This window comes from Symbiobacterium sp., from assembly GCF_040797425.1.
Classification (GTDB): Bacteria; Bacillota; Sulfobacillia; order Symbiobacteriales; family Symbiobacteriaceae; genus Symbiobacterium.
In genome coordinates, this window is the sequence record NZ_JBFNEH010000034.1 from 1 (window position 1) to 46,901 (window position 46,901).

Sequence of the window (46,901 nt, forward strand, 5' to 3'; positions counted from 1 at the left end):
GGTGGGGTGGGGGGGCGGGACGGCCCGAAAAAGTCCAAGAACGCGGGCCCCTGGGTCGGTTTCCTCGGCTCGGGGGGGAAGTGTCGGGCAGGGAAGATGGGTGAGCGAAGTGCACAAGGCATTTCGGACCGGTGTGAACTGGGGTTGGCGCTGGAGCGCGACCGGGAGCGCGACTGCACGGTTAACGTGAAAAGTCCGAACAGAAAGGGTGCACAGCCTGTCGCGGCGAATCTCAAGAGCCAGCACAGGGGAGGGGGCATGCGCGGATGGACACGAAACCCTACACGGAAGGAACCATGCTGGAGGCGCTGGGCATCTTGCTGGAGGAGATCACACCCCAGCGGGTGGTGGCCACGATGCCGGTGGACCACCGGACCCGCCAGCCGATGGGCCTGCTCCATGGCGGGGCGTCGGTCGCACTGGCCGAGACGGTTGCCTCCATCGGGGCAGCGCTCAACGCCGGCGAGGGGCGCACCGCGGTGGGCATGGAGATCAATGCGAACCACATCCGCTCCAAGCGGGAGGGGACCGTGCGGGCCGTGGCGACGCCGGCCCACATCGGCCGCAGCACCAGCGTGTGGGAGGTGCGCATCACGGACGAGGCGGGTCAGTTGATCTGCCTCTCCCGCTGCACGCTGGCCTTCGTGGACCTGAAGTGAATGAAGGGCAACGGGCGTACAAAAGGCTGGGGAGTCAGCACGGCGGGTTGCTGATGAGCCAGCGAAACCGTGGAGCAGTGCGATCTGGCCGCTCGGACAGTGTAGTGCTCCAAGCGAAGGAGGATTGCCGCGCAGCGGGCTGAGGTGCCGATGATCGCGACGGGTAAGACCAGCCTGATGGTGTGCGCAAACACCATCGGCGGCGTCCTCACGTTGATCACGTACAGCCGGGCGTTCGCGGGCTAATAGAGAGGCGGGGCGGCATCACTGCTGCCCCGCCTTTTTCTCCTCTTCCCCCCAGAGCGCCTGAAGCCGCTGGTACGTCGCCGGGAATTCGGGGGTGTAGCGCAGGAAGCTGGGAATCGGGTACCGCACACCGCCCTTGTGCGTGCCCTCCAGCCCCTCCAGCAGGTCGGCTACCAGCCGCCACGGGATGGTGAAGGCCATTTCCGTGTCCTGGGTCTGTCCGAAGATCCGATCGCCCAGGCAGGGTAGGATGAACTGCGGCCTGCCGTCCCGGGCGGTGCGGATGACGATGTCGGCGCAGTCGGCCCGGCCCGTGGTGGTGGAGGTGAGCGAGCCGCCCGTCTTCCAGAGGGATGCGGTCACCGCCCGCATCACCTGGGCCGAGTTGCCGTAGATGAGGAGCGTCTCGGGCTCAAACGTACAGCGATGCAGCGGCGCCACTACCACCGTGCCCGCCTCCTCCGGCGCGAATTTGGGCACTTCCTGCTCGGTGAGGGCGCCCTGTGCGCAGGTTTCCACGTACATCCCCGCCGCCAGGTTGCCCTCGGTGTAATACGGGATGGCCGGCTTGAAGCCGAAGGCCACCTGGGCGATGGGACAGATCAGGTCTTCGGGCCCCATGGCGATGGCCCACCCGTAGCGCCGGGCCATGCCGATGCCCTGGCAGATGGCGATCTTGATGCCCATGTCGCGGAGCGGACGGCGAACCCGGTCCGGCAGGGGTTCGCCGTCCCGGATGATCCGGATGCCCAGAGGAAACGTGTCGGTGCGCAGGTGCCGGTCAAGGGCCGCCGCGACGGTCTTGCAGTCCAGTGCCGTTGGCGTGTTCCCCACGGTACATCCCTCCCTGCGAATCAAATTTCTCTACATTCTACTCATTTCCTTCGACTTACACCTGCGGGTAGACCTGATGCGACAACACGACCGCCCGAGGCCGCAGCGGGAAGCCGGGACCACCCGGAGTCGCAGGAGGAAGCGTGCCTGGGAAACTGGAGCTGCTCGGGGCCGCATCAGGAAGCGAGCGTGAGAAAGCGGAGTCATCCGGAGCCGCAGCGGGAAGTCCCCCGGGGAAGCTCGGGGGGCCCGGTGCCACAGCAGGAGGCTCGCCCGGGCAGTCGGGGCCTGCATCCTCACGTCGTGGAGGATCGGGAACCGCTGTGGGCCGTCCAAACAGTTGGACAAGCCTTTTCGGTCAGGAAGAGAAGGAAACCCGCTCGATTGGGCGAAAGATTCAGTTTGTCTGGTTATGAACAAAGTCGATGAGAAAGTTTTAGGAGGGCATGCCTGTGTTGTACTTCTACCTGGTGATGGCGCATAGCCTGGTTCGGTGGCTGGTGTTGGTGGCCGCGATCGTTGCCCTGGTAGGTGCCCGGGTTGCTTCCGGTCGCGATGCGTCGGGCTGGGGCAGCAAGGCCGGCCTGGTCTACTCCGTGGTGTTGGACGTGCAGGTGCTCCTCGGGTTGATCATGTGGCTCTGGAAGTCGGCCTGGCGGTGGCACGCCTTCTTCGCCTTCATCCACCCCGGCACGATGATCCTGGCGATGCTCGTAGCCCATCTCGGCCAGAGGCTGCAGAAGCGCGGGAAGCCGGCCGCCGGTTTCTGGCTCTACCTCGCTTCGCTGGTGCTGGTGATTGCGGCGATTCCCTGGCGGAGCTGATTGTGTATCCGAACGGAGTTCCAAACAGAAGCCCCCTTCCCACGATGGGGAGGGGGCTTGATCTATGCGTACGGGACTTACCCCGCGCCAGGCCTGGGAGGGGTCTGCCTCCCCCGGGCCGGGGGGCCTGGGTCTGCTCGAGGCGCCGGCACCATGCCCAGGGCCGGGATGGATCCGGAACCGCCGGGGGTGGCCCATACCGATCAATTATGTAGCACAGGGTTGAACCATTGGATGCAGCCAGAGAGTCTCATCAACAGAAACATCCTGGGAAACTCGGTTCCAGCGACAATCGTCGTAAGACAGGAGGATGCAGCCGTGGTCGAACCTGTGGTCCGCGAAGGCGCGGCACCGGCCGTGTCGCCGTGGCGCGCGGTGGTCCGCGTGCTGCTCAGCCCCGTGGAGACCTTCCGGGCGCTGGGCAACAGGCCGCCCGTGCTTGTTCCCTACCTCGTACACACCCTGGTGGGCGTGGTGGTCCTGGCCCTCACCTACTCCAGCACCATGGAAATGGTTGACCAGATCGGCGTCATGATGGCCTCCCAGCCCGGTGTGACTGGGGACGACGTGCAGATGATGCAGCAGTTCACCCGATGGGGCGCCACCGCAGGGCTGGCCATCCAGTCGGTGGCGGGCCCCTGGATTGTGGGCTTCGTCCTCGCCCTGGTGGCCCTCTTCTTCGGGCAGTTCCACGGGGGTGGGGTCTCCCTCTCGGCCTACATGGGCATGATCGGCTATGCCCGCATGCCCCTCGCGCTCTCCCTGCTGTTGTCGGCGGTTTACCAGGCCTTCGCGGGGCAGCCGCTGAACCTGAGCGCTGCCGCCTTCCTGCCTGGTGACGCCAGTCCCATCCTGGCCGCCGCACTCACCATGCTCAACCCCCTGGGCCTCTGGTACTACGCGCTGCTGGCCGTTGGCTTCGCCGCCCTTTTCGGACGGGAGCCGCGCAAGGGGTGGGCCATGCCCGTCACCCTGCTGGTGATCGGCACCCTCTACCTGATGGCCACGGCGTCCTTCGCCCAGCAGGCGACGCTGAACCTCAACTTCCCACAGTAAAGCCAGGGAGGACCGAGAGTGAAGAAGAAGGTACTCGTGGCAGCTGCCATTATCGTATCTGTTGCGCTGATCTTGTGGGCTAACCTGGCCGACCTCCCCGCTGCCGGGGAGCGTACGAGCGCACAAGGGCCGAAGGGCGCCCCCCTGGTTCGGGTGCAGACTGTCTCCCGACGGTCGCTCCGGCAGGAAGTGGTGGCGCCCGGATTCCTGGAAGCCGCTCAGGTGCACGAGGTCCGGGCGCCCTTCACTACCCGGTCCGTGAAGCTGCTGGTGGGGCTCGGCGACCGGGTGGAGGCGGGCCAGGTGGTGGCCGAACTGGATTCCTCCGACCTCGCCCTGCAGGTGTCGGCCCAGGAGGCGCAGGTAGCGCAGCTCGAGGCGTCTCTGGCGAGCCTGCGGCTGCAGCAGCAGCAGGCGCCGCTGCAGCTCAGCCAGCGCATCGAGCAGGCCAGGAGCCAGCTGCTGCAGGCGGAAGACAACCTGGCCTCCGTGCTGAGGCAGAACGACGCCCTGCGCACGAGGCTCGAGCAGGCCCGCGTGAACCTGGCGACGCTGCAGGAGCGCACCTCCGACGGAGCCGCACAGGTGGAGGCGGCCCGGCAGGCCCTGCTGAAGGCGGAGGAGGCCTACCGGGCCGACCCGGGCAACGCGTCGCTGCGCGAGGCTTACGAGAAGGCCCGCGACCAGTACGATTCGGCCCTGCGGCAGAGCCGGGAGGCGGCCGAGCAGGCTGCAGTGCAGCTCAGGGCCGCCTATGACGAGTTGGCTGCGGCCGAGGCGGACTACGCCCGCGTGAGCGGCGACAACCCCGTGGCGGTGCAGCTGGCCAGCAGCCAGGTGGAGGCGGCGCGCCTCGCCCTGCAGATGGCCGAGAACGAGGCGGCCTCCGGCGGTACGGTGGCCGAACAGCTGCGGGCGGCCGAGCTGAACCTGCAGGCCACCCGGTCCAACCTGGAGGTGTTGCGGGCGAAGCTGGCCCGGGCGCAGCTCACCGCCCCCGCGGCGGGCACCGTGCTGACGCTCGCCATCACCGACGGCCTGCCGGCCCAGGAGTCGCAGCTCCTGCTCACCCTTGGCGACCTCGACCAGCTGAAGGTGACCATCCAGGTGGACGAGCTGGACATCACCAAGGTGCAGCCGGAGCAGTCGCTCACCGTGGAGACCAACGCCGCCCCGGGCTACCTCTTTGACGGGCGGGTCACCCGGGTGGCCGCCCAGGCGACCGCCGCCGGCGGCACGTCGTACTTCCCGGTGGAGGGGCTGGTGGCCAACCGCGACGGGCTCCTGCGGGCGGGCCTGAACGCCGAGGTGGTCATTGCTACCGCACAGCGGGAAAACGTCCTGGTGGTCCCGCTGGCGGCGGTGCGCACCGAGAACGGCGCCGAGAGCGTCCTCGTGGTGGCGGACTTCCGGGTGGAGGTCCGGCCCGTGGTCACCGGGCTGCGCACCGAGACCGACGTCGAGATCCTGGAGGGGCTGCAGGAAGGGGAGCAGGTTGTCGTGAGTCCCTTCACCCTCATCAACTCGCTGGAGGACGGCGCTGCGGTGCGGGTCGAGGAGGCTGAGGAAACCGGGGGGAAGTCCAGTGATTAAGCTGGTCGATATTCACAAGGTATACAAGATGGGCGACAGCGAGGTGCACGCCCTGCGGGGCGTGAGCCTGGAGATCAACGCCGGTGAGCTGGTGGCGATCATGGGCCCCTCCGGTTCGGGCAAGTCGACGCTGATGAACATCCTCGGCTGTCTGGACCGGCCCACCAGCGGCACGTACGAGCTGGACGGGAAGCTGATCACCGCCCGCAGCGAGTCGGATCTGGCCCGGATCCGCAACCAGCAGATCGGTTTCGTGTTCCAGACCTTCAACCTGCTGCCGCGCATGACGGCGCTGCGCAACGTGGAACAGCCGCTCATCTACGCCGGAGTGGGGGCGCGGGAGCGGCATCGGCGGGCCCGGGAGGCGCTGGAGCGGGTCGGCCTCGGCGACCGGATCAACCACCGGCCCAACGAGCTCTCCGGCGGCCAGCGGCAGCGCGTGGCCATCGCCCGGGCGCTGGTGACCCGCCCGTCGATCATCCTGGCCGACGAGCCCACCGGCAACCTCGACTCCCGCACCGGCGAGGAGATCCTGGCCCTCTTCCAGGAGCTGCACGCGGAAGGGGCCACCGTCCTGATTGTGACGCACGAACCGGACGTGGCCCAGCACGTGAACCGGGTCATCCGGCTCCGGGACGGGAAGATCGTCAGCGATGAGCCCGTGCCCAACCCCATCCGCGCGCTGGAGCGCCTCGCCGAGATGGGAGGACCTGAGGAATGAACATCCCCGAGACGCTCCGGGTGGCGTGGGAGGCCCTGCTCGCCAACAAACTACGGTCGATCCTCACCATGATCGGCATCATCATCGGCGTCGGCTCGGTCATCGCGGTGATCGCCATCGGGCGCGGCACCGAGGCGGCGGTGCTGGGCGAACTGGAGGGCCTCGGGGCGGGCGTGTTCCAGGTCTTCCCCGGTTCGATCAGCGCGACCGACACGCTGGCGCGCATGGAACCGTTCAAGGAGCGGGACATGCAGACGCTGAAGGCCATGCTGCCCGACATCGAGGCCGTGGTCGGCGCTGACAACGTGAGCGTCCGGCTCGAGTGGGAGAAGGAGACCCTCTCCTCGGTGGCGCTGGGCGTCTACCCGGGGACCGCGGAGGCCCTGGGGCTCAAGGTGCAGGAGGGCCGCTGGTTCACCGAGGCCGAGATCGAGGGCGGGGCCCGCGTCGTGGCCATGGCGCAGGACGCGGTGACCCGGCTGTTCGGCGACAAGAACTACAACCCCGTCGGCGAGCGCGTGAAGGTGAACGGCCTCTCCTACCACGTGATCGGCGTGGTCCAGAACACCACCGGCTCTTTCACCCAGAGCCTGGGCGCACAGGACACCACGGTCTACCTGCCGGTGGAGTCGGTGCGCCGCATGACGGGCACCTCCGAGATCTGGGCGCTGGTCGTGAAGGTGAAGCCGGGCGCAAACGTGCAGGCGGTGATGGACGACGCCATTGCCCTTCTCGAGCGCACCCACCACGGCGCCAGGTACATGGGCTTCAGCATGGAGCAGATGACCGCCGCCATCTCGTCGATCACCGGGCTGCTCACCGGGCTGATCGCCTCCATCGCCGCCATTTCGCTGCTGGTGGGGGGCGTCGGCATCATGAACATCATGCTGGTCTCGGTGACCGAGCGCACCCGGGAGATCGGGCTGCGCAAGGCGATCGGGGCCACCTACGGCAACATCATGACCCAGTTCCTCATCGAGTCGGTGGTGATCTGCATGGTGGGCGGGCTGATCGGCGTGGCCTTCGCCGCCATCCCCGTCTGGCTCGCCGGCCGTGCGATGGGCATCTCCATGCTGATCGACGTCTCTTCGGTGATTCTCGCTCTGGGCTTCTCGGCCGCCGTCGGGGTCATCTTCGGCGTCTATCCGGCCTCGAAGGCGGCGCGGCTCGATCCCATAGAGGCCCTGCGCTACGAATAAGGAGGATGTGCGCGTGAACTGCTATCGTAGGAAGTCCGCCGGAGCGAATCGCATGGCCGCGGCGTTGCTGGCCACCCTGCTCGTGCTCCTGACGGCCCTCCCGGCCGCCGCCCAGGAAGTCGGAACCGAGGTGCTTCTGCGCGTCGCCGACGCGATGGGCCGGCCGGTGGCCAAGGCTACGGTGGAGGTGTACGAACTCGGGCAGGGCCTCGTCGCACTTCAGGAGGCGGGCGAGGACGGCTTGGTGCGGGTGCCCTACACGGCAGGCCGCACCCGCCTGTGGCAGGCCAGGGCCACCGCACCGGGGTACGAGGTGAAGGAGACCGGCTGGTTTGACCCGTCCCAGCCCGGCGTGCGCAGCATCACGCTGGAGCCGGTCGGCGGCGAACTGCAGCTCTACATCCGCGACACGGAAGGCCGCGCCACGGCCCACGTGACCCTGCTGAACAGCAACGGGCGGCTGGTGGCCCAGGGCACCACGCAGGGCGGACGCTGGGTCGCTCGTGACCTGGCCCCCGGCGAGTACCGGGCCATCGTGGTCGCAGAGGGCCAGGTGCCCACGGAGAAGCGCGTCTCGGTGGGCCGCGGCCGCGTGACCGTGGAGGCGATCTCACTCTCGCAGGGGACGATCAGCGTCACCGGCGAGGTGGTCGACGGGGCCACCGGCTCGCCGATCCGCGGGGCCCGCGTCGAGCTCGTCCGGGGCGAGAACGTGGTTGTGGGCCAGATGGAGAGCGGCGTGACCGGCCGGTTCTCGGCGCAGCTCGCCCTCCCCTCCGATCAGTACCGCCTGCGGGTCAGCATGCCCGGCTACGCGCCGGTGGAGACCCAGCCGCAGACGGTCCTTCCCGGCGGCAACCTGGACTTCTCCGGGCTTAACCGCATCAAGCTGCAGCGGGCCACGGGCACCGTGGAGGCGGTCCTCACCACCATCGGCAACCGCCCGATCCGCACCGCCGAGATCGTCCTCATGCGGCAGGGGCTGGGCGAAGTGGCCACGGCGCGGGTGGACTCCAACGGGGCGGTCCGGTTTGATGCCGTCCCGGCCGGCGAGGGCTACCGCTACCAGCTGGTGGCCTACAACGCCGTGGACAGCCTGACGGTGGACCACATCGACCTGGCCATCTCCGACTGGTTCACCGTGAGCCCCGGCGGCACCGTGCAGATCCCGCTGATTGCTCAAAGCTTCAATGACCAGTCCCTGGTGCGGGCCACCGTGACCGGCATGGTGACCGGTCCCACCGGCCTGCCGATCGAGGGCGCCACGGTCGAGCTGATCCGCCGCTCACACGTGATGTACAAGGCCACGACGGACGCCGAGGGCAAGTTCATCATCGAGAACGTGGACGCCAGCCAGGACGGCGGCTTCGCCCAGTCGCCCTACATGATGCGGGTGAGCAAGGAGGGCTACGTGCCCACCCGCGAGGTGGTCGTGTCGGGCAGCACCACCACCACCTTCCACATCCCGGGCGGCGGCCGGCTCTACGTGCAGTCGACCCTGCGCCCCGCACTGGCCATGGTGCAGGGGCGGATCGTGGACACCCTGGGCCGGCCCGTGGCGGGGGCCGACGTGACGATGGTGACGGCCGACGGCCGGACCGCCGGCCACGACAAGACGGACGGCACCGGCTGGTACCGGCTGGGTAACGTGCCCACCACCACGCCGTGGGCGGCGCTGCGGGTGACCGCAGAGGGCTACCTGCCCAGCGGCGACATCGACATGACGGCGGCGCTGAACGCCGGCGATGCCCTGCCCACCGTGCGCCTGATGCCCAGCACGGCCACCGTTGACGGTGTGGTGGTGGATCTGCAGGGCCGCCCGGTGCCGGGTGCGGACGTTCAGCTGTACCTGGACGGCCGGGTGGTCGGCCAGGCGGCCGCTGGCGGCGACGGGTACTTCCGGATTGCGGCTGATCTCTCCAAGGGCACCCTGGGCCTGCTCACGGTGAGCCACGAGGGCTACAGCCAGGGCGGCGTCGTGCTGAGCGAGCTGCCTGCTGCCGGCGGGCAGCTGACCAAGGCTGTGATGATCTATGAGAGCAACGCCGTGGTGTCGGGCCGGGTGCTGGACGAGGCCGGGAAGCCGGTGTCGGGCGCCCGGGTGGAGCTTGTGTTGGAGGGCGGCAGCAGCACTCGTGCCGTGGTCACCGGTTCCGACGGCACCTACCGGCTGGAGCAGCCGCTGCCCGCCGGGGCGGCGTGGGCCTGGCTGCGGGTGACGCCCGCCTCGGGGACCTTCGGCGGATCGCTCACCCATAGCATGGACATGGTGCCGATCATCCGCCTGACCGCCGGCGACGAGGTGGTGGCCGAACTGCTGGTGCGGCGGTAGGCCCGGTTCATCCGGTCCGGAACAGAGAGACCGCGGGAACGCCCGCGGTCTCTTCTTATCTTGCGTGTCTTCCGAAATACTCCAGCAACGGGTTAGAATGGGAGGAGGGAAAGCGCGGCGAGAGGGAGGAGAGAGGCGTGCGCAACCTGGCGCTTTGGCTCACCCGTGTGGCGCTCCTGGGGGGGACGGCGGCCCTGCTCCTGGGCGGACTGCTCGCCGCCTTCGGGTCGGCAGAGCGCGAACCGGGGGCCGGCGGCGCCACCTGCGCGTCCCTCCAGGGCCTGGCGGCGGTGGCGGTGACGATGCGCGGCCCCGACGGGGCGGAACAGCGGGCGACGGGCTACGGGACGGCGAACCCGGCGGACGTCCTGCTGCCGGTGCAGGGGCTGGTGGAGCCCTACCTGGCGGGCAGGGGCGTCTACTGGGACGGCGCCCGCCGCACCGCCAGCCTGCTCGGGGAGCGCGACGTGCTCTCGGTGCACTTTCCGGCCGGGCGGGATGCCGTGGACAAGGCGGTGCTGAACGGCACGGTGGTCCCGGCCCGCTCGGTGCTCTGCGGCGGGCGGCTCTACCTGCCCGCCGGGTTGCTCGCGCCGATGTTGAACCTGGAAGTGGAGTGGTCGGAGCCGGGCGGGGCCCGCACGTCGGCCTGGTGATGAGGTGGAGCTCCGGAAGCCAGGGGCCCGCACGTCGGCCTGGTGATGAGGTGGAGCTCCGGAAGCCAGGGGGCCGCACATCGACCCGCTGACCAGGTAGAGCTCCGGAAGCTGGGGGTCGCACGTCGGCCTGAGGAGTTCGCGCGCCGAACCCGTGAGCAGGGCCGCTGCAGGAGCAGGGCGGGTCCTGTGTGGAGGAGTGAACGAAGGCCGGTGGGGATCGGCACGTCGCCCCGGTGACGCACGGCCGCCCAGGTGTCTGCCCTTGAATTATCCCAGGTGTCGGTATACAACAGGTGTAGCATTAGTTGCACCTCGCGTATAAAGGACGGGGAACGTTCATGGCAGGCCGGAGTCCTAGGGGCGTGTACCAGGCGTTCTGTCTGCTGGTAGCGGCGGCCCTCATCACCACCCTGCTGGCCATGGCTTCCGGCCTTCCGGCCACGTCGCCCGCGGCCAACATGACGGACGGCGACGCAGTCGCGGCGGAGACGCCGGCCGAAACGGTGCAGCAAGAGGCCGCGTGGGAGCCGGAGACGAGCGCGCCGCGGGAAACGTGCTGCGAGAGCGGCGAGGCCGGGGAAGACCGGAACGGGAAGCGCCCGACGAACCAGTCCAACCGGGGGGAGAATGGGGACGGCCCGACCCGCCCGTGGGTGGCGCCGAGGGCTCCCCGGGTGTGCGCCTCCGGGTCGCCGTTGGCTGCGGCCGCTGCAGCCGGCGAGGCCCTGCCCTACGTCGCTCCCGGCTCGGCAGCGGCGGAGCCCGGAGCGCTGGCGGAGCTGGAGCAGGCGCTCCGGGATTACCTGGCTACCCGGCCGGGTCAATACGGCGTGGCCGTGCTGGACCTGACGACCGGCGCCACCGCTGCGGTCGGCGCGGACCAGGTGTTCGTGGCCGCGTCCACCGTGAAGGCGCCGCTGGCGATGTACGTCTTCGACCTGGTGGCCGAAGGGAAGGCGTCTCTGGACGAGCCCCTTACCTATGATCCCGCAGACTGGGAGGGCGGCACGGGTATCCTCCAGGACTCGATTCCCGGCGACTGCTACACGGTGGCGGAACTGGTGGACCTGGCGATCACCGTGAGCGACAACATCGCCACTAACATGCTCCTGCGGCGGTTCGGATTCGACAACTTCCGCCAGTACATGCTGGCGCAGGGCGGCACGGTGACAAACCTCCCGACCGGCCGTCGGGCCACGACGCCCCGGGACATGATCGTCTACCTGGAGCGGGCCTACCGGCGTGCGGTGGAAGGCGACGGCCTGTACCGTACCCTGATGGGGCTCATGACGCAGACCGTCTTCTCAGACCGCATCGCTGCGGGCGCCCCTCCGGGCGTTACTGTGGCGCATAAGATCGGCACGCTGCCGGGCATGGTGCACGACGTGGGCATCGTCTTCCTGCCCGGACGCCCGTTCGCGATCGCCCTCTTCAGCGCGGGCGTGGACGAGGCGGCGGCTGCCTCCGATCTGGCCGAGATTACCCGCGTTGTCAGCACCTACCTGGCCGGCGGCGGGCTGGTGGAGCCCGTCCCACCGGGCGGTGGGGCCGGTGGGCAGGCACTGCCCGCCGGTGGGTCTGGCGGCGGTGCTGCACCGTCCGCTGGCGGGTCCGACGAGGGTGCTGCACCGCCTGCCGCTGGATCGGGCGAGGGTGCTGCACCACTCAGCGGCGGCTCTGGCGAAGGTCCAGCGTCGCCTGCCGGCGGCGCTGAGAACGGTGCTGCATCCCCCGCCGGCACAACGGGCGAGGGCGCGGCGCCTCCGGCCGGGTCCGCAGGTGCATCAACCGCACCCGGCCGCAGCGGGGGTGAATCCATGCCGCCCGGTGGCGGGGCCGGCGGCGAGCCCACGCCTCCGGCAGGGGCCGATCGTGGGTTGATCACACCCGGCGGCAGCGAGGGTGAACCCGAGCCGCCCGATGGCGGGGCAGGCGGCGATTCCACGCCCCCGGTAGAAGCCGACAGTGGGTTAATCACACCCGGCGGCAGCGGGGGTGGACCCGTGCCGCCCGGCCGCGGCGCGGGCGGCGTGCCGGCGCCTCCCAACGGCGGGGCCGGCGGCGAGTGAGCGCCGCCGCCGGCTGCAGGGAGGGACGCACTATCGACGTGTTCTCCGGGCCCGGGCGGTCGCGCCCGGGTCCGGTACTGCGGGGCGGCGACGCACGAGAGGGGTTCGGAGCAGCGGAGGGCCGAGCGGGGGGAATCGATCAGGAAGTTCGGGGGTGCGCAGCACGTGGATCCGCGTGACCTGGGGTATCCGCGGTCGGACTGGCGGCAACTCTTCGCACCGGTCCGGCTCGCGGATTTGACCCTTCTTCTGCTCTTGGCGCTGGTGGTGCTCACGGGGGCACTCACCGCATTCGGGGTGCGGCTGTTTGAGCGGGCCGTGAGTGGCCTGTTCGACTTCGGATATACGCTCTTGCCCGGCTGGCTCCGCGCCGCCGGGCTTCCGACGTGGCTGGCGTTCTTGCTCTTCCCCGCCGCGCTCGGGTTCGTGCACGCGGCTGTGGTCCGGCTCGTTCCGCCCGGGGACCGCCACCACGCCATCCCGCTGGTGATCCTCTCCCGGGTGCGGCGCGACGGCCGCATCCGGCCCGGCACGACCCTGCTGAAGTCGCTGGCCGCCATCCTCACCCTGGGCGCCGGCGGCTCGCTGGGGCGGGAGGGGCCGGTGGTGCTCCTGGGAGCGGGCATCGGCTCTGCCCTGGGGCAGGCGACACGCGTGCGGGCGAGCTGGCGGAACGCCCTGGTTACGGCCGGGGCGGCGGCCGCGATCGCCACGGCGTTTCACGCCCCCATTGCGGGCTCCTTTTTCGCGATGGAGATCGTGCTGGCGCCGTTCACGGCCCGCTCTTTCGCCCTGGCCGCCCTGAGCGCGACGGTGGCCGCCCTGCTCTCCAACGCCATGACGGGGCAGCCGGCCTTCCCGATCCCGGCCTACGCGGTGCTCGACCCGGTGCAGATCCCGCTCTTCCTCGGCCTGGGCCTCTGCATTGCGCCGCTCTCGCGGCTCTACATCGCGGCCATCTGGGGCGGCGAGGAGGTCGGCCGGAAGCTGGGGTTCTTCCCCGGGCCGTGGCTTTCCCGGGTGGCGCGGGGCTTCCCGGGGGAGTGGCTGCCGCCGGCGCTGCGATGCGCCCTCGGCGGCGTGCTCTTCGGCCTGGTGGGCCTCGCCCTGCCCGAGACCCTTGGCCCCGGCATCCGCACGATTCAGGACGCGCTGGAGGGCCGGCTCCCGCTGCTCACCCTGGCCGCACTGCTCGGGGGCAAGCTCGTGGCCATCGCCTGCACCAGCGGCGGCGGCTGGACGGGCGGCACCTTCACGCCGGCCCTCTTCTTGGGGGCGATGGGGGGCGGCCTCTACGGCCATCTCGCGGCGCTGGCGCTCCCCGGCGTGGCCGTGCAGCCCGGCGCCTACGCCGTGGTCGGGATGGCCGCCATGATCGCCGGAGCCACGCAGGCGCCGCTCACGGCTCTCGCCCTCATCTTCGAGATCACCCGCGACTACCGCATCGCACTGCCCGCCATGGTGGCCTGCGGCGTGGCTGCGGTGTTCAGCCAGCGCATCAACCCCTTCTCGGTGGACACCCTCCACCTGCCCGAGCAGGGCATCCTGCTGCCCTGGCAGCTGCACGACCTGCGGGAGGTGAAGGTAGGGGAAGCGATGGCGCACCGGGTGGACGTGGTGCGCAGCGACATGGACCTGCGGGCGGTGATCGACCTGATGCACCAGACCCGCCACGGCGGCTACCCGGTGGTGGACGCCGCCGGCCGGCTGGTGGGGATGATCACCCTGAAGGACGTGCGCGACGTGCCTCTGGAGGGGCGGCTGGCCACGCCCGTGACCCGGGCCATGTCGAAGAACCTGATTACCGTGACGCCTGACCAGACGGTTGCCGAGGCTGCCCTCCTGATGGCCCGCCACGACGTGGGGCGCCTGCCGGTGGTCGCAGCCGACGACCCCACACGCCTGGTCGGCATCCTCAGCCGCACGGACATCCTGCGGGCCTATCCGACGCTGAAGCGAGAGTTCGGCAGCGAATGAGGGGCCGGCGATACGTTATCAACGATGAAACCGTGGATCGGCATGGAGACCTGCCGATCCACGGTTTCCTGTTTCCGCCCTTGCCACCGGCGCTCCGACGGCCGCGGGCGGGTTCAGTCGCCTGGGCTCCCTTCAACATCCGCTTACCGGGCTTTTGGGCACAGCCCGCTCAGTGGGTCTGACCCAGCAGGAAGCCCGCCAGGACGAAGAGCAGGACGCTGAGGCAGATTACCCCGTACGTCACATCGCCGAGCCGCAAGTAGATGACCATGGCCGCCAGAACGCGCAGGAGCGGGGTGCAGACCAGGGTGACCAGCCCCGCCGTCACCAGGGCCGGGCCGAAGCTCACGGGGGTGGCGAGGAAGAGCACCAGGCCCGCGGCGATCAGGCAGGCCGAGACGGCGGTGCCCAGGCGCAGGAGCAGGGAGACGGCCAGTTCGACCTGCTCCACTCCCCGGGCCACTGAGCGCTCGGGGGAGCGGGAGCCTTCCGGGGTGCGGGTGTCCTCCATCTCAGTACGTCACCCCTTTCCAGGCCATCTGGGCCGCCACGTAGAGCAGGAGCGGGACGAAGAGCAGGCGCAGGGTGGAGCCCTTCAGCTTCACCATCAGCCGGGAGCCGAGGAGGGCGCCCCCCAGCACGCCCAGAGCCACCGGGCCGGCCACCAGCGGGTCGACGTCGCCGCGCACGAAGTAGACCGAGGCGGTGGCCGCCGCCGTGACGCCGATCATGAAGTTGGACGTGGCGGTGGAGACCTTGATCGGCAGCCGCATGACGATGTCCATCGCCGGCACCTTGAAGGTGCCGCCGCCGACGCCCAGCAGGCCCGCCACCGCACCCGAGACGTACATCAGCAGGAGTCCCGGGATGGCACCGGTGGCGTGGTAGGAGACGGTGCGCCCGAGGGCTTTGTCGTAGTACGAACCCCGGAGTTGCAGGCGCTGCGACACCCGGTCGGGCACGACTCCCTCCGGCAGCTCGGTCTTCCGGGCCCGGAACATCGCGTACGCCGAGTAGGCCATGAGGATTGAGAAGAGGATGAAGAGGAAGCGGGTGGGCAAGTAGCCGGCGATGAACGCCCCGCTCAGGGCGCCCAGGGTGGAGCCGACCTCCAGGAACATGGCGACCCGGGTGTTGGTGATGTGGTCCCGGAGGTACGCGACCGCGGCCCCGGTGGAGGTGGCGATGATCGACACGGCGCTGGCGGCCACGGCCGTGCGGAAGTCGTAGCCGAAGAGCAGCGTGAGTGCCGGCACGATGATGATGCCGCCGCCCAGGCCCAGCATGGAGCCCACCAGCCCCGCCGCCACCGCGGTGCCGAGCACGGAAAGGGTGAGCAGTGTGGGGGTCATGTCCATCTCCCTTGCTGCAGAGGTAAAGATCAACCTCATCTTACACCGCCTGCCCGCCTGTGGGGAAGGCGCCTGGAAAACGGAGGTTCCATTCGCCCTCGTCGCAGTCAACGCGAAATAGAAAATAGTCGGGTGAATACAGCAGGAATAAATACTCACTCCGCCGAACACTCCTCCCTGCGCCCTTCAGGCCGCCCCGCGGTCCGGGGCGCATGAAACTCCGCACAGCGGGGAGGGAGGAGGGTTTCCCAGATGAAGCACAAGCGACTCGTCACGGCGGTCCTGGTCGGGGTCATGCTGCTGGGTACGGCGTTCCCGGCGGCGGCGCAGGTGGAGGAGCTCGAACCTGACCAGCCGGCCACCATCTACTGGCCGGACGACATGGTGGACGAGACGCCGCGGGCCTGGTTCGTGGAGTTCTCCGGAGCGCCGCTGGCCGACGGCGGCAGCGCGACTGCGGTGCGAAACGAGCGAGCGCAGTTCCGGGCCGAGGCGGCGCGGCAGAACGTGAAGTTCCAGGAGCGTTTCGAGTATGAGGAGCTCTTCAACGGCATCTCCGTCATGGCCGGTCCCGCGGAGGTGGCGGCCCTCAGCCGGATGCCCGGCGTGAAGGCGATCTACCCGGTGGTGGAGATTACCCGGCCGCAGGTGGAGCAGCCCACTGACGACATCGACATGGTGACCGCCCTGGCGATGACCGGCGCGGACATCGTGCAGTCCGAACTGGGCTACACCGGCAAGGGCATCAAGGTGGCGGTGATCGACACGGGCATCGACTACCACCACCCCGACCTGGGCGGTGGCTTCGGCAAGCGCTACAAGGTGGCGTACGGCTACGACTTCGTCGGCGACGACTTCAACGCTGATCCCGACGACCCGGGCTACAACCCGATTCCGCGGCCCGATCCCGATCCGGATGACTGCGCCGTAGCCGGCCACGGCACCCACGTGGCGGGCATCATCGCCGCCAACGGCAAGATCAAGGGCGTGGCCCCCGACGCGACGCTGGGCGCCTACCGGGTGTTCGGCTGCGAGGGCAGCACCACGTCCGACGTGATCCTGGCCGCCATGGAGCGGGCCTGGAAGGACAAGATGGACGTCATCAACATGTCTCTCGGCGCCTCCTTCCAGTGGCCGAACTACCCGACCGCCGTCGCGGCCGACCGCCTGGTGAAGAAGGGCGTCGTCGTGGTAGCCTCCATTGGCAACAACGGTGAATACGGCCTCTACTCCACGGGCGCCCCGGGCAACGGCTCGCGGGTGATCGGCGTCGCCTCCTTCGACAACACGCACGCGACGCTGCCCCTCTTCCGCGTGGCTGGCTTCGAGGTCGGCTTCACCTCGGCCTCGGCCTCCCCTCTGCCGCCCACGGAGGGCGAGCTGCCCATCGCAAGCGCAGACCTGGGCAGTGGCAATAACCTGCTCTGCGCCCCGGTGCCCGCCGGCAGCTTCGAGGGCCAGGCCGTGCTCGTGCAGCGCGGCACCTGCACCTTCTACGAGAAGGCCCTCAACGCCCAGAACGCCGGCGCCGCGGCCGTCATCCTGTACAACAACACCTCCGGCCGGGTCAACCCGACGGTGGCCGGCGACGAGGCCATCACGATCCCCGTGGTTGCCATCACCCAGGACGACGGCCTGATGATCCGGGAGTTGCTGTCCTACGGCGATGACCTCTACCTCGAGTGGACCGACGAACTGGGCTCCTTTGAGAGCCCGACCGGCGGCCTGATCTCCAGCTTCAGCTCCTACGGGCTTGCTCCTGACCTCTCGCTGAAGCCCGACATCGGCGCACCGGGCGGCGGCATCTACTCCACCTACCCGCTGGAGGCGGGCGGCTACGCCACCCTCGGCGGCACTTCGATGTCCTCGCCGCACGTGGCGGGCGCCGTGGCCCTGCTGCTCGAGGCACGGCCCAAGACCAAGCCCGATGAGGTGGCGGCCCGGCTGCTGAGCACGGCGGAGCCCAAGAACTGGTGGGGCAATCCGGCCCTCGGGTTCCTGGAGAGCGTGAACCGCCAGGGCGCCGGCATGCTCCGGATCGACGACGCGATCCTGACCGGCGTGTACGTCGAGACGCCCAAGCTCGCGCTGGGCGAGTACACGGGCAAGGCCATCTCTGAGACCATCTCGATCCGCAACGACACGGGGCGGCGGATCACCTACGCCCTGAGCCACGTGGAGGCCGTCTCCACCGGCGGCGACACCTACTCGCCCTCCTTCTACATCGGCGAGGACAGCGTCACGTTCCAGAAGAACACTGTGACCCTCTCGCCGAAGGGCGTTACCAAGGTGAAGGTGACCATCGCGCCTGACCCGTCGCTGCCCGACGGCACCATCTACGGCGGCTACATCGTCCTCACGCCGGTGAGCGGCGGCGGCCCGGTCCTGCGGGTGCCCTACGCCGGCTACAAGGGCGACTACCAGGCCAAGACCGTGCTGACGCCCACCCCGTACGGCTTCCCGTGGCTGGCGCGGGTGATCGATGACACCTACTATCGGGAGGGCGAAGGCGCCGTCTTCACCATGACCGACGGCGACCTGCCGTACGTGCTCTTCCACCTGGACCATCACGCCAGCCGCGTGAAGATCGGCGTGCGGCCGGCGAAGGGCGGGTCGGTGAGCTACTTCGTCGACGAGGAGTACATGGCCCGCAACTCTTCGCCCACCGGGTTCTTCGCCGTGGCCTTCGACGGTTACGTGATGCAGGGCAAGAAGGAGCGCCCGGTGGCCGACGGCGACTACGTCCTGGTCATCGAGGTGCAGAAGCCCCTGGGCACCTCGAAGAGCGACTGGGAGACCTGGACCTCGCCTGTCTTCACCATCGACCGTCCGTAACCGTAATCCCGGCGAGCGCGCAGCGGCGCCCGGCCATGGAGCCGGGCGCCGCCCATTTCCGGCACGGGGAGATCGGGCAGTATCGCAACGCAGGGTGCGTCGTCAAACATAACGAAGGAGTTTCATATGTTTGCGCTGCCCGCGCGCAGGGCAGCCGAACGCCGGTGATTGACGGACCTCCATCGTTTCATGGTACACTATGGTTCAGCCAACAAAGGAGGGAACGGGCTGTGAATATCACGCTGACCGAAAAGGCCTCGACGCGGCTCAAGGAGATCATCAAGGCCAAGGGCGAGGATCTCTCCCTGCGGGTGCTGGTGCGTCCCGGCGGCTGCTCGGGCTTCGAATACGGCATGGCGCTGGAGCGCAATCCGCGCCCCGACGACAATGTGGCCGAGTTCGACGGCATCAAGGTCGTCATCGACCCCGCCAGCCTGCCGTATATCGACGGCTCCACGATCGACTACGTGGACAGCCTGATGGGCGCCGGCTTTGCCATCCACAACCCCAACGCCGTCACCACCTGCAGCTGCGGCCAGTCCTTCCGCACGGCGGGCGCCGCCGGGTCTCCCCGGTCCTGCGGCAGCGGCGGCTGCGCGCATTAGAGTCGGACCTCGCACCTGCGCCGGCGGGCATTCCCGCCGGCGCTCTAACTTTGCCTGTATCGTGCACCCTCCCTGCGCATGCGCCCCTCCGCGCACAGGTAGACCAGGTGGGCCAGCGTCTCGGCCACGGCGAAGCGCACCTGGTGAAGCGTGAGCGCCTCCACCGGGAAGATGCGCCGGCAGATCTCCCAGGCGGTGGCCCCCTCCGGTCCCGCGGCGGCCACCACGCGGTTCAGCCGGTCGGCGTGGTGCGCGGCGATCTCGGCGGCCCGCTCCGCCACGGCGTGGATCACCGCCCGGTGGCCGGGAAGCGCCAGCCGCGCACCCAGCCGCGACACCCGCTCCAGCGAGGCCAGGTAGTCGGCGAGCGGGTTCGGCCGACACCCTGGCCAGACGGAGACGTTGGGCGTGATCGTCGCCAGGAGCATGTCGCCGGCCAGCAGAAGGGAGCGGGCAGGGTCCCAGAAGACCGCCAGGCCGTCGGAGTGGCCGGGGGTCCAGATCACCTCGAACTTGGCGCCGCCCAGCGTGATGCGGCTGCCGTCCGGGAGGGGCCTAACCGCCGGCAGGGGCTTCACCATCGCCAGGGTGTGGTCGTGCAGCGCCACGAGCGCCCGGGCCAGATCGGGGTCCATGCCCTGCGCCGTGAAGAACGCGATCTGCCGCGGGCCCATCTCGGCCGCCCCTTCGCCCCAGAACCGCTCGAACTGTTCCATCTCCGGTTCGGGGAGGTAGGCCGGGGCGCCGCTCAGCTCCTGCAGCCACCCGGCCGCGCCCATGTGATCGGGGTGGTAGTGGGTGAGCAGGATCTGCTGGATGTCCTGCGGGCGGATGCCCAGGTAGTCCAGCGCCCGGGGCCAGGCCTCCCGGGCCAGGTCGTCGTGGAAGCCGGTGTCCACCAGCGTCCAGCCCGATGGTCCCCGCAGGAGGTAGCAGTTGACGAAGCGGAGGGGGATGGGGATCGGGATCTGGACCAGGTAGATTCCCGGCACCACCTCGGTGGGCGGCTGGGCGACAGGGGGTCTTGCACTCACGGTGGCAGGGCCCTCCTCTCCTGGCAGCCGGATCGCAGCAGGCGAGAGCCGGCGTCGCCGAGAATAAATGAAGGATGGGAGCTACGTACGCGCCTCTTTTGACGGCGAAGGGTAGCGCGACGATATCCCCCGGCGGCACGGGCGCCGGGGTTGAGGCGGAGAGGGAGGCAGGGGAGCGTGAACCAGAAAGCGAAGGCGGTCCTCCTCACGGTGGCCGTGGGCGGGGTGTTGCTGCTCTGGCTGGTGTGGGCCCAGCCGGCTTACGCCCCGGTCTGGGCCGCGCTGGTGGTGGGCCTGGAGGTGCTGGCGGTGGCGCTGTTCCTGCGCCGTGCCGCGGAGGATGAGGCGCTCTCGCCGGCGGCGCTGGAGTCGATCACCAGCTTCGACACCTCGCTGCGCATCGGTGAGGAGACCATGCCCTACATGAAGCAGGGGCTCAACTTCGAGTCGGCCCAGAAGATCTGCGAGATCATCCGCCAGATCACCGAGATGGACGCGGTGGCCATCACGGACGACCGGGTCGTTCTCGGATTCTCAGGGGTGGGCTGCCGGCGCCACCGGCAGGGCGGGCCGATTCTGACCGGCGCCACCCGCGAGGTGCTCGACACCGGCCAGACCCGGGTGGTGAACGATCCGCGGGTGCTCTCCTGCGACGAGGCGGACTGCCCGCATCCCCTTAAAGCCGCGGTCATCACGCCGCTGAAGTTCCGGGGGAAGGTGGTGGGCACCTTCAAGCTCTACCGCGCCACCCAGGCCCCGCTGCCCAGCTACGTCGCCCGCCTGGCGGTGGGCATCGCCGCACTGCTGGGCATCCAGATGGAACTGGCCGAACTGGAAAGGCAGCGCCAGCTGGCGGTGAGGGCCCGCCTTGAGGCACTGCAGGCGCAGATTCGCCCGCACTTCCTGTTCAATGTGCTCAACACGATCATCATGTTCTCCCGCACCGATCCCGAGCGCTCCCGGGAGCTGCTGGTCAACCTGTCTCAGTTCTTCCGCCGGTCGCTCACCACCCGCGGCAACTTCAACACGCTCCAGGATGAGCTGGAGTACATCAAGATCTACCTCTCCCTGGAGCAGGCCCGCTTCGGCGAGAAGCTGCAGGTGAAGCTGAAGATCGACCCCCGGGTGACGGGGGCCTCCGTGCCCGTGCTCACGCTCCAGCCGCTGGTGGAGAACGCGGTCGTCCACGGCCTCGCCCCCAAGGAGGATGTGGGGGTGGTGGGCATCCGCGTGCGGCAGGTGGGCGATCACCTGCATGTCCTGATCGCGGACAACGGTGTCGGCATGGACAAGGAGACGCAGCGGCGGGTGTTCGAGGAGGGCTTCGGCAGCAACATGGGGCTCGGGCTCACCAACGTGAACGAGCGGCTCGTCTCCCTGTACGGGCCGGAGTACCGGCTGCGCATCCGCTCGATCCCCGGGAGGGGCACGGCCATCCGTCTGCGGATCCCCCTGCAGCGGGCGGCTGGCCAGGGCGATTGAGCCGGTCGTCACAAAAAGGGACTTGGCTACAGCGCCCGGGGTCACCTAAAATGGAAGGAAAACACCCGGTATTTCCAAAAGGGGCGTAGGTTGTCCATGGTGCTGAGGGCCCTCATCGTTGACGACGAATACCCTGCCCGGATGGAACTGAGGTTCCAGCTCAGCCAGTTTCCCGACGTCGAAATCATCGGGGAGGCAACCAACGCCCGCGAGGCGATGGCGCTCATCAACGCGCTGGAGTACGACGTGATCTTCCTCGACGTGCAGATGCCGGGGATGACGGGGCTGGAGCTGGCCAAGAGCCTGAAGGGCCGGGCGGTGATGCCGAAGGTGGTCTTCGTCACCGCCTACGAGAACTACGCCGTCTCCGCGTTCGAGATTCCGGCGACGGACTACCTTCTGAAGCCCATCGAGGCGGAGCGGCTCGCGGAGACCATCCAGCGTCTCCGGGAAGCGAAGGGCGCAGCGGCAGAGGGCAAGGCGGAGAAGGCGGGGGAGGCCGCCCGCCAGGCGGAGGAGCCCAAGCCGCAGCTCTCTTTCCTGCTGTGCGAGAAGGACGACAAGCAGATCCCGCTGCCGCTCAACGAGATCGTGTATATCTTCTCCGAGGGCTACAACGTGTACGTGCAGACCTACTCGGAGCGGCTGCTGACCCGGCACACCCTGCAGGAGCTGACGGAGCGGCTGCCCGCCAACCAGTTCTTCCGCAGCCACCGCTCCTACCTGGTGAACATTTACCAGGTGAAGGAGATCAGCCCGTATTTCAACGGCGCTTACATCATGAAGCTAAAGGACAAGAACCACTCCGAGGTCATTGTGAGCCGCGCTAATGTTAAGCGAATGAAGCAATTATTCTCGATGGGGTGACCGTTCGAGGTAGCGCGCGGTCGCAATTGGCCGCGCGTTTTAGTCCTTTATGACTGGAAGGAGGTCCAGCTTCTCTGGCGAAAAATAGCATGGCCAGGTTGTGGAGAGGAGAGATTGCGGTGTCATACTTCGAACGCCTCACCCCAACCCGCTGGCCGGCCGACGCGCACATCCAGACTGCATGCGACCCCCTCACGGCCGCGGCCGAGTTCAGCTGGAACCACCCGGACTTCGCAGGCCTGCTGGAGGTAAGTGTGCAGGGGGTGGTCGCCGGACGCCCCGTGCTCTCCCCTGTGTTGGTACGGGTGAAGGGGCCCGGCCGCTGCTTCCTCGCGCCGGTTGACGCAACAGTCCTGGCCACAACCCGGGAAATGGCTTAGTTCGCGTTGCATGAACAAGCGCCCCCCGCCAGCGGCGGGGGGCTTTTGTTCCGTTCCGGTCAGTTGAGGAGCCAGGACTGGGCGGCCAGCTCGAACCCGTGGTCCATCAGGTTATAGGCCTGGCTGTACAGCTCCGTGCGGGTGGAGGCGCCGAGGAGCACCAGGAGCAGCTCCCGCCCGCCTCGCCAGGCCGAGGCCACCAGGGTGTAGCCGGCCTTCTCGGTCCAGCCGTTTTTCACGCCGGTGGCGCCGGGGTAGCGCAGCGTGAACAGGTTGCTGTTGGTGAGCAGGCGGTTTCCCCAGGGCCCCGGGATGGTCCACTGCGACGGGTACATGTAGGAGCGGAAGCGCGGGTTCTGCAGCGCATGGCGGGCGATGGTGGCCAGGTCCTCGGCGGTGGAGTAGGGGTCCACCCAGTCGTCCAGCCCCGAGGCGGTGACGAAGTACGTGTTCCTGGCCCCCAGCTCCGCGGCCCGCTGGTTCATCAGCCGGGCGAAGGCCTCCTCGCTGCCGGCGAGGTGCTCGGCGATGGCCACCGCCGCGTCGTTGCCAGAGACCAGCATCAGCCCGTAGAGCAGCTCGCTCAGGGTCCGCTGCTCTCCGGCCCGGAGGTAGACGCTGGTGCCCGGCTGGCTGGCGGCGTTGCTGCTCACGGTGACCACCGCTTCAGGGTTCCCCAGCTCGACGGCCAGCAAGGCCGTCATGACCTTGGTGGTGGAGGCGATGGCCCGGGGCGTACGAGCGTTGTACTCACTCAGCACCGCACCGGTCGCGGCGTCCAGGATGATGTACGACTCCGTCCCGACCGTCGGGTTGCAGGCGGTGGCGGCCTGGCCGAAGGAGGCGGTGCGGGTGTCATTGGACCAGGTGAGCGGCAGGTCGAAGGCCCGGGCCAGGTCGCGGGCGGCGACGAAGGGGCGCCCGCCGGCCACCAGAGGGGCGGTGCTCAGGATCATGGTCTGGCCGTCAAGGACCGCCTCGGTGGATCCCGGTGTAAGGTAGAGCTGCCGTCCGCCCAGGGTCGCCACCAGGGTGGTGCTGTCCGCCACGCGGCTCACCGAGCCGCCCAGGGCCGAGAGCGTCTCCACCAGCGGAACTACCGTCAGGTTGTCCAGCACCGGCACTGCTCCCAGACACTGGCCGCCGACCTGGAGGAAGGCCCGCTCCTCCAGGAGGGGGAGGAAGGGCTCCACCACGGGCTGGCTGCCCAGCGTGCGGGTGTACCGGTTGGCCACCCAGCCGGTGGTGCCGTCGGACAGGCGGATCTCGGTCCACTCGGCGCCCGGTTCCTCCGAAACGATCTCCAGGCGGGTGCCCAGCGGAACGGTCATCAGGATGGGGGCGGAGGTGGACGGCGCCTGGCGGATGTTCAGCGGGCCGTCGATCACCTCCAGCTGGCCGGGCGGCGCCGTCTCGACGGTGACCGAGGCGGTGGCGCCGTTGTACTCCACCGTCGCACCCAGTCCCTCCGAAAGGAACCGGAGGGGCACGTAGGTGCGGTCCTGGATGATGCGGGAGGGCACGTCCATGTACACTTCCCGCCCGTCGACGTAGGCGGTCTGCTCGCCGATGCGGTGCTGCACGACGTGGCTTCCCAGGGTGGCGGTGACCCGATCAGGGGGCTCCCACCCGACCTCGGCGCCCAGCGATTCGAGATAGGCCCGCATGGGCACCAGCACCCGGTCGTTCTGCAGGATGGGCACCTGCGGGAGGTAGAGTTCCCGTCCGTTCACGTAGAGGGTAAGGGGTTGTGGTGAGTTGGCGTGGGCAGGTGCCGCGGTGAGCACCAGAGCCGCGGCGGCCACGAGCCCCACCAGTCGTCTGCGTATAGGCAAGGCGTTTCACCTCAGTAACCATATAACTAACACATTGGACGGGTTCTACCATTACAGGGTTCCCCGCAGTGCTCAGGGGAATGGTGGCAAGAGCAGAGCCTCCGTGACGGGTGGTCACGGAGGCTCGCCGCATCATGCCGTTCCCTGCCGGATCAGCGCCATCGCCTCGGCCCGCGTGGCGTGATCGGTCTGGAACACGCCCCGCACGGCCGACGTGACGGTTCTGGCGCCGGGCTTGCGCACGCCGCGCATGCTCATGCACATGTGCTCCGCCTCGACCACCACCAGGACCCCGTGGGGGTTCAACTGCTCCATGAGCAGGTCCGCAATCTGCGCCGTCAGCCGCTCCTGGAGCTGGGGCCGGTGGGAGAAGTCCTCCACGATGCGGGCCAGCTTCGAGAGTCCGACCACCCGCCCGCTGCGGGGGATGTAGGCCACATGGGCCTTTCCGAAGAAGGGGAGCAGGTGGTGCTCGCACATGGACGCGAACGAGATGTCGCGGACGATCACCAGTTCTTCGTGGTCTTCGTGGAAGATCGCAGACAGCCGTTCGGCCGGGTCCCGGTCGAGGCCGTCGAAGATCTCCTCGTAGAAGTCGGCTACCCGCCGCGGCGTCTCGAGCAGCCCCTCGCGGCCGGGGTCTTCCCCGATGGCCTCCAGGATCATCCGCACGGCTTGCTCGATCTTTGCCTTGTCGACTGCCAACAGGGCCACATCCTTTCCGCACTACCTGGGCCTGCCTGGCTTGGCCCATCCGCCTTTTTGGACGGTGCGGAAACCTTGAATGGTACTGGTCCCGCGAAGGATTCGGATCCACCAGAACAGGAGCAGGGCGGCCAGGGCGATGACTGTGGGCAGGAGCCACCGCTCCAGCCGGTCCGTCAGCGCACCCAGGTGGCTGCGGAGCAGCCGCCCGGCCGCCAGGGTGGCCACGGCCCAGGGGACGGCGCCAGCGAAGGTGGCGAGGCAGAAGAGGAGGGGGTTCATGCGCACCATGCCGGCGGGGATGGAGACGTAGTTGCCGATGGCCAGGGGGCGCGCCCAGCACACGGCGCCGAGGCCCCAGCGGGCGATGAGCTGCTCGATGCGCTCCCGGTGGTGCGGCGCCAGCCAGGCCAGGGCCGCCCCACCGAGGAGCCGGCCTACGGCGTACTGGGCGAGCGATCCCAGGGTGTACCCGAGGCAGAAGGCGACCGTGAGCACGCCGACGTCGTGCCAGTTGTGGGCCGCCCGTATGCCGATGGTCGCCATGATGAGGCTGCCCGGCCAGGGGATGCCGGTGCCTTCCATGAAGCCGGCCAGGAGCAGGGTGGAGAGGTACTCGATGCGGACATCCAGGAGCATGAACGCAGGGGATCCACCTTTCGTGCCCCGCCGGTGGACCGGCAGGGTTTGACTTCTGCCCTTCCGAATCCGTATAATGCGCGTAAACCGGTCGCACGGCCGAGCGAAAGTGGGGATGGGTCTTGGGGAAGCACTACTTTACGCCTGAAGAAGTGAACCGTCTCATTCCCGAACTGGAGCGCATCATCGCCTACCTGCGGCGCCTGGACGCGGAGATTCAGGAGAAGGACTGGCGCCTCAGGCAGCGCAAGGTGGAGGCCCGGCGGCGTGACGACAAGGTAGACACCTATACCTTCCTCAAGGAAGAGGCCGAACTCGATTTCCTCCGGATCCTGTCACAGACGCAGTGCGACCGAATCCGGCAGCTGGGCGGAGAGCTCAAGGGCGGGTACCTGGTCGACTTCCCCGCCCTGATCGACGGGCAGGAGGTGCTGCTCTGCTGGCGGCCGGGGGAGCCCGAGGTGGCCTGGTACCACGGCCTGCACGAGGGAATGATGAACCGGAAACCGCTCTCCGATGCAAAGGGTGACCCGGCGGCCGATTCGGAGGGGTAACCCTCGGAGTCACATCCCTAAATAATACGATTCTGCCCACCCGTTTGTTGCAGAACGAAGCCACCCAGGGGCGAGCGCCCCTGGGTGGTTTGACGTATCCGCAGGAGACGGGTACCTCAGCGGCCCCCGCCGGTGGCAGGCGCCTTGCGCATCGCCTCGGCGATGACGTCGGCGATGTGGCGCACCTGCACCTTGTCGGCGAGGCCGGCCCGCCGGACGCCTTCCAGCATCTCCAGGTGGCACGGGGTATTGGCCACCACCAGCGTCGTGGCGCCGGTCTTCTCGACCTTGCGGGCCTTGTCGTCCAGCAGCCTGTCCGAAATCTCGGCCTGGGTGATCATGAACGTGCCGGCGGCGCCGCAGCACCGGTCGGCCTCGGGCAGCTCCACGAACCGGGCGCCGGGCAGCGCCTTCAGCAGGTTGCGCGGCGGGGCGGCGACCTTCTGCACGTTGCGCAGGTGGCAGGAGTCCTGGTAGGTGTACACCCCCGGCATCTCGCCCATCGGGATGGGCCCGAGCTGCTCCACCAGCTCCGAGAAGTCGCGGCAGCGGGCGGAGAAGCGGCGCGCCCGGTCGGCCCACTCGGGGTCGTCGGCCAGCAGCTTGTCGTACTCCCGGAGGGCGGCACCGCAGCCGCCGGCGGTGCTGACGATGAAGTCGAAGCCGCCCTGCTCGAAGGCGGCGATGTTCCGCTTCGCCTGGGCCACGGCCATCTCGTGCTCGCCGGCATGGGCGTGCACTGCGCCGCAGCAGCCCTGGCCCTGCGGGATCACCACCTCACAGCCGAGGCGCGTGAGCACCTCGACGGCGTTTTGGTTGGTATCGAAGAAGACGATGTCGGAAAGGCATCCGGTGAAGAAGCCCACCTTGTACCGGCGCTGGCCGACGGCCGGGTTAACCTGCTGCCGCGCGGCCCGCCGGGCGGGAGACGCCACGGGCGGGATCACCCGCTCCATGTCCGCCAGGCCCTTGCCGCCGACCTTCTCCACCAGGTTGAAGCGGTGCGCCAGGCCGTTCAGGTGCAGCTTCTGGTAGAGCCAGAGCGCCCAGCCAGAGAAGCGGATGCCGGCGGGAGTGCCCAGCAGGTAGTGGTAGGCCCAGCGCACGATGCCGGGCAGCGGCCGCACCTGGGCGAGCTGGGCCCGGCCCTGTTCCAGGATGTGCCCGTAGGTGACGCCGGCCGGGCAGGCGGGTTCGCAGCCCCGGCAGCCCAGGCAGGTGTCCAGCGGGCCGGCGATGTCCTCGATCTGGAGCTTCCCTTCCGTCACCGCCCGCATGAGGGCGATGCGGCCGCGCGGGCTGGCCGACTCCACCTGCAGCTCCCGGTAGCTGGGGCAGGCGGGCAGGCAGAAGCCGCAGCGCATGCAGTTGAGGACCATGTCCTCCGAGATCTGCACCTTCACTGCCGCACCACCACCCGCTTCCGGGTCTCGCCGGCGAACATCTTGCCCGGGTTCAGAATGTGGTGCGGATCAAAGGCGTTCTTGATCGCCTTCATCAGGTCGATGCCCACGGGGCCGACCTTCCACTCCAGGTAGGGCGCCTTGGCCTCGCCCACGCCGTGCTCGCCGGTGATGGTGCCGCCCAGCTCCAGCGCCTTGGCGTAGATCTCGGCGAAGGCCTGGTCTACCCGCTCGAGCTCTTCCTTGTTCCGCTCGTCGGTCATGCAGGTGGGGTGGAGGTTGCCGTCGCCGGCATGCCCGAAGGTGCAGATGTCGAGGTTGTACTTCCGGGCGACGCTCTGGATGTAGGCCACCATCGGGGCGAGCTGGCTGCGGGGCACCGTCGCGTCCTCGAGGATGGTGGTGGGCTTGCGCCGCGCCAGGGCCGAGAGCGCCCAGCGGCGGGCCTGCATCAGCCGGTCCTGCTCTGTCGGGTCGCTGGCGTGCTCCACGCGAGTGGCGCCCTCCTCCCGGCAGATCTCGGCGATGCGGGCGATGTCGGCGTCGCAGACGGATGCGGGTCCGTCCTGCTGGATCAGCAGCAGCGCGGCGGCGTCGGTGGGCAGGCCCAGGTGGACGTAGTCTTCCACCGCCCGGACGGTGCCGTTGTCCATGAACTCCAGCGTACAGGGGATGATGCGGTTGGCGATGATCTTGGACACCGCACGGGCCGCCGCCGTCATGTCGGCGAAGATGGCCAGGGCGGTGCGCTTGGTCTCGGGCATGGGCAGCAGCTTCAGCGTGACCTCGGTGACGATGCAGAGGGTGCCCTCCGACCCGCAGATCAGCTTCACCAGGTCGTAGCCGGCCACGTCCTTCACGTTCTTGCCGCCGGCCCGGAAGACGCGCCCGTCGGCCGTGACCGCCTCGAGGGCGATCACGTAGTCCTTGGTGACGCCGTACTTCAAGCCCCGCAGGCCGCCGGCGGACTCCATCACGTTGCCGCCCAGCGTGGAGGAGGTCATGGAGCCGGGGTCGGGCGGGTAGAAGAGGCCCACTTCCTCCACGGCCTTGTGCAGGGCCGCGGTGACCACCCCGGCCTGGGCGGTGACCGTCAGGTTCTCCTGGTCGATCTCCAGAATGCTGTTCATCCGGTTGAGAGACATGACGATGCCGCCGGACGTGGGCACGGTGCCGGCCGAGAGGTTGGTACCGGCGCCGCGGGTATGCACCGGGATGCGGTGCTCGTGGGCCACGCGCATCACGGCAGCGACCTCGTCGGTGGTGCGCGGCAGAACCACGGCGTCCGGGAGTCGCTGGTACAGCGGCGTGGCGTCGTAGGAGTAGGCCATCAAGTCTGCCTTGCTGGTGAGGCACCACTCGGGGCCCACGGCTTGCCGGAGCGCATCCAGAATTTCGGGCTTGAGCATGGCGTCGATCTTCCTTTCGCGTGGGGCTCCATGTGAGCAAGTCGGTCAGGTGGTCAGACCACTCCACGCATTGGAGTACGTGACCGGCACCGGTTTTCCTGCTGTAAAAAACAGCGAGGAGCAGAGCGCTCCTCGGCGGCGCACCGCCCCTCACTCGGCCTGTCCCAGGGCCTTCTTGGCCAGATAGGCGGCCATCAGGCGGTCGTACGTCGCCTGACTGTAGGGGAACGAGACCACGGTCATCAGTACCACCATGCCGTCGCCCCGGTGGAAGTGGACCGAATCGCACTGGGAGCCGTCGTCCAGGTCTTCCACAAACGCCTCCATCACGGCGGTGGCCGCCTCCTCGGAGAACGGCTCTTCCAACTCCATCTCTCTGCAGATCTGCTTGTAGCGTTCTTCGGGCAGCTTCAGGTCAAGGTACTGCTGGATGTAGATCCGCGGCTTTCCGCGGTCGGTCGTCGCGCCCTGCCATCGATCTCCGGCCACTGCGAAGGACCCCCCTTTCCCCCTCAGTATAGCGTCCGGCCGCGTCCTTCTCAACTCGAACGGCGCCGCATAAGCATTCGTGGCTGGAGGGGTGAGGGCACATGGTGCGGGTGCGGGCCTATCGACCGGCGGAACTGCCTCTGGTGCTGGCGCGGGGCGTGGCCTCCGCCCGGGACCAGCTGGTGGGCCGCGAGCGGCCGCACGCCTGCGGCGGTGCGCTGGAGCGGCAGTTTCACGAGATGTACCGGCTCGTGCTTTCCGTGCCGGACAGCGCGCTGCTGGTGGCGGAGCTCGCCGGACCACCGCCGCCGGGAGCGCCGGACGGCGCCCTCGCGGGGCACGTGCTCCTGCTGCCGCAGGGGAACCCGTTCACGGGGGCACCGGAGGTGGTCGTGATGGACATCTGGGTCCATCCCGCCCTCCGGGGCCGGGGCATTGGGACGCGCCTTCTGGCCGCGGCGGAGGCGCACGCTCGCCGGATCGGCGCCCGCGGGCTGGTGGCGCAGATCGCCCTGCACAACGGGGCCTCGCTGGCGCTGTTCCGCCGCAGCGGGTTCGTGCAGGAGCGGGTGGTGGTGGGGAAAGGATGGTGAGGGGAGGCCCCGGGGGTTGAGGAGGCCCGCCGGCTCGGGAGGGGGATGGACCGGCGGGCGGAACGGGAACCCGGCGGGGGTTCCGTTCAGGCGATCCGCCGCAGGATCTCGACGGACGGCAGGCAAAGCAGCTCCGGCATGGCGCCCGTCCCGAACCGGTCCAGGTAGCGGCGGCAGAGGGAGTAGCCCACCCAGTAGCCGCTGATGGGCGCTTCTCGGCTGAAGTAGCGGAGGAAGACCGGCATCCCCGCGGCGCCGAAATCCCGGGCCGCCGCGGCCACCGCCTCGGCGTCGTGCGCCCGATGCCAGGCGAGGCGCAAGGGGTCCATGAAGGTGGCCAGGGTCTCCCGGCCCAGCAGGAGGTCGGTGAAGAGCAGGGCCGTTCCCTCCAGCATCACCATGTCCAGCAGGGTGAGCCGCCGGGGGGTGGGCGGCAGCCCCAGCGCCTCCATGCGCACGGCGTGGGCCGCCTCGTGGGGCAGCATCTCCACCACCTCGTCGGGGTGGTACCAGTACTTGGGGCCCGGCGGCGGGGCGGGAGAGAAACGCTCCAGCCCCAGGGCGATGGCCGGCCGTCCCCCGACGGCGATGGTGGCGGCGGGGGCGGCGAAGAAGAGCGTGGCCAGGTAGAGCGGCGGCAGCGGGCCGGGGAGCAGCGGGCGCAGCGCGTCCAGGATCTCCCCGGCCCGGCGTTCCATGTCATAGCTGGGCGCCGGCCGCAGGGCCCGGTGGAGGGCAGGGGCCAGGCGGGACACGGTTCCGGGCAGCCCACCAGGGTCCAGGAGCGCCGGGCCGTAGGTCTCGGCCAGGCCGTCGAAGTAGGCCCGGTGGGGGCGGTAGGCCATGTCGTGAAACGCCGGCCAGAGCGGGGCGCCGCGCGCCGCGGCCTCGAGAGCCAGGAGGACGTCGCGATAGACGGGAAGTGCGCCCATGAAGAACACCCCGGGCCCAGCCTATGCGGCCGGACCCGGGAGCGGGATTTACTGCGCCTGCCTGATCATGCGGAAGACCTGTTCGACGTCCTTGTCGCCCCGGCCCGAGAGGTTGACGAGGATGATCTTGTCCCTGTCCAGGGTTGGGGCCAGCTTGAGCGCATAGGCGACGGCGTGGGCGCTCTCCAGGGCCGGGATGATGCCTTCGGTGCGGGAAAGCATCTGGAAGGCCTCGAGCACCTCCTCGTTGGTCACCGTGTGGTACTCGGCCCGCCCCGACTCTTTCAGGTAGCTGTGCTCGGGCCCGATGCCCGGATAGTCCAGGCCGGCAGCGATCGAGTAGGTGGGCCGGGGGTTCCCGTGCTCGTCCAGGAGTACCAGGGACCTGAACCCGTGCAGGACGGCCGGCACGCCCTGGGTCAGCGTGGCGGCCTGGTCGGGCTCGACGCCGATCAGGCGCACCGTCGGTTCGTCGAGGTAGTGCGCGAACGCGCCGATCGCGTTGCTCCCCCCGCCGACGCAGGCGACCACGACATCCGGCAGCCGGCCCTCCTTCTCGAGCATCTGCCGCTTGGACTCCTCGCTGATGATCGACTGGAAGTGCTTCACCATGGTCGGGTACGGGTGCGGGCCCACGGCCGAGCCCAGCAAGTAGAAGGTGTTCCGGTAGTTGGCCACCAGGTCGGCCAGAGCCTCGTCCACGGCGTCTTTCAGGCGGCCCTGGCCCTTGCTGACGGGCACCACCCGGGTGCCGAGCAGCTCCATGCGGAACACGTTCAGCGCCTGGCGGCGGGTGTCCTCGGCGCCCATGTAGATGACGCACTCCATCCCGAACATCGCACAGGCGGTCGCCGTGGCCACGCCATGCTGGCCGGCCCCGGTTTCGGCGATTACCCGCCTGGCGCCCATCCGCTTGGCCAGCAGGATCTGCCCCAGCACGTTGTTGATCTTGTGCGAGCCCGTGTGGTTCAGGTCCTCGCGCTTCAGGTAGACCCGCGCCCCGCCCAGCATCTCCGTCAGCCTCCGGGCGAAGGTCAGCGGGCTCTCCCGGCCGATGTACTCCCTGAGGTAGTACCTGTACTCGCTGACGAACTCCGGGTCATCCTTGTACCGGAAGAACTGCTCCGCCAGGTAGTCCAGGACCTCCTGCAACTCAGGCGGGACGAAGCTGCCCCCAAACTGCCCGAACTACCCTTCTCGCTCGCTCGCCGCCGTCATTCGCCTTCCCCCTCTGTCGGTGCTCATGGGTATGGCAAAATGTTACCATAAATCTGTTGCCTTGTAGACAACTCGGCGGCGAAACAGACGCGACGGCCTCCCGTTGAGCAGACGCTGTCAGGTATGCGCCGGCCGGTGCGGGTGCCTGCTCAGGCTCCTTCCAGCCAGGGAGGGAGCTCGTAGGCCCGGCACTGCCGGGACTTGCCCACGAAGGGCGCGCCGAAGGAGCGGCCGCAGGCGCACCGGTGCTGGGCATTCAGGCGGCGGAAGCGAAACCGGGGCGGTCTCAGCCGGTCGTTGTACTCGAGGACGGCCCCCTCCACAACCTCGGCCAGGGCAGGGGCCACGTACACGGCGACGCCGTCCTGCCGGACCACCAGGTCGCCTTCCTGCGGAACGTCCAGCGACATGTAGAGAAACTGGCCGCAGCATCCGCCGGGCTGCGGTGCAATGCGCAGGGAGCAGTCGGGCCGCTGTGCGGTCGCCGTCAGGCGCCGGATCTGGAGCACCGCCGTTGACGCCAGGCGCATCGCGCTCCCTTCACCTCCGGAAGCGTCAGCCCAGATTTTGTCGTTTACAGGGCTCGTCCCGCTCTGGCAGCCGGAAGGTGCGGCGGGGTTCCATGCAGGCCGCAGGCCGGGCGGAACGGGGGTTCAGAAGCATCTCATTAAGGTGAAACGGCGCAGGCGCCGCATCGGTTCAGAACTGCAGAAGAGGAGGAGGCTTTCGCCTCCTCCCCGTGGCCTACTCGTTGGGACCGTGGTGGTTGGAGTAGTACTGCTTGGTGACCGGGATCGTGCGGCGGACCTTTGTCATCCGCAGGTTCCCTTCCACCTTCTCTACATCCACCGGGTTGTACCGCTGCCTGAGTTCCCACTTGTCGGACTGCCGCATTTCCGGTGGAAACACTTCGGACATGCCAGGCACCTCCCCAAGAGAGTCGGGCCCGGCTATAGCATGCCCGCGATCAGCCCTTCACCGCGCCGGCCATCAGCCCGCGCACGTACCAGCGGCCGAGCAGGATGTAAACCAGGAGAGTGGGCAGGGCGGCGATGAGCGCCGCGGCCATCTGCACGTTCCACTGCACGATCTGGCTGCCCGACAAATTCTGCAGGGCCACCATGATCGGCTGCTTGGTCGACTGGGTGATGGAGACCGCAAACAGGAACTCGTTCCAGATCTGGGTGAACTGCCAGATGCCCGTCACCACGAAGCCTGGCAGCGAGAGCGGCAGAGCGATGCGCACGTAGGCGCCCCACACGCCCGCACCGTCGATGCGGGCGGCATCCATGAGCGAGTCGGGGATCTGCGCGTAGAAGTTGCGGAACATCAGCGTGGTGATCGGGATGCCGTAGACGACGTGCACCAGTACCAACCCGGAGATGGTGTTGTACAGCTTGATCTCCTGCAGGAACCGGATGAGCGGGATGAGGATCGACTGGTAGGGCACGAACATGCCGAACAGCAGGAAGGTGAAGACCTGGTCGGCGTAGCGGAACCGCCACTTGGCCAGCACGTAGCCGTTCAGCGACCCCACCAGCGACGAGATGATCGTCGCCGGGATGACCAGGGCGAAGGTGTTGATGAGGTTCGGGCGCAGTTTCTCGAAGGCCACGGCGTAGCTCTGGAAGCTGAAGGTCCGCGGCCACTGCCACATCTGCTCCAGGGTGATCTGGTCCATCGGCTTCAGGCTCGTGGCCAGCATCACGTAGACTGGGGCGACGAAGAAGACCGCCACCGCGATCATGAGGAGGTAGAGGAGGGGTGCCTTCAGGCGCTCCGCCAGGGAACGGGGAGGCACGGCGCTAGTTGATGTCGACATCGCCCAGATCCCTCCTCCCCCGGCCGAGCAGGTACGGCACGGTTACGATGGCCGAGCAGATCAGCATCACCATGGCGATCACGGCGCCGTTGGCGAAGTGGTTGCCCCGGAACGAGGTCTCGAACATGTACACGCCCGGCACGTCCGTGACGTATCCGGCCCCCGGGCCCGTCATCGCGTAGACCAGGTCGAAGGTCTTGAGCGACACGTGCGCCAGCATGATCGTGATGGTGATCGTCATCGGCCTGAGCATCGGCAGGATGACATAGCGGAACTTCTGCCACTCCGTGGCGCCGTCCACGCTGGCCGCCTCCCGCACCTCGTCGGGGATCGCCTGCAGGCCGGCCAGGTAGGTGGCCATGGCAAAGCCCGACTGCTGCCAGACGCCGGCGATGATCACGGCCAGAATGGCCACCGGAAGGCCGAACTTGATGCGGCCGACGCTGATGGCGGGGATGATGCGCGTGCTCACGTACCAGAGCGGCGTGTTCTTCATCCCCAGCGCCTTGAGCAGCAGGTTCACGCCGGTGGACGGGTTCAGGATCCACTGCCAGACCACGCCCGTGACCACGAACGACAGCGCCATCGGGAACAGGTAGACGTTGCGGAAGAACGAGGCCGCCCGCAGCTTCTGGTCCACCAGAACCGCCAGCGCCAGGCCGATCACGAGACACGAGCCGATGAAGAGGACGCTGAAGAAGAGCGTGTTCCGCAGGTCGGACTGGAAGCGGAAGTCCTTGAACATGTAGATATAGTTCTTGAACCCCGCAAAGGAGAGGTCCGGGACGAAGGTGTTCCAGTTGGAGAGCGAGACGTAGCCGGTCCAGCCGATGAAGCCGTAGACGAAGATGGCGATCAGGATGATCGAAGGTAAGACCATGAGGAACGGCACGAACCGTTCCAGCCGCTCCGCTTTCACTCGACCCACCCCCGGTTCAGGGTGAAGGAAGAGGGCCGGCCCACTGGTGGAGTCGGCCCTCGTTGCGTTCAGCCCCTCTTACTTGAGCTCTTCCTGGGCTGCCGTCACCAGGTCGCTCAGGGCCTGGTCCACGTCGCCCGTGGTGGCGAAGACCGTGACCACCTGCTGGATCTTCTCGGTCCAGCCGGGGCTGGCCGCCGAGCCGTGGGCGATGGACGGAGTCAGCTTGTTGGTGGACCAGTCCTGCATGGCCTGCTGGCTGTACACGTCGTACTTGCTCACGTCGGCGTCGGTCCGGGCGGGGATCGAGCCCTTCAGCGGGTTGAAGACGTCCTGACCCTCCTTGGAGCCCAGCACCTTCAGGAACTCGATGGTCGCATCCCGGTGCTTGATGTCCTTCGGCAGGCCGAAGGTATCAGAGATGAACATGAAGGTGCCCTCGGTGTTCCAGGACGTGAACCAGCCGAAGTCCTCGTTCGGCTTCAGGCCCAGGTCGGTGGTGAAGTAGCCCTTGGCCCAGTCGCCCATCAGGTTCATGGCCGCCTTGCCCTCGGCGACCAGCTGCGAGGCGTCCTGCCAGTTGCGGGCGGAGTGGTCCTCGTTGATGTACTGCAGCATCCGGTGGAAGATGTCGAGCGCCTCGCGCACGCCCGGATCATCCCAGGCGACGCTGCCGTCGAACAGACCGTTGTACTTGTCAGGCCCCATGGTGCCCAGCAGGACCGACTCGAACAGCTGCAGGGCGGTCCAGGGCTCCTTGTCGCCCAGGGCCAGCGGGGTGATGCCCTTGGCCTTCAGGGTCTCGGCCACGGTGAAGAACTCGTCGAAAGTGGTCGGCGGGGTGATGTTGTTCTCATCGAAGATCTTCTTGTTGTAGAACACCACGTTGCCCCGGTGGATGTTGACGGCCACGCTGTAGACGTTGCCGTCCTTGCTCATCATCTCGACGAGCCCCTTCGGGAAGGCGTCGTACCAGCCTTCCTGCTCATAGAGGAAGTTCAGCGGCTCCATCTTGTCGGCTGCCACCCAGGTGTCCAGCAGCTCGTGGGCCGCGTGCACCTGGAAGGTGTCGGGCGGGTTGCCGCCGCTCATGCGGCTGGCCAGGACGGCCTTGGCGTTGGTGCCGGCGCCGCCGGCCACCGCGGCGTTGATGACCTCGATGTCAGGGTGTTTCTCCTTGAAGAGCTGGATCAGGCCCTCAAGGCCGGCCGCCTCACCTGCACCGGTCCACCACGAGAAGATCTCGACCTGCTTCTCGGAGCTGGTGCTGGTGGTGCTCTCGCCGGAGGAGGGGGTCTGCGTTTCGGTTTGCGTCTGCGACGAGGTGTTGTTCTGCTCCCCGCTCTGGGTGGACCCACCGCCACAGCCGGCGGCCAGGAGCAGGGCGGCACAGAGCGTCGCAACGAGACTGACCTTCAAGAACCGGTTCATCTGTGCGATCCCCCCATATCCGAATTCTGGAGCCAACTGTAGCGTAGCAAATGCCGCCGGCGGGTGCTCTGCACGATCCTGTCCTGATGCTGGACCGGTTTGCTCCCTTGCCGGCGGAGGGGTGGATTGCCGGCAGACGAATCTGTGCTAGTGGGGGATGCCAAGAATGTCCTCCTTGCGGTGGAAGCCGTCTGCCACCACCGTGTCGAGCCAGTTGCTCCTGTCCACGGTCACCGGCTCCAGCACGAGGGTGGGCACCTCGTCCTTGCCGTTGAAGGTCGTGCGGGTCGCCGAGGGATGCTCCCCCCGGGCCAGGGCCACGGCCACCTCGGCTGCGGTGGCCGCCAGCTGGCGGATGGGCTTGTAGACCGTCATGGTCTGAGTGCCGGCCAGGATCCGCTGCATCGCCTCCAGGTCGGCGTTCTGGCCGGCCACCAGCACCTGGCCGGCCAGGCCGTGCCGGGAGAGCGCGGCAACAGCGCCGCCCGCGAGGGCGTCGTCGGCGGCGATGATCACGTCGATCGGGCGGGGGGTGGGCGCGTCCGCTGCGTCTTCCCCGGGGGCTCCGGCGTCGGGTGGCAGCAACGTTTCGACCAGCGCCTCGGCCGCCTCCGCACTCCAGCCTTCGACCATCTCCTCCAGCACGATCTCGATGTCGCCCCGCTCCTGCAGCGGGTCCAGCACGCGATGGATTCCCTTGCGGACCTCCCAGGCCTGGTCGTCTGCCGGCGCACCGCCGAGCAGCACGTAGCGCCCCTGGGGCATCTGATCGGCGAGGTACTGGGCCTGCAGGAAGCCCGCCCACTCGTGGTCGAACGCCAGGTAGAAGTCGAGGTCGACGTTGCGGATCAGCCGGTCGTAGGCGACCACCTTCACCCCGGCCGCCCGGGCCTCGCTGACGATGGGCCGCATCGCCTCGGCGTCGTGGGCGACGACCACGAGCACGTCCACGCCCCGGGCGATCATGTTCTCCGCCTGGCTCATCTGCAGAAACGAGTCGCCGGAGGCGGCCTGCACGATCACGTCGGCGCCCAGCTCACGGGCGCGCGCGACGAAGAGGTCGCGGTCCCGCTGCCAGCGCTCCTCCTGCAAAGTATCCATGCTGAAGCCGATCAGGATGTCCGGCTGGGCCTCGCTCGGGGCGGCCTCCCGTGCCGCACAGGCTGCGAGCGAGAGTGCGAGGCCCATGAGCAGGACGGTGAGTTTGCGCACGCGCCACATCCCCTAGACCATGCTGGTGCGGTACTCGGTGGGCGTCTGCCCCGTGACCTTCTTGAACACCCGGCTGAAGTAGTTGGGGTCGTTGTAGCCCACCCGGAAGCAGGTCTCCTTGATCGAGATCGCCGGGTCGGCCAGCAGCCGCTTGGCCGCCTCGATGCGGACGCGGGTGAGGTAGTCGACCACGCTCTCGCCGCACACCCGGCTGAAGATTTTCGAGAAGTAGTAAGGGGTGAGCGAGACCTCCCGGGCCACCCGCTCCAGCGAGAGCTCCTCGGCGAAGTGCTCCTCGATGAAGCGCTTGCCGCGGGCGACGGCCGTCAGCACCGCCGGGGTGGGCCGCCAGCGGTCCGGAAGGCGCGGCGGGGACTGCGCCCCGGCCTCCTCCGCCGGTTCCAGCCCCTCCAGGTCGCCGAAGTGGGTCACCTTCTCGGACACGTCCTCGAACCGGAAGGCCGCCATGGCCTCCTGGTACGAGCGCAGGAGCGCGCCCGGCAGCGCCGGCCGGCCGATGCCCGCCCGGAGGCGCACCCCGGTCTGCTCCTTCACCCGGTCGCGCAGGCGGTGGGCCAGGGCGGAGGACCAGGTGCGGCTGTGGTACTCGTCGATGGGCACATCCACGGTGACCAGAAGCGGCCTCACGCCGCTCTCCTCGACGCCGATGACACAGGTGCAGAGGGAGTGGGCCAGCGAGTGCAGGTACTGGAACGCCGCCTCCTTGAGGCGGGCGCGCTCGGGCCCCGGCATGTCGGGCGGGAACGACCGGGGCGTGAGGCCCAGCACCATGCAGAACCCGGCCCGGAAGTCGATCCCCAGGAACTGCTGGAGCGTGGCGCGCCGGTCGGGGGCCTCGCCGCTGATGAGGAGCCGGTACAGTTCCGCCTCGGCCAGGGGCCGGACGAGGGCGAGCTGCTCCTTGCGGGCCAGGTCGTCCTGCCGCTTCTGCCGCTCCGAGGCGATCTCCGCGGCCAGGCGCCGGAGGAGCGCCACCATCTGGTCGCGCTTCACCGGCTTGAGCAGGTAGTCCACCGCACCCAGCCGCAGGGCGTCGCGGGCGAAGTGGAAGTAGTCGTACGCACTCACGATGACGCAGCGGGTGTCCGGGCAGCGGCTCCGGATTTCCCGCAGGGCCTCCAGCCCGGTAAGGCCGGGCATCTGGATGTCCAGCAGGATCACGTCGGGGTGCAGGCGCTCGGCCAGATCCACCGCCTGGGTGCCGGTGCCGGCCTCGCCCACCACCTCGGCCTCCGGCAGGTGGCGCTGCAGCAGCACGCGCAGGGCCTCCCGTTCGATGGGTTCGTCGTCAGCCACCAGGATGCGCACGGTTCTCCCCCCCTGTCTGGTCGTGGTCTGCCCCGGCCGTGTGCGGATCCACGTGGTAGGGCAGCTCGATCAGGCAGCGCGTCCCCCGGCCGGGGGCGCTCTCGATGCGGAATGTGGCCTGGTCGCGGTAGAACAGCTCGATGCGGCGGCGGACGTTGTAGAGGCCCAGGCCGGTGGTGTGGCCCCGGGCGTTCACCTCGGCGGTGCCCTCGATCAGGGCTGCCAGCCGGTTTTCCGGGATGCCCACGCCGTCGTCGGCCACGACGACCTGCACCCGGTCGCCGGCCCGCCGCACCGTCAGCTCCACCGTTCCCCCCTGCTCCCGGGAGCCGATGCCGTGCATCACGGCGTTCTCCACCAGCGGCTGCACCATGAGGCAGGGAATGGTGACGGCCAGGGCGGGCTCGTCGATGTCACACCGGAACCGTATGCGGTCGCGGAAGCGCTCCTGCTGGATCGTCATGTAGCGCCTGACCTGTGCGACCTCTTCCCCGAGGGTCACCGGCCGGTCCGGCGCCCGCAGGCTGTAGCGCAGCAGGTCGGCCACGGTCTCCAGGAGGCCGCAGGTCCGGTCCGCCCCCTCGATGAGCGCGGTCTTGGCGACCATGTTGAGCGTGTTGAAGAGGAAGTGGGGGTTCACCTGCGACTGCAGGGCCCGCAGCTCGGCCTCCCGGAGCAGGCTCTGCATCTGCAGGTTCTCCATCTCCTCGTGGCGGAGGCGGCGCTCCAGCTCCGCCTTCGACGCCAGTTCCTCCATGTGCCGCCGCAGGCTCTCCTGCATCTGGTTGAAGGCCTGTCCCAGCACCTTGATCTCCTCGTCGACCCCCACGGGCACCGGCGGGCCCGTGAGATCCCCGCCGGCGATTCGGCGCGCGGCGCCGGCCAGGGCCTGCAGCGGGTCGGTGACGCTGCGGGCGAAGGACCAGGCCGCCACCACCACGATCAGGCTGACGGCCGCCAGCACGGTGAGGGCGATCCGCTGCAGGAGCTGATCCCGCTCGAGCACTTCGGGGTAGACCTCGCTGAACGCCTCCAGCTCCGCGGCCAGCAGCCGGTCGGCGGTCTCCCGCACGTACCGGGCGATGGTGGCCGCCTCCCGGTCGTGTTCGTAGTAGCGGTCCAGGTTGGCGGCGCCGAAGGCGTGGATGGCGGCGCCCGCCTCCACCAGGAAGCTGTCGGTCATGTTGTCGAGGTCGACCATCAGCTTGGCGCCGGTGCGGCTGACGGTGGCCTGGGGAAGCTCGCGGCGCAGGCGGTAGATCTCGGAGCGCAGCGCCGCGAAGCGGGCCTCGGTCTGGCCGGCCGCGGGGTCGGTGGCCAGCTGGCCCAGCGTCCGGGCCGCCTCGTCCACCGCCTGGGTGAGTTCGGCCACCCGCACGAGGTCGGCGAGCCGCTCCTGGTACATGTTGGCCGTGCCCCGGGAGTGGGTGAACATCTGCAGGGCGAAGGCCGAGAGCAGGAGCACGATGAGCATCATCGTGGCCATCAGACGGACCTGGACGGTGGTGAGCCTCATAGGCGGCGCCCCCTGGACTTCACGGTGACGGGGGTGGAGAGTTCCCGGTCGGGCCGCACGTCACGCCGCAGGTAGGCCTCCAGCACCTCCACCGCGACCCGGCCCATGGCGGCCGGGTCCTCCACCATGGAGACCCGGACGAGGTTGCTGAGCGGCTCCTCCGCCCAGCCCTGCTCGCTGCGCCAGCCCACCACGAGGATGTCGCGGCTCCCGGTCACGGTGGCCACCGCCTGCGCGACGCCGATGCTGTCCACCTCCGTCGTCGCGTACAGGGCCGTGACCTCCGGGTACTGCTGCAGGATCTGGAGCGCCTTCCGGCCCGCCACGTTGCGGTTGAGCTGCGACTCGGCCACGGCGACGATGCGCATGTTGGGCGCCATCGCCAGGGCGTCCCGGAAGCCCTGCAGCCGCAGGTCGGACTCCTCCGGCCCCAGGTGGCCCCGCACGATCCCGATCACGGCCTCGCCGCCCGTGCGCAGGATCAGCTCCTCGGCCGCGAGCCGCCCCGCCTGGTAGTTGTCGGTGCCCACGTACGCCAGGCGGCGGGTGGGTGACCCGGTGATGTCCGTTTCCACGGTGATGACCGGGATGCCGCGGTTGGCGGCCTTGGTCATGACCGCCGCCAGGGAGGCATCCTCCACCCCCTGGGTGATGATGCCGTCCACCTGGGCTGCGGCGGCCATGTCGATCAGCTGCACCAGCTCCTCCACCGAGGCCCGCCGGGCGCCCTGCATCTCCACCGTGACGTTCAGCCGCGCGGCGGCCTCGCTGGCGCCCCGGTAGACCTGCGTCCAGAAGGAGTTGTCCTGCGCCGGGGCCACGATCAGGAAGCGCAGGGGCGGGTTGCCGCTGCGCACGGGGTAGTTGGCCGCGATGACCGGCTCCCGGCTGATCTGGAGGTACCCGGCCAGCCCGCCCAGCATCGCGGCGATCAGCAGCGTGATGCTGATGCGGAGGATGAGGGTAGGAGAGGGTCTCACGGGGCACACCCTCTTCGTGCGTGTAGAGTTTCAGCTCTGAACTTCGTGTTGAGCCACAGAAGTCCTGCAACCGGGACGGTGCGGGCCCCGCCCGGCCGGCGCGCGGCGCATACTAGAGCGGAAAGGAGGGGGACCCGTTGCCGTCCAGCGTCTCCGGGAGCCAGCGCCAGCGGCTGATCAACCGGGCCGGCGCGCTCACCATCCTGGTCAACCTGAGCCTCACGGTCGCCCGGGGGGCGGCCGCGCTGCTCACTGGCTCCACCGCCGTGCTGGCCGACGCCGCCAACTCAGGAACCGACATCCTGGCCACGCTGGTGGTGATGGGCGGCAGCCGCATCGCCGCGCTGCCGCCGGACTGGAACCACCCCTACGGCCACGAGAAGGCGGAGCCGGTGGCCGCCAAGTTCGTGGGCGTCATCGTCACGCTGGCCGGGCTCATGACGGGCGCCGGGGCGCTGCAGGCGCTGCGGGCCGGGCCGGAGCCCATCGGCCTGTCGGCGGCCGTGGTGACCGCCCTCTCCATGGCTGCGAAGGAGGGCCTCGCCCGCCACCTGGAGCGCCTGGGGCGGCGGATCGGCAGCCCGGCAGTGCTGGCGGACGCGGCGAACCAGCGCACCGACGTGCTGGCCTCGGCGGCGGCCCTGGCCGGCGCCCTGGGCGGCCGCTTCGGCCTGCCGCTGCTCGACCCCCTCATGGGGCTCCTGGTCTCGGGACTCATCCTGCGCATGGGGCTCGGCCTTTACTGGCAGGCCGTGCGCGACCTGATGGACCGGGCCCCGGATCCCGACACGATGGCCGCCCTGGAGCGGGCGGCCCTCTCGGTTCCGGGGGTGCGGGCGGTGGACGACGTGAAGGCCCGGGTGTTCGGCCCGGCCATCTACGTGGACTGCAAGGTGAGCGTGGAAGCCCACCTCACCGTGGCGGAGGGCCACCGCATCGGCAAGCGGGTGAAGGCGGCGATCATGCGGGCGGTGCCCGAGTGCCGGAACGTGCTGGTGCACGTGAACCCCTTCTCCGGTCTGGCGGCTGGGTCGGACCGGAACACCGGGCCAGGAGCCGCCGGCGGCGACCAGGGGAACATGCCGCCAGTGCTGGAATAAGGCACAGGGGCTGTCCCGGAAGAGGGACAGCCCCCACACACTGCCCCTGCGGATTACTCCGCAGGATAGTTGATGACCTGGACCCGGTTCTGCAGTTCGTAGGTGAGCGGCTGATCACCGGCGACGGCCTTGAAGTAGTCCACCAGCGAGTCGAGCAGCACGATTCCCGTGTCGACCTGCTTGTCGGTGAGTTCCGCCAGGATCGTGAGGCCGTCACCGCCGGAGGCCATGAAGTTGTTGACGACCACCTTGTAGGTGGCATCCATGTCAAGCGGCGTGCCGTCGGCCAGCTTGATCTCGAGCACCCGCTCGCCGTCGGGCTTGCTGAAGTCCCAGGTGTAGGTGATGCCGGACACCTGCAGCGGGCCATAGCCACCGTTGTTCAGAATCCGGTTCACGTAGCCGGTCAGCGCCTGCTCCAGCAGGGTCTTGATCTGGCTGCCGGTCATGTCCACGAGCACCAGGGTGTTGCCGAACGGGCTGGTGCTGTAGAGGTCGCCCCAGGTGATGAGGCCGTTCTCGCCAGGCGTCAGGTCGGCCCGGATGCCGCCGCCGTTATGCGCCGCAATCTGGGCGCCCGGGGCACCGGCCACCATCGAGTCTGCAATGAAGTCGCCCAGCGGGCTCTCGCCGGAGGGCTGGTAGGTGCGGGTGAGTTCATGCGCCAGCTTGCCCACCGGAGTCTGCTTGATCGGCTCGATCTCGGCGGCCCACTTGGCAACCAGGTCGTTCGCCCACGGAGTCGGGGCCAGGGTCTGGTTCGGGTTCCACACGTCGACCGCCGCCTTGGTCACCTGCTTGCTGGCCCGGTCGATGTACAGGTCAATGCGGGCCAGGCCGGTGCCCTGCGACCCGGACTGCACGGCCGGCACCTGGTTGCCGTTGGCATCCAGCACGTAGCCAGCCGCCATCTCATGGGAGTGACCGCCGGTGACCGCATCGATCTTCTCGGTCACCTGGGACATCCAGTCGGACACCTCGTTGACCACCCGAAGCGGCTCCACGGGGCTCTGGCTGGCTGAGCTGTGGCTGACCACGACCACCAGGTCAGCGCCCGCCTCCCGCAGGGCCTTGGCCTCAGCGTTGACGATCGGAGCAGGATCAACGAAGTCGAGCCCCTCGATGTTGGCGGCCAGGACGATGTTCTCAGAATCCGGGGTGGTAATGCCGATAAAGCCGATCTTGTAGCCACCGATCTCGAGGATCGTGCTCGGAGTCAGCCAGTCCGGCCGCTCCTGGGTCCCTTCGATCAGGATGTTGGCGGCGATCGTCGGGTGGTCGGCGCGCTTCAGCATCTCCTGCAGCTTGGGCTGGCTCCAGTCAAACTCATGGTTGCCCAGGGTGGCGATCTTCACGCCGACCTTGTTGCGCCACTCCTGCACCGACGCGCCATCCACCAGGTTGGAGATGGGGGTGCCCTGGAAGCTGTCGCCACCGTCGATCAGCACCGTGTTCGGGTTCTTCAGCAACTGGCCGGCGATGGCCGTGGTAAAGCGGGCGGCCCCCAGCTGAGCGCCCTTGGGTTCAAGCTGACCGTGGAAGTCGCTGTAGACCAGCAGGGAGATCTTGTCCACGCCCTCGGGCAGGACCTCGGGCATGGCCAGGTTGATCAGCTTGGCCGCCTCGCCCAGGGTCACGGGCGCGTCCAGGTCGATCTCGCCGGTGTCCCGGCCTTCCACCACGCCCCGCAGCAGCAGGAAGGCCAGGGCCTCCTTGGTCGCCTGATCCGCAGCAGCAGCATCGGCGTAACCATCGAGCACCCGCAGGTCCACCTCGCCCAGGTTCCCGCCGGAGGCGGCCTGTGCGAGCAGCTTGATGGCCTCACCACGGGTGAGCGTGGCTTCCGTGCCCTCAGCCAGCGATGCGCCGGCCCGCGCCAGCAGGCCGCGGAAGGCCGACAGGGTCAGAGGAGCGTTCAGGTCAGACGACTCTTCCTTCGTCAGAATGCCGTCTTCAATGAGTTCGCACGCATACGGAGCGGCCCAGTGGTCTCCGAGGCCACAGTCGGTCACCCGCGCGGATACCACCTCTGCCGCAGACACGGGCAGGGCCAGAACCGAGACCAGTACCGCGGCGATACCCATGGACAGCAGTCGCCTGAACCGGTTCATGATCTGCCTCCTCTCCTGATTCGCGCGTACAATCCGCGCCAATTCACACTTGAGTTATACCACAGTCACCAGTGGGACTCCTGCCGCTGGCAACGGGGCTGGATGGAAATGGCCTTTCCGGACAACTTGCGCGAATAGACCCGTCCCGCCCGCATAAGGTGACCCCGAGGCAGGGAAGCGGGAACTGGGCGTCCGGGGCGGTGCCCGGGCAGACGGGCGCCTGGCCGGGCAGGAGCCGGGACGCCCCGGCGGAGGCAGCGCCCTCCGGAGGAGGCGAACGGAGGAGGCGAGCGGACATGATGGAGCGCATAACGGTGATCGGCGGTACGGCCGCAGGCGTGGAGATTGCGGCGCTGGCGGCCCGGGGCGGGTTTGCCACGTGCCTGCACGACCGCGACGCGGCCGGCCTGGCGGAGGCGGGGCGGCTGGTGAAGGAGCGGCTGGAGTCCCTGGACGGAGGCCCCGGGGGCAAGGTGCAGGTGGCCCACCAGGTCCGGGTGCGGCTGGAGCCCTCGCTGGAGGCGGCGGTGGGTGACGCCGACTTTGTGATCGAGGCCGCCTGCGACGACCTGGCGGCGAAGCGGGCGCTCTTCGCGCGGCTGGACGAACTGGCGCCGGCCCACGCCATTCTGGCCACCTACTCGCCCACGGTCTCGTCGGCCTACCTGGCGGCCGCCACCAGCCGCCCGGACCGGGTGGTCAGCCTGGGCTTCTTCACCCCGCCGCTGGCGCCGGCGGCGGTGGCGGTGATGCAGGAGCCGCACCTGCCCGCCGACGTGCTCTCGGCGGTGGCGGAAGTGGTCTGGCGGATGGGGCGGGAGCCGCTCATGCTGCGGCGCGGGCGGGAGCCCGAGGGCGCATCCGGATGAGGTGCGACCCGCCCGCCTGATTGCGCGCAGTGGCCGAAGGAGCACAAACGGCGGCGCCCTTTGAACGGGCGCCGCCGGTGGCATTCCTATCTTACGATTCCGCTATGTCCGCGTTGGTATACACGTTCTGGATGTCGTCGTGCTCCTCCAGCAGGTCGAGGAGCTTGAGCAGCTTGTCGGCATCCTCGCCGGTGACCGAGACCGTCGTGGTCGGGATCATGGCGATCTCGCCCTTCTCCACCGGGATGCCGGCCGCCTCCAGCCCCTTCAGCACCTGGTTCAGGGCTTCAGGGGACGTGTAGATCTCGTAGCCGTCCTCGGTGGCCTGCAGGTCGTCGGCTCCCACATCCAGGGCCACCATCATCAGCTCGTCCTCGCTGACCGGCACCTGGCTGCGGTCGAGCTCGACCACCCCGCGCTTCTGGAACATCCAGCTCACGCAGCCGGACTCGCCCAGCGACCCGCCGTGCTTGGAGAAGAGGTGGCGCACGTCGGCCGCCGTGCGGTTGCGGTTGTTGGTGACGATGTTCATCATGATGGCCACGCCGCCCGGCCCGTAACCTTCGTAGACGATCTCCTCATACCGGTCCGCGCCGCTCAGGCCGGCGCCCCGGGCGATCGCCCGCTGGATGTTCTCGTTGGGCATGTTGGCCTTGCGGGCCGCGGCCACCGCCGTCTTGAGGAGGAAGTTGGTCTCGGGGTCAGGTCCGCCCTCACGGGCTGCCTTCATAATATCCTTGGTGATGCGGGAGAAGGTCGCCCCTCGCTCCTGGTCCAGCTTGGCCTTCGAACGCTTAATGTTTTCCCATTTCCGACCCAAGGGAGAAACCCCCTCCGACTCAGTTTGCCGGTGAGCATTGTAGCATGCACATAAATCCGCGACAAGCGAGGACAGGGCGAACGGCCCATGAACTGTCGTGGCTGTCAGGGAATGTAAGCCCCGGAGAACGAGCCTGAGATCAGCGCCCACCTGGGCGGCCAGCTGCAGCGGCCCTGCATCCGGGCGGCGCCGGGCGAGTTGTGGGCCGGGGGAGCCCCTCGGGGCTCCCCCGGTTGCGTGTACGCCCGGCATGGGCGTCAGCTAGTCGGTGAAAGTCCGACCCGGGTCAGG

Annotated in this window: 41 protein-coding genes and 1 pseudogene; 19 read left to right on the forward strand and 23 right to left on the reverse strand. The window is 68.7% G+C overall.

Annotation, left to right across the window (positions count from 1 at the left end):
* The first annotated feature begins 266 nt into the window (after positions 1 to 266).
* A complete protein-coding gene (locus AB2385_RS11365; protein WP_367655121.1) occupies positions 267 to 659 on the forward strand; it encodes a hotdog fold thioesterase in 393 nt (130 codons plus the stop codon).
* Positions 660 to 923: 264 nt separating this feature from the next.
* Here the strand turns inward: AB2385_RS11365 and AB2385_RS11370 are convergent, their stop codons facing one another.
* On the reverse strand, positions 924 to 1,739 hold the full coding sequence (locus tag AB2385_RS11370) for a DUF169 domain-containing protein (RefSeq protein ID WP_367655122.1): 816 nt from the start codon (positions 1,737 to 1,739) through the stop codon (positions 924 to 926).
* 452 nt (positions 1,740 to 2,191) lie between these two features.
* On the opposite strand from AB2385_RS11370, the gene AB2385_RS11375 reads away from it, so the two are divergent.
* From AB2385_RS11375 to AB2385_RS11415, 9 genes are all read left to right on the forward strand, one after another.
* Positions 2,192 to 2,563, forward strand: a complete 372-nt coding sequence (locus AB2385_RS11375) for a hypothetical protein (RefSeq protein ID WP_367655123.1) — start codon at positions 2,192 to 2,194, stop codon at positions 2,561 to 2,563.
* A gap of 318 nt (positions 2,564 to 2,881) precedes the next feature.
* The gene (locus tag AB2385_RS11380; RefSeq protein WP_367655124.1) at positions 2,882 to 3,619 is read left to right on the forward strand and encodes a YIP1 family protein; all 738 of its coding nucleotides are present in this window, start codon (positions 2,882 to 2,884) and stop codon (positions 3,617 to 3,619) included.
* 18 nt (positions 3,620 to 3,637) lie between these two features.
* Positions 3,638 to 5,212 (forward strand): efflux RND transporter periplasmic adaptor subunit, encoded by a 1,575-nt coding sequence (locus AB2385_RS11385; RefSeq protein WP_367655125.1) that lies wholly within the window; start codon positions 3,638 to 3,640, stop codon positions 5,210 to 5,212.
* A complete protein-coding gene (locus AB2385_RS11390) occupies positions 5,205 to 5,933 on the forward strand; it encodes an ABC transporter ATP-binding protein (RefSeq protein ID WP_367655126.1) in 729 nt (242 codons plus the stop codon). Before AB2385_RS11385 ends, AB2385_RS11390 begins: the two co-directional genes overlap by 8 nt.
* Complete coding sequence (locus tag AB2385_RS11395) at positions 5,930 to 7,132, forward strand: ABC transporter permease (protein ID WP_367655127.1); 1,203 nt, start codon at positions 5,930 to 5,932, stop codon at positions 7,130 to 7,132. Before AB2385_RS11390 ends, AB2385_RS11395 begins: the two co-directional genes overlap by 4 nt.
* Positions 7,133 to 7,145: 13 nt before the next feature.
* A complete protein-coding gene (locus AB2385_RS11400; RefSeq protein WP_367655128.1) occupies positions 7,146 to 9,464 on the forward strand; it encodes a collagen binding domain-containing protein in 2,319 nt (772 codons plus the stop codon).
* Positions 9,465 to 9,601: 137 nt separating this feature from the next.
* Positions 9,602 to 10,120, forward strand: a complete 519-nt coding sequence (locus tag AB2385_RS11405) for a hypothetical protein (protein ID WP_367655129.1) — start codon at positions 9,602 to 9,604, stop codon at positions 10,118 to 10,120.
* A gap of 365 nt (positions 10,121 to 10,485) precedes the next feature.
* Positions 10,486 to 12,192: a serine hydrolase gene (locus AB2385_RS11410; protein WP_367655130.1), complete on the forward strand. Its 1,707-nt coding sequence runs from the start codon at positions 10,486 to 10,488 to the stop codon at positions 12,190 to 12,192.
* A gap of 165 nt (positions 12,193 to 12,357) precedes the next feature.
* Positions 12,358 to 14,169 carry a chloride channel protein gene (locus tag AB2385_RS11415; RefSeq protein ID WP_367655131.1) on the forward strand — a complete coding sequence of 604 codons (1,812 nt, stop codon included), beginning with the start codon at positions 12,358 to 12,360 and terminating at the stop codon, positions 14,167 to 14,169.
* A gap of 169 nt (positions 14,170 to 14,338) precedes the next feature.
* Here AB2385_RS11415 and AB2385_RS11420 read toward each other — a convergent pair whose 3' ends face one another.
* Together AB2385_RS11420 and AB2385_RS11425 are read right to left on the reverse strand one after the other, a co-directional pair.
* A complete protein-coding gene (locus AB2385_RS11420) occupies positions 14,339 to 14,680 on the reverse strand; it encodes a DUF1634 domain-containing protein (RefSeq protein ID WP_367655132.1) in 342 nt (113 codons plus the stop codon).
* A gap of 1 nt (position 14,681) precedes the next feature.
* On the reverse strand, positions 14,682 to 15,521 hold the full coding sequence (locus AB2385_RS11425; protein ID WP_367655133.1) for a sulfite exporter TauE/SafE family protein: 840 nt from the start codon (positions 15,519 to 15,521) through the stop codon (positions 14,682 to 14,684).
* A gap of 252 nt (positions 15,522 to 15,773) precedes the next feature.
* Between AB2385_RS11425 and AB2385_RS11430 the strand changes: the two genes are divergently transcribed.
* Both AB2385_RS11430 and AB2385_RS11435 read left to right on the forward strand, forming a co-directional pair.
* Positions 15,774 to 18,356 carry a S8 family serine peptidase gene (locus AB2385_RS11430; protein ID WP_367655134.1) on the forward strand — a complete coding sequence of 861 codons (2,583 nt, stop codon included), beginning with the start codon at positions 15,774 to 15,776 and terminating at the stop codon, positions 18,354 to 18,356.
* A gap of 230 nt (positions 18,357 to 18,586) precedes the next feature.
* A complete protein-coding gene (locus tag AB2385_RS11435) occupies positions 18,587 to 18,961 on the forward strand; it encodes a HesB/IscA family protein (RefSeq protein WP_367655135.1) in 375 nt (124 codons plus the stop codon).
* A 44-nt stretch (positions 18,962 to 19,005) separates the two neighbouring features.
* On the opposite strand, the gene AB2385_RS11440 is transcribed toward AB2385_RS11435, so the two are convergent.
* Positions 19,006 to 19,995 carry an MBL fold metallo-hydrolase gene (locus tag AB2385_RS11440; RefSeq protein WP_367655136.1) on the reverse strand — a complete coding sequence of 330 codons (990 nt, stop codon included), beginning with the start codon at positions 19,993 to 19,995 and terminating at the stop codon, positions 19,006 to 19,008.
* A 177-nt stretch (positions 19,996 to 20,172) separates the two neighbouring features.
* Between AB2385_RS11440 and AB2385_RS11445 the strand changes: the two genes are divergently transcribed.
* The 3 genes from AB2385_RS11445 to AB2385_RS11455 all read left to right on the forward strand — a co-directional run bounded on the left by AB2385_RS11445 (position 20,173) and on the right by AB2385_RS11455 (position 22,724).
* Complete coding sequence (locus AB2385_RS11445; RefSeq protein ID WP_367655137.1) at positions 20,173 to 21,477, forward strand: histidine kinase; 1,305 nt, start codon at positions 20,173 to 20,175, stop codon at positions 21,475 to 21,477.
* A 96-nt stretch (positions 21,478 to 21,573) separates the two neighbouring features.
* Positions 21,574 to 22,344: a LytR/AlgR family response regulator transcription factor gene (locus AB2385_RS11450; RefSeq protein ID WP_367655160.1), complete on the forward strand. Its 771-nt coding sequence runs from the start codon at positions 21,574 to 21,576 to the stop codon at positions 22,342 to 22,344.
* Between the two features lie 119 nt (positions 22,345 to 22,463).
* Positions 22,464 to 22,724 carry a hypothetical protein gene (locus tag AB2385_RS11455; protein WP_367655138.1) on the forward strand — a complete coding sequence of 87 codons (261 nt, stop codon included), beginning with the start codon at positions 22,464 to 22,466 and terminating at the stop codon, positions 22,722 to 22,724.
* Positions 22,725 to 22,783: 59 nt separating this feature from the next.
* Here AB2385_RS11455 and AB2385_RS11460 read toward each other — a convergent pair whose 3' ends face one another.
* The 3 genes from AB2385_RS11460 to AB2385_RS11470 form a co-directional block, all read right to left on the reverse strand.
* The gene (locus tag AB2385_RS11460; RefSeq protein WP_367655139.1) at positions 22,784 to 24,559 is read right to left on the reverse strand and encodes a stalk domain-containing protein; all 1,776 of its coding nucleotides are present in this window, start codon (positions 24,557 to 24,559) and stop codon (positions 22,784 to 22,786) included.
* Positions 24,560 to 24,691: 132 nt separating this feature from the next.
* Positions 24,692 to 25,267: a GTP cyclohydrolase I FolE gene (gene folE / locus AB2385_RS11465; RefSeq protein WP_367655161.1), complete on the reverse strand. Its 576-nt coding sequence runs from the start codon at positions 25,265 to 25,267 to the stop codon at positions 24,692 to 24,694.
* 18 nt (positions 25,268 to 25,285) lie between these two features.
* Entirely contained in the window at positions 25,286 to 25,903 is a 618-nt protein-coding gene (locus AB2385_RS11470; RefSeq protein ID WP_367655140.1) for a DedA family protein, read from the reverse strand.
* A 122-nt stretch (positions 25,904 to 26,025) separates the two neighbouring features.
* Between AB2385_RS11470 and AB2385_RS11475 the strand changes: the two genes are divergently transcribed.
* Entirely contained in the window at positions 26,026 to 26,457 is a 432-nt protein-coding gene (locus AB2385_RS11475) for a DUF2203 domain-containing protein (RefSeq protein WP_367655141.1), read from the forward strand.
* Positions 26,458 to 26,573: 116 nt separating this feature from the next.
* On the opposite strand, the gene AB2385_RS11480 is transcribed toward AB2385_RS11475, so the two are convergent.
* The 3 genes from AB2385_RS11480 to AB2385_RS11490 all read right to left on the reverse strand — a co-directional run bounded on the left by AB2385_RS11480 (position 26,574) and on the right by AB2385_RS11490 (position 29,758).
* Positions 26,574 to 27,860, reverse strand: a complete 1,287-nt coding sequence (locus AB2385_RS11480) for a (Fe-S)-binding protein (RefSeq protein ID WP_367655142.1) — start codon at positions 27,858 to 27,860, stop codon at positions 26,574 to 26,576.
* On the reverse strand, positions 27,857 to 29,269 hold the full coding sequence (locus AB2385_RS11485) for an FAD-binding oxidoreductase (RefSeq protein WP_367655143.1): 1,413 nt from the start codon (positions 29,267 to 29,269) through the stop codon (positions 27,857 to 27,859). The genes AB2385_RS11480 and AB2385_RS11485 overlap by 4 nt, the downstream gene beginning before the upstream one ends.
* Positions 29,270 to 29,419: 150 nt before the next feature.
* A complete protein-coding gene (locus tag AB2385_RS11490; protein WP_367655144.1) occupies positions 29,420 to 29,758 on the reverse strand; it encodes a hypothetical protein in 339 nt (112 codons plus the stop codon).
* A 101-nt stretch (positions 29,759 to 29,859) separates the two neighbouring features.
* On the opposite strand from AB2385_RS11490, the gene AB2385_RS11495 reads away from it, so the two are divergent.
* A complete protein-coding gene (locus AB2385_RS11495) occupies positions 29,860 to 30,351 on the forward strand; it encodes an N-acetyltransferase family protein (protein WP_367655145.1) in 492 nt (163 codons plus the stop codon).
* A gap of 86 nt (positions 30,352 to 30,437) precedes the next feature.
* Here the strand turns inward: AB2385_RS11495 and AB2385_RS11500 are convergent, their stop codons facing one another.
* The 11 genes and pseudogenes from AB2385_RS11500 to AB2385_RS11550 form a co-directional block, all read right to left on the reverse strand.
* The gene (locus AB2385_RS11500; protein ID WP_367655146.1) at positions 30,438 to 31,283 is read right to left on the reverse strand and encodes a DUF2268 domain-containing putative Zn-dependent protease; all 846 of its coding nucleotides are present in this window, start codon (positions 31,281 to 31,283) and stop codon (positions 30,438 to 30,440) included.
* A gap of 48 nt (positions 31,284 to 31,331) precedes the next feature.
* Positions 31,332 to 32,501 (reverse strand): annotated as a pseudogene (gene trpB / locus AB2385_RS11505) (tryptophan synthase subunit beta).
* 149 nt (positions 32,502 to 32,650) lie between these two features.
* Positions 32,651 to 33,031: a HesB/IscA family protein gene (locus AB2385_RS11510; protein ID WP_367655147.1), complete on the reverse strand. Its 381-nt coding sequence runs from the start codon at positions 33,029 to 33,031 to the stop codon at positions 32,651 to 32,653.
* Between the two features lie 214 nt (positions 33,032 to 33,245).
* Entirely contained in the window at positions 33,246 to 33,419 is a 174-nt protein-coding gene (locus tag AB2385_RS11515; protein WP_367655148.1) for a hypothetical protein, read from the reverse strand.
* Positions 33,420 to 33,468: 49 nt separating this feature from the next.
* Complete coding sequence (locus AB2385_RS11520) at positions 33,469 to 34,323, reverse strand: carbohydrate ABC transporter permease (protein WP_367655149.1); 855 nt, start codon at positions 34,321 to 34,323, stop codon at positions 33,469 to 33,471.
* Complete coding sequence (locus AB2385_RS11525; RefSeq protein WP_367655150.1) at positions 34,307 to 35,242, reverse strand: carbohydrate ABC transporter permease; 936 nt, start codon at positions 35,240 to 35,242, stop codon at positions 34,307 to 34,309. Before AB2385_RS11525 ends, AB2385_RS11520 begins: the two co-directional genes overlap by 17 nt.
* Positions 35,243 to 35,320: 78 nt before the next feature.
* A complete protein-coding gene (locus AB2385_RS11530) occupies positions 35,321 to 36,673 on the reverse strand; it encodes an ABC transporter substrate-binding protein (RefSeq protein WP_367655151.1) in 1,353 nt (450 codons plus the stop codon).
* Positions 36,674 to 36,820: 147 nt separating this feature from the next.
* Positions 36,821 to 37,885, reverse strand: coding sequence for a sugar ABC transporter substrate-binding protein (locus tag AB2385_RS11535; RefSeq protein WP_367655152.1), 1,065 nt, complete (start codon positions 37,883 to 37,885; stop codon positions 36,821 to 36,823).
* Positions 37,886 to 37,897: 12 nt separating this feature from the next.
* On the reverse strand, positions 37,898 to 39,214 hold the full coding sequence (locus AB2385_RS11540; RefSeq protein WP_367655153.1) for a response regulator: 1,317 nt from the start codon (positions 39,212 to 39,214) through the stop codon (positions 37,898 to 37,900).
* Positions 39,195 to 40,730: a histidine kinase gene (locus AB2385_RS11545; protein WP_367655154.1), complete on the reverse strand. Its 1,536-nt coding sequence runs from the start codon at positions 40,728 to 40,730 to the stop codon at positions 39,195 to 39,197. Before AB2385_RS11545 ends, AB2385_RS11540 begins: the two co-directional genes overlap by 20 nt.
* Complete coding sequence (locus AB2385_RS11550; RefSeq protein WP_367655155.1) at positions 40,727 to 41,710, reverse strand: substrate-binding domain-containing protein; 984 nt, start codon at positions 41,708 to 41,710, stop codon at positions 40,727 to 40,729. Before AB2385_RS11550 ends, AB2385_RS11545 begins: the two co-directional genes overlap by 4 nt.
* A gap of 137 nt (positions 41,711 to 41,847) precedes the next feature.
* Here AB2385_RS11550 and AB2385_RS11555 point away from each other — a divergent pair, with 137 nt between their 5' ends.
* The gene (locus AB2385_RS11555) at positions 41,848 to 42,810 is read left to right on the forward strand and encodes a cation diffusion facilitator family transporter (RefSeq protein ID WP_367655156.1); all 963 of its coding nucleotides are present in this window, start codon (positions 41,848 to 41,850) and stop codon (positions 42,808 to 42,810) included.
* Between the two features lie 53 nt (positions 42,811 to 42,863).
* On the opposite strand, the gene AB2385_RS11560 is transcribed toward AB2385_RS11555, so the two are convergent.
* Complete coding sequence (locus tag AB2385_RS11560; protein ID WP_367655157.1) at positions 42,864 to 44,921, reverse strand: bifunctional UDP-sugar hydrolase/5'-nucleotidase; 2,058 nt, start codon at positions 44,919 to 44,921, stop codon at positions 42,864 to 42,866.
* Positions 44,922 to 45,217: 296 nt separating this feature from the next.
* Here AB2385_RS11560 and AB2385_RS11565 point away from each other — a divergent pair, with 296 nt between their 5' ends.
* A complete protein-coding gene (locus AB2385_RS11565; protein WP_367655158.1) occupies positions 45,218 to 45,790 on the forward strand; it encodes a 3-hydroxyacyl-CoA dehydrogenase NAD-binding domain-containing protein in 573 nt (190 codons plus the stop codon).
* A 91-nt stretch (positions 45,791 to 45,881) separates the two neighbouring features.
* Here AB2385_RS11565 and AB2385_RS11570 read toward each other — a convergent pair whose 3' ends face one another.
* A complete protein-coding gene (locus tag AB2385_RS11570) occupies positions 45,882 to 46,610 on the reverse strand; it encodes a YebC/PmpR family DNA-binding transcriptional regulator (protein ID WP_367655159.1) in 729 nt (242 codons plus the stop codon).
* Positions 46,611 to 46,901 lie beyond the last annotated feature (291 nt).

Excerpts from the sequence above, each read along its gene's own strand:
- AB2385_RS11365 (WP_367655121.1), top strand. The coding sequence starts at position 267 with ATGGACACGAAACCCTACACGGAAGGAACCATGCTGGAGGCGCTGGGC.
- AB2385_RS11395 (WP_367655127.1), top strand. The coding sequence starts at position 5,930 with ATGAACATCCCCGAGACGCTCCGGGTGGCGTGGGAGGCCCTGCTCGCC.
- AB2385_RS11420 (WP_367655132.1), bottom strand. The coding sequence starts at position 14,680 with ATGGAGGACACCCGCACCCCGGAAGGCTCCCGCTCCCCCGAGCGCTCA.
- AB2385_RS11425 (WP_367655133.1), bottom strand. The coding sequence starts at position 15,521 with ATGACCCCCACACTGCTCACCCTTTCCGTGCTCGGCACCGCGGTGGCG.
- AB2385_RS11430 (WP_367655134.1), top strand. The coding sequence starts at position 15,774 with ATGAAGCACAAGCGACTCGTCACGGCGGTCCTGGTCGGGGTCATGCTG.
- AB2385_RS11450 (WP_367655160.1), top strand. The coding sequence starts at position 21,574 with ATGGTGCTGAGGGCCCTCATCGTTGACGACGAATACCCTGCCCGGATG.
- AB2385_RS11470 (WP_367655140.1), bottom strand. The coding sequence starts at position 25,903 with ATGCTCCTGGATGTCCGCATCGAGTACCTCTCCACCCTGCTCCTGGCC.
- AB2385_RS11485 (WP_367655143.1), bottom strand. The coding sequence starts at position 29,269 with ATGCTCAAGCCCGAAATTCTGGATGCGCTCCGGCAAGCCGTGGGCCCC.
- AB2385_RS11495 (WP_367655145.1), top strand. The coding sequence starts at position 29,860 with ATGGTGCGGGTGCGGGCCTATCGACCGGCGGAACTGCCTCTGGTGCTG.
- AB2385_RS11500 (WP_367655146.1), bottom strand. The coding sequence starts at position 31,283 with ATGGGCGCACTTCCCGTCTATCGCGACGTCCTCCTGGCTCTCGAGGCC.
- AB2385_RS11510 (WP_367655147.1), bottom strand. The coding sequence starts at position 33,031 with ATGCGCCTGGCGTCAACGGCGGTGCTCCAGATCCGGCGCCTGACGGCG.
- AB2385_RS11515 (WP_367655148.1), bottom strand. The coding sequence starts at position 33,419 with ATGTCCGAAGTGTTTCCACCGGAAATGCGGCAGTCCGACAAGTGGGAA.
- AB2385_RS11520 (WP_367655149.1), bottom strand. The coding sequence starts at position 34,323 with ATGTCGACATCAACTAGCGCCGTGCCTCCCCGTTCCCTGGCGGAGCGC.
- AB2385_RS11530 (WP_367655151.1), bottom strand. The coding sequence starts at position 36,673 with ATGAACCGGTTCTTGAAGGTCAGTCTCGTTGCGACGCTCTGTGCCGCC.
- AB2385_RS11545 (WP_367655154.1), bottom strand. The coding sequence starts at position 40,730 with ATGAGGCTCACCACCGTCCAGGTCCGTCTGATGGCCACGATGATGCTC.
- AB2385_RS11560 (WP_367655157.1), bottom strand. The coding sequence starts at position 44,921 with ATGAACCGGTTCAGGCGACTGCTGTCCATGGGTATCGCCGCGGTACTG.
- AB2385_RS11565 (WP_367655158.1), top strand. The coding sequence starts at position 45,218 with ATGATGGAGCGCATAACGGTGATCGGCGGTACGGCCGCAGGCGTGGAG.